Below are 57671 nucleotides of genomic sequence, written 5' to 3' on the forward strand. Positions count from 1 at the left end.
GTCAGCGAATCCGAAAAAGCCCATGCACCGCCGGTGCGGGACGAGGAGTTCTACAGCGAACGCGGCATTACCCGTGTCCGCGGGCATGTGGCGCAGTTCGATCCGCAGACCCGCAAGGCTAAATTACAGGACGGGACGGAACTGACGGCCGATCATGTTCTGATCGCCACAGGTGCTGTCACCAGAAAGCCGGATATTCCGGGCGTGGACATGAAGGGCGTCTATACGCTGCACCGGGAAGCAGATGCCGAACGCATTGCCGCCATTCTGGACCCCAACTTGGCTGTCACGATCGTGGGTTCGGGCTTCATCGGGCTTGAGGCGGCCTCCTCCCTTCGCCAGCGCGGGGTCGGGGTGACGATCATTTCCGATACCGAAATCCCGATGGAAAAGCAGTTCGGCCGTGAAATCGGTGTCCGTCTGCGCCAGTTGCATGAAGAAAACGGCGTGGCGTTCGTCTCGGATGCGCGGGTCACGAAAATCTATGCTGATGACGGCAAGGACGGAACAGCGTCCGGCGTGGAACTGGATGACGGGACCCGCCTTCCTGCCGCGTTCGTGCTTCTGGGCGTTGGGGTCACCCCGGCTACGGACTACGTCTCAGGTCTGGAGCGCGATAAGAGCGGTGCGATTGTCGTGAATTCCCAGATGCGCGTGACCAGAGACGGCGATACGGGCGGGTATCCGGGCGTGTATGCGGCCGGGGATGCCTCCGCCGTCTTCCATGATGGCGCTCCACGGCGAATCGAGCACTGGCGCCATGCCGAGGTGCAGGGACGGATTGCGGCCCTTGCCATGATGGGACATGACACGCCCAACGTGCCGATGCCGTGGTTCTGGACCCAGCAGTTCGGCAAGAAGATCGAGCTTCTGGGCTGGGGTGAAAACTTCGATAACGTGGCGCTGGAAGGCGATATCCGCGGTTTCAAGTTTCTTGCCACCTATCTCAAGGATGGCAGCCCCATCGCACTGGCCGGGGCAGGGCATGCCGCCGATATGGCGCGGGCCGCGGTCGATTTCGATGGTTTCCTGAAGGAAAAGGCCGGAAGCGACCTCTGAAGTCGCAGAAAACTTGACATGAGAGGGCCGTCCCGGCTTCCTGCGCCCACTTATCCGCACAGGACGTTGAAGAGGCCCGACATGCATCCATACCGCACCCATGACTGTAGCGCCCTGCGCGAGGAAAACGCCGGGCAGATTGTCCGCCTTTCCGGCTGGGTGCACAGCAAGCGCGATCATGGCGGCCTGCTGTTCATCGACCTGCGCGACCATTACGGCGTGACGCAGATCGTCATTCCCGCTGGCACGGACCTGCTGGAAAAGGCCGAACGCCTGCGCGTCGAGAGCGTCATCACCGTGACCGGCAAGGTCGTGGTGCGTCATGGCTCCCAGCGCAACCCGAACCTCCCGACCGGTGACGTCGAAGTTCTGGCCGACGCCCTTGAGGTCCGCTCCAGCGCCGAAGTCCTGCCATTCCAGGTGGCGGGCAACGAGAACTATCCTGAAGACCTGCGTCTGAAGTACCGCTACATCGACCTGCGCCGCGACAAGATGCACCAGAACATCATGCTCCGCAGCAAGGTCATCACGAGCCTGCGCCAGCGCATGATCGAGCAGGGCTTTACCGAGTTCCAGACCCCGATCCTGACGGCTTCGTCCCCTGAAGGTGCGCGCGACTTCCTGGTTCCGGCCCGTCTGCATCCGGGCAAGTTCTATGCCCTGCCGCAGGCTCCGCAGCAGTTCAAGCAGCTCGCCATGGTCGCCGGGTTTGACCGCTACTTCCAGATCGCACCCTGCTTCCGTGACGAAGCCTCCCGCGCCGATCGCAGCCCGGGCGAGTTCTACCAGCTCGATTTCGAGATGTCCTTCGTCACGCAGGAAGACGTCTTCACGGTGCTCGAACCCGTCCTCGCCGGCGTGTTCAACGAGTTCACGCCCGAAGGCTGGAAGATCACGGATGGTGCATTCCCGCGTATTCCCTATGCCGACGCCATGCGTGACTACGGTTCCGACAAGCCGGACCTGCGTAATCCGCTGATCATTAAGGACGTTACGGACGCCTTCCGCGATTCCGGTTTCGGTCTGTTCGCCAAGATCGCAGCCTCCGGTGGCCAGATCCGTGCCATCCCGGCTCCGGGTGCGGGTGATCGTCCGCGTGGCTTCTTTGACAAGCTGAACAGCTGGGCCCGTGAAAACGGTGCCGGTGGTCTGGGCTACATCATCTTCGAGGAAGAGGGCGGCAAGGGCCCGATTGCCAAGAACCTTGAAGCCGATCGCGTCGAGAGCATTCGTGAAATCTGCGGCCTCAAGGCCGGTGATGCCGTGTTCTTCGCCGCAGGCAAGGGCGATGAAGTCGCCAAGTTCTCCGGCGTTGTCCGCACCAAGGTCGCAACCGAGCTGGACCTGATCGAGAAGAACGCGTTCCGTTTCTGCTGGGTCGTGGACTTCCCGATGTATGAGCTGAACGAGGAAACCGGGAAGGTCGACTTCTCGCACAACCCGTTCTCCATGCCGCAGGGTGGGCTTGAAGCGCTGAACACGCAGGATCCGCTGACGATCAACGCCTATCAGTACGACATCGTCTGCAACGGCGTGGAGCTGTCCTCGGGCGCCATCCGGAACCATCTGCCAGAGGTCATGCTGCGTGCGTTCGAGATCGCAGGCTATGGCCCAGAGGTCGTGGAAGAGCGTTTCGGCGGCATGCTGAACGCCTTCCGTTACGGTGCCCCGCCGCATGGTGGTGCAGCGCCGGGCGTGGACCGTATCGTGATGCTGCTGGCCGATGAGCCGAACATCCGCGAAGTCATTCTCTTCCCGCTCAACCAGAGCGGCGAAGATCTGATGATGGAAGCACCGGCCCCGGTCGAACCGGCCCGTCTGAAGGAGCTGCATCTGGCTCTGGACCTGCCGAAGCCCAAGCCGACAGCCAGCAAGTAAGGCTTTTTCATTCCCCTGCCAGACCGGCGTCTTCAATTCCGAAGACGCCGGTTTTTTTTGTCCGGCACTGAAACACTTCGTCATTCCTGCGTTGTGAGGGAAAGTTCTCTAGCAAGCGGGTAGACCCATCATGGCCGAAGATACGAAAAACGCCTTCCTGACAGACGTCCAGACGCTGCGTGAAAACGCGAAGAAGTCCCTGGACGACGGCGCTGTAACCCCCACCTACAAGGGCGACGTCAAGAAGACGATCGATATCCTGCAGGCCGTTGTTGCGACCGAACTGGTCTGCGTCCTGCGCTACACGATGCACGCTATCTCTGTTGAAGGCCTGACCAGCGAAAGCGTCGGCAACGAGTTCAACGAACACGCAGCTTCAGAGCGCAAGCACATGCTGGCTGCTGCAAACCGCATCGACCAGCTCGGCGGCGTGCCGAACTTCAATCCTGAAGGTCTGGCCACGCGTTCCGCGACCGAATACGGCAATGGCGGCAATCTCGTTGAGATGGTGAAGCAGGATCTGATCGCCGAGCGCGTCGTGATCGAGCATTATCAGGAACTGATCCGCTATTTCGGCGACAACGACCCCACGACCCGGATCATGCTCGAAGGCTTCCTGGCTGATGAGGAAGATCACGCCACCGACCTGCATGACCTGCTGGTCGCTCACGAAGGCAAGCCCTTCCTGAACTGACCCGGCCTGATCAGGCATCTGAAAAGGGGCGTTTCCTGCCATGGGAAACGCCCCTTTTTCATGGTCACGTCCGGAGCGATAAGATCGGAAACATAAAATCATGCACTGCCCGGATTCCGCCACAGATGCGCCGCAGCTGCGCCAATAGAATCAGGCCATCATCTTTCCGTGACAATGCGTCATGGAAAGGAGAGCATTGATGCTGAAACATCTGTCAGGGATCTTGGCTGTTTCCGCCCTGTTTGCAGGTACGATGGCGATTGCGCCGATGACGGGAACAGCCCATGCACAGTTCGTGCCCTATAGCGGCCCCTACCGCCAGCCACCCCCGCCACCTCATATCCTGCCCGAGCCCATCCCGCCGCATGGAGGCGACATGCGCTGGGTTCCGGGGCACTGGCGCTGGAGCGGAAACGGCTATCAGTGGCAGCCCGGCCATCTGACGCGAAGACCCGGCCTGCGTCACGCCTGACCAGGCGAGGGGCCGGGAAATGCTTCCGGCCCTTTTGGTCTCAGACCGTGACGAGAACCGGAACGTGATCGGAGGCCTTTTCCCTGGCCCGCTCGTCCTTGTCGATCTCAAAGGATTGCAGCCGCTCTGTCAGGCGCGGGGAGAGCAGCGCATGGTCGATCCGCAGCCCCGAGTTCCGGTGGAAAGCCGCAGCCTGATAGTCCCAGAACGTGTAATACCGGCCCGTGGGATACAGGGCCCGCAGCGCATCCGTCAGCCCCTTCCATTCCAGACGCCGGAAAGCCGCACGGCTTTCGGGACGGATCAGCGCATCATCCGGTGGGAGGCTGGTTGAGGCCAGATCTTCGGCTGTCGGGCAGACATTGAAGTCTCCGATGAATGCGAACGGCTTTTCTGCATCAAGCAGAACCCGCGCCCGGGCGGCCAGCGCGTCAAAGAAGGCAAGCTTGGTCGCGTAACCGTCCTCACCGCCGGAATTGCCGTTGGGGAGATAGAGATTGCCGATCGTGATGCCATCAAGTTCCGCCTCGATGTAGCGGGCAGACGGATGATCGAAGCCGGGCAGGGTGTGATGCGTAACCGTGAACGGCCGACGTCCGATCAGGGCTACACCATTATAGGCTTTCTGCCCCGAGGTCGCGACATGCAGTCCAGCTTCGGCGAACACGGCCGGAAACTGGCTGTCCTCGCATTTGATTTCCTGAAGGCACAGCAGGTCACATTCCGGATGACGCTCCAGCCAGTCCTGAACGTGATGAGCGCGGGCCCGGATGGAATTGATGTTCCAGCTTGCGAAAGTGAAGGGCGTGGCACTCATCGGATCAGGCCAGCGAGAAGCTGGTGCCGCAGCCACAGGACGACGCCGCATTAGGGTTCGTGACCGTGAAATGCGCACCCATCAGCTTGTCCACGAATTCCAGTTCGGCATTCTCCAGCAGGTCCAGACTGGTCGAATCAACGAATACCTTCGCCCCATCGCGCTCAATGACGACATCGTCCGCAGCCTGATCCCGTTCCAGCCGGAACTGGTACTGAAACCCGTTGCAGCCACCCGCCAGCACCGCAACGCGCAATGCAAGCCCATCCGGCTCGGGCTGGGCTGCGATGATTTCGTTAATGCGGGCGGCGGCGCTGGCGGAGATGCTGAAAGGCACGGTGTCGGACATGGGCGTGTGTTCCCGAAATCTGAAAAGGCGGCTGGACCCTGCTGGACCCAGCAAGACGGCTGCGGTCCTGATTATATGGTCAGAGCGGCGCCAAGGGCAAAGGCCGCGTGGTTGCACGCGCGCCGGGCTGGCGTAGAATGAAACCGTGATCCGGCCGGAAACGGCGCTCTACCGGCCATAAGGCTTCGGGGCAGGGTTCACAGCCAGACGGCTCACACACAGGACATGTCTTGATGGTAGCGATCTACGCGGTACAGGACTCCGGCTCCCGGGGACGGCTCTATCCTGAAGTGGAAAGCCCCGTCCGCTCCCCCTGGCAACGGGACCGTGACCGTGTGCTGCACTCGGCCGGGTTCCGCACCCTGCAATACAAGACGCAGGTCTTCATCAACCACGAAGGCGATTTCTTCCGCACGCGTCTGACGCATTCGCTCGAAGTCGCGCAGATTGCCCGCTCCATTGCCCGCAGTCTGGACCTGAACGAGGACCTGACGGAAACCGTCTCGCTGGCCCATGATCTCGGTCACACGCCGTTCGGCCATGCCGGTGAGGACGCACTCGCGCTCGCCATGAAGGACTGGGGCTGCTTCGACCATAACACCCAGTCCCTGCGTCTCGTGACAGCGCTTGAAGCCCGCTACCACGCCTTCGATGGTCTGAACCTGACCTGGGAAGCGCTGGAAGGGCTGGCCAAGCATAACGGTCCCGTCAAACGCCCCACACCCTATTTTGTGGAATACGACGCAAAGCACCATCTGGACCTGCAAAGCCATGCTTCGGCCGAAGCGCAGGTTGCCGCCATGTCGGATGATATCGCCTATCACGGGCATGATCTCGATGACGGTCTGCGCGCCGGGTTGCTGTCCTTCGAGGACATTGAGGACCTGCCGCTGGTCGGTGAAGCCCTGCGCCGCTCGCGCGACATGGAGCGTCAGATCGGGCGCGAGGCGTCCGATCAGGCCCAGCGCGTGCGTCACGAAACCATCCGTGTCGTCATCAACCAGCTCGCGACCGACCTGACGAACCAGACGCGCCGGAACCTTGAGGCGCTTAACCCGCAATCCGCCGATGACATCCGCCATGCCGGATATCCGGTCGTGGCGTTCAGTCCGGAAATGCGCGAGGCCAACAAGGCCATCCGCAAGTTCCTCTATGCCCGCATGTACCGGCACTGGCGCGTCAATCGCATGGCGCGGAAGGCCAAGATCGCGGTCCGGGAAATCTTCGATATCCTGTCCGAAGATCCCGGCCTTCTGCCCGATCCGCTGCGCGGGCGTGCCAAAGCCGCCGATGACGTGCAGCGCAGACGTCTGGTGGCCGATTATATTGCCGGAATGACCGATCGTTTCGCGATGGAAGAACATCGACGGTTGACGGACCTCTCCGTGCTAGGCTGATAGAGCCTCTGATCTGACGACGCGTTACAGGAATCGAGCTGAAATGGCCGCTGACACCACGACCCTTACGACTGACTGTCTCTTTGCCCGCACCCGGGTTCAGGTGTGCGACGCTCTGCGATCGGTCGTCCCCGGCCTGCCGGAAGAGGTGGTGCAGCGCGTCGATCTGACCCCCACGCGTGACCCGTTCCACGGTGACATGGCGACGAACGCCGCCATGCTTGCCGCCAAGCCCGCGCGTCGCAAACCCGCCGAAATCGCCGCCGAACTGGTCGAGAAGCTCTCCGCCCTGCCGGAAGTCGCCAAGGCTGAAGCCGCAGGCCCGGGCTTCGTGAACCTGACGCTCAAGCCTGAAGTCCTGCAGGGCGTGGCCGTCTCGATCCTCAAGGCTGGCGACCGCTACGGTCGCTCCACGATGGGGCAGGGGACGCGCGTGAACGTGGAATACGTCTCCGCCAATCCGACCGGCCCGATGCATGTCGGGCATTGCCGCGGTGCGGTCGTCGGTGATGCGCTGGCCAACCTGCTCGAAGCGGCTGGCAACACCGTCACGCGCGAATATTACATCAATGATGCCGGAACACAGGTTGTCGCCCTGACCTGGGCCACATACTGGCGCTATCTTCAGGTTATCGGCCCGGAGATTTCCGCTGACGATTTCAGCCCGCTGACGCCGAACGGCCTGCAATATCAGGGCGAGTACCTGATCCCTGTCGCTCAGAGCATCGCTGACAAGCACGGCCGCACACTCGCCAATGCCGAAGGTGGCCCGGCCGATCCGTCCGTCTGGTTCGAGACGGTGCGTCGTGAAGCCCTGACGCAGATGATGGCCGCCATCCGCGAAGATCTGGAAGCGCTGGGCATCTCGCACGAAGTCTTCGCCAGCGAAGCCGAAACGCTGGCCAGCGGTCGCGTGGATGCCGCGATCGCAAAGCTCGACAGCAAGGGCCTGCTCTATGAGGGCGTGCTCGAGCCGCCCAAGGGCAAGATGCCGGAAGACTGGGAAGCCCGCCCGCAGACGCTCTTCCGCTCCACCGAGTTCGGCGACGATCAGGACCGCGCGCTCCGCAAGTCCGACGGCACCAACACCTATTTCGCGAACGACATCGGCTACCACGCCCAGAAGGCCGAAAACGCCGATGTTCTGATCGACGTCCTCGGTGCCGATCACGGCGGGTACGTCTCCCGCATGCGCGCTGCCATTTCCGCCCTGACGGATGGCAAGACTGGCTTTGAAGTCGTGATGTGCCAGATCGTCCGCGTCGTGAAGAACGGTGAGCCCGTTCGCATGTCCAAGCGCGCCGGCACGTTCGTCACCCTGCGCGACCTGCTGGACGAAGTGGGCCGTGACGCCGTGCGCTTTACGATGCTGACCCGCAAGGCCGATGCGCAGATGGAGTTCGATCTGGACGCTGTGGTCGCCCAGACGCGCGATAATCCCGTATTCTACGTCCAATACGCCCATGCCCGCTGCCGCTCGGTCCTGCGGTCCGCCGAGACGATGTTTGGCGCGGATGATGTAACACCGGAAGCCCTGTGCAGCGCCGATCTGTCCAACCTGTCTTCAGATGTGGAACTGGCCGTCCTGCGCCGTCTGGCCGCGTTCCCGCGCAGTGTCGAAGCCGCCGCTACGGCTCGTGAGCCGCACCGGATCGCGACCTATTGCATTGATCTGGCCTCCGACTTCCATGCCCTGTGGAACCGGGGCCGTGAAGATACCACCCTGCGCTTCCTGCATGAGAACGACCGCGCCACCAGCCTCGCCAAGCTGGCGCTGGTTTCGGCTATTGCTGGAACGCTGCGCTGTGCCCTCACCATTCTCGGCGTCGTGCCGGTAGAGGAAATGCGATGACCCCGGAAAACGATCAGGACCGCAACCGCCCCGATCCGGGCGATTACGCCCGTAGCCCGAAACAGCCAGCGGGTCCGGCTCCGGGAGCGCGTCCGCAGGCGCGTTTCGACCGCGAGCGCCTGAGCAATGATTATGACGATGAACCCCCGCCGCGTCGCCGCCCGGCAGCCGCTGGCGGTGCGTCCGGGGCAGGGCGTCTGACGTCCGTGCTGGGCAATGATCCCGCCACGCGCAAGCTGGTTGGTGGTGCGGTTGGTATCGGCGTTGTGCTGCTACTGGCTGTCGGCGGTTGGTCGCTCATGGGCAGCCATCAGGGCGGCATTCCCATCATTGGTCCGCCGCCGGGACCCGTGAAGGACCGTCCGGCTGATCCGGGCGGGATGCAGATCATGGGCGGCGATGACGGCGATACCGATATGACCGGCAACGGCGAGGCACATCTTGCTCCGGGTCCGGAGCAGCCGGATACGAAGGCACTGGCCCGCCAGTACGGCGTCCCGCCGGGAACGCCCGCGTCGGAAACACCGAAGACCGATGTCCCCAAGGCAGATGGTGCAGCACCGGATAACGCGCCGGCGACCCAGACGCCTGCCATCCCGCCGGAAGCCGCCGCGCCTGCCGATACGGGACAGATGTCTCCGGGCACCGCGCTGCCTGCCACGGTTCCGGAAAAGCCGCAGGATCAGGCCGCCGCCCCTGCCGAGGCCCCGAAGGCTGCACCGCCCAAGGAAGCGCCGAAAAAGGAAGAAGCGCCTGTTCATCATGCCGCGCGACCGGCCGAGAAGCCGCTGCCCGCGCCGGTTCCGGAGCCTGAGAATGTCGGACCTCCGAAAGCCGCCACTCCGGCTGCGGAGAAGGCCGAAGCATCGGGTGGTTCGCATGAAGTCCAGCTCGGCGCGCTCGACAGTGAAGCCGCTGCCCGCAAGGAATGGGACAGCCTGCGCCATCAGGCTCCGGCCCTGTTCGCAGGCCATACGCCGCTGTTCGAAAAAACCACGCGTGGGGACCATACCTTCGTGCGTCTGCGGATCGGTGGCTTTGCGGATCTTAAATCCGCACGGGCCTATTGCGTGAAGCTGCACGCGCAATCCGTCGCCTGTACGCCGGCCCAGTTCTGAGAGCTGGCGTTTGAGCGAGACACTTCATCTGACGCTTGACGGGTTCGAGGGGCCGCTGGACCTGCTCCTCGATCTGGCCCGCAAGCAGAAGGTGGATCTGGCGAAAATCTCCATTCTGCAACTGGTGGAGCAGTATCTGGCCGTGGTGGAAAAGGCCCGTGCGGAAGCGCGGAGCCTGCGGTTGGAGCTGGCGGCAGACTGGCTGGTCATGGCGGCCTGGCTCGCCTGGCTGAAATCCAAGCTGCTCCTGCCAGCCGAAAACGAAGATCCGGACGCCGAAGACGCGATCGAGCTGCTTCAGGAACGTCTGATCGAACTCGAACGGATGCGTGCGGCCGCTCAATGGCTGGCTGAACAGCCCCGTCTGGGGCTGGACGTGTTCCGGCGGGGACAGGGGGAAGACCATACCGAAATTGACCGCTCCGGTCTGCGCGTGGACATGCCCGCGCTGATCACGGCCTATCTTTCAGCCCGACGCAGGACCGGACGCAGGCGTGTCTATGCGCCACGCGCCCGCCGTTACTGGAGCGTGCAGGATGCGCTGTCCCGCCTCAAGCGCCTGCTCGGGACAAACCATGTTGTCGGCTGGCAGACCCTGACCTCTCTTCTGCCCGACCCGGATGAACTGGACGGCGAGGAGGGGCCTTACGGGCGCAATGCCGCTCTCGCAGGCACGCTTCTGGCGGGGCTGGAACTGGCCAAGGGCGGTGCGCTTGAACTGCGTCAGCCCGAGGCATTCGGGGAAATCGAATGGCGGGCGGCCACGCCCTCATGACGGATCCTGTAATGCTCGACCGGGCCTGCCTTCTCGTGGAGGCACTCGTTTTCGCCAGCCCTGAGCCCGTAAAGCCTGCGGCCATTGCCGAGCTTCTAACTGCACAATCCATTCCCGTGCCCGTCGAAGAGGCGCTTGCAGCCGTGCAGACGCGCTACGCCGATCATGCCGTGGAAATGGTGCTGGTCGCAGGCGGCTGGCAGTTCCGCACCCGTCCGGAATTTGCCTCCGCCCTGACGAAAGTCGTGGAAAAGCCCCGCCGTCTCAGCCGCGGTGCGATGGAAACACTGGCCATCATCGCCTATCACCAGCCCTGCACCCGTGCGGAAATCGAGGCGATCCGTGGTGTCTCGCTCGGACAGGCCATTCTCGATGCCCTTCTGGAAGACAACCTGATCGCCCCTAAAGGCCGCAAGGAAGTTCCCGGTCGTCCCGTATTGTGGGGCACCACAGCGAATTTTCTGGAAAGTTTCGGCCTGCCGGATCTCGGAGGGTTGCCGCGCAGGGAGGATTTCCTGCTGGATCGTGCCCCTACGGAAGCAGAAGACGGTGCATCTGCCGTAGGCGGAATGGAGCAGACAGGCTAGGAATGACGCATGTTTGACTTCAGCTTCTCGGAAATCGCGCTGTTCGTGATGGTGGCGATGGTCTTCATCCGCCCGAAGGACCTGCCGGTTGCCATCCGCACCCTGTCGAACGGGCTGAAGGCGATGCGGCGCATGGCGGCTGAATTCCAGTCCCATGTGGACGAGATGGTCCGTGAAGCCGATCTCTCCGAAGCGCGCGACCAGTTCCGGGACCTGAAGAATTTCAACCTGCGCGACCGTGTCACGAAGGCCATCGACGGCGACAATTCCATCCGCCGCAGTCTGGAACTCGATACGCCCGCAAAAGCGTCTGCTGCCGATCTTCCGAAAGTTCCGCCGGCACCACCGCTTCCCCCGCCGCCCCTGACTGATCTGGAAACGGTGCCCTACAATGCCCGTCCGCAGTTCGAACCGGCCGTGGATCTGCCTGTCGAACCGGAACCCGAGCCCAACGACGATGTCGTGGATGCTCCTTCCATTCTGCCCCCTAGCACGGCAAGACGGCTTCTGCACGAGCGTTCCCGCTGGCGGGCGCCTGACATCCTGCCGCCTGTCCGTGCCATCCATGCCGGTCGGCGCGTTCCCATTGCGAGCGGAAAGGACGGCGAATGACCGATACCGACAGCATCAACGACACGCCGATGCCGCTCCTCGAGCACCTCGTGGAGCTGCGCAAGCGGCTGATCTGGTCCATCGTGACCTTCGTGATCGCGTTTGCCATCTGCTACCATTATTCGGGCGAGATCTACCGGTTTCTGGCGGCCCCGCTCGGCAACATCATGCGCAAGAACGGGGAGCAGCCGCACCTGATTTATACCGCGCTGTATGAGGCCTTCTTCACCTATATCCGCGTGGGCGTTTTCGGTGCGACCTGCCTTTCGTTTCCCATGATCGCCATCCAGGCCTGGATCTTCATCGCGCCGGGCCTGTATCGCAGCGAGAAACGTGCCTTCGCGCCGTTCCTGATCGCAACGCCCATCATGTTTCTGATCGGCGCGGCACTCGCCTATTACGTGGTGTTCCCTTACGCGTGGCAGTTCTTCCTGTCGTTCCAGACACCGCAGAGCACCAATGGCGGCATGCAGATCGAATTGCAGGCCAAGGTCTCGGAATATCTAACGCTGGTCACAAAAATGATCCTGGCGTTCGGAGTCTGTTTTGAGCTGCCCGTCGTGCTGACCCTGCTGGTACGTGTCGGCCTGCTGAGCGTGGCCCAGCTCAAGCGTTTCCGCCGTTATGCTGTCGTTGCGTCCTTCGCCGTGGCCGCCGTGATCGCTCCTCCCGATGCGATTACGATGCTGAGCCTCGCCATTCCCCTCGTCGCCCTGTACGAGGTATCCATCCTCACGGCCCGGTTCGTCGAACCGAAACCCATGGCCGCTGATGAAGACTGATGACCAGACCTGCCGGAGCCCTGAACCATGCATGACCTGAAAGCCCTGCGCGCCGACCCGGCCGCTTTTGACGCTGCTCTCGCACGTCGGGGCCTGTCACCCGTGGGACAGCAGCTTGTCAGGGACGATGAAGAACGCCGCGCGGCACTGGCCGCGCTTCAGGAAGCACAGGGTGCCCGTAAGGCACTGGCCAAGGAAATCGGCCTGCTCAAACGCCAGAAGCTCGATACCGCCGAGATCGAGGCAAAGGCCGTAGCCCTGCGCGATCAGATCGCCGGTCTGGAAGAGCGTGCCAACACGATCCAGACCCGCATCGACGATGTGCTGAAATCCCTGCCGAACCGTCTCGATGCCTCCGTGCCGGATGGAAAGAGCGAGGACGAAAACGTCGTCGTCCATGTCTGTGGCGAGAAGCGTGAATTCGCTTTCGAGGCAAAGCAGCATTTCGAACTCGGCGAAGCTCTGGGGCTGATGGATTTCCCGACCGCCGCCAAGCTGTCCGGCACGCGCTTCGTCGTCCTGCGCGGCGCACTCGCCCGTCTGGAACGTGCGCTCGGCCAGTTCATGCTCGACACCCACACGACCGAGTTCGGCTACAGCGAAACCAGCGTGCCGCTTCTGGTCAATGACGACGCGATGTACGGCACGGACAAGCTGCCCAAATTCGCCGAGGATTCGTTCCGCACCGAAGATGGTCGCTGGCTGATCCCGACCGCCGAAGTCCCGCTGACGGCCTCCGTCATGGGCGATATTCTGCCTGCCGATGCCCTGCCGATCCGCATGACCGCGCTGTCCCAGTGTTTCCGTTCCGAAGCCGGCTCGGCCGGACGCGACGTGCGCGGGATGCTGCGTCAGCATCAGTTCACGAAGTGCGAACTGGTCTCCGTCGTAAACCCCGAAGACAGCGATGCCGAGCACGAGCGCATGACGCAGGCTGCCGAGACGGTTCTGGAGCGTCTGGGCATCACCTTCCGCAGGATGCTGCTTTGTGCGGGCGATACGGGCTTTGGTGCAGCCAAGACGTTCGATCTGGAAGCCTGGCTTCCGGGGCAGAAGGCCTGGCGCGAAATTTCTTCGTGCTCGAATACGCGCGATTTTCAGGCACGCCGCATGAATGCGCGCTATCGTGCCGAGAATGGACCGGCCTTCGTCAACACACTCAACGGTTCCGGTCTCGCTGTCGGTCGGACGATGATCGCTGTTATGGAAACATATCAGAACGAAGACGGCAGCATCGATATCCCCGAGGTTCTGCGTCCTTACATGGGCGGGCTGAACCGCATCGGCTGAGGAATGCAAGGCATGATCACGATCCGCCGTTTCGCCCTGGCCCTGCTAGCCGCAGGCTCCGTTCTCGCTTCATGCCCCGCCGAGGCGGACAGCATGCAGACACTGCACGGTCAGGCCATGTACCGTGAGCGCATGGCCCTGCCTCCGGGTGCTGTCCTTAGTGTCTGGATCGAAGATACGGGTGCGACGCATGGAGCCCCGCTGGTCATGGCCGAGCAGCGCGAAGACATTCATCGTGGCGTTCCGATTCCCTATACGCTGACCTATCCGGTACTGCCGCCGGGCGGCCATTACGTGCTGAATGCAGAAATTACGGTCGAGGGTCGCCGGATCTTTGCGACCCCGGATGGCGGCATGCCTCTTGATCATCCCCAGCTCCTGCTCCGACATGTCGCAGGTACCCCCGTCAGTGCACCTTATGGCGCATGGCGGATCCAGAGCGTGGGCGATTTGCGTTTTGACAGCACGGCGGATGCGCCGGGTCTGACGCTGCAACAGGACGGTACCGTTTACGGGACGGATGGCTGCAACCGCCTGATGGGACATTTCAGGCTGGAAGGGCAGACGCTCCGTTTCCTGCCATTTGCCATGACCCGCAAGGCGTGCCTGCCGGCCCTCATGACGCAGGAACGGCAGATTGGTGCGTTCCTGCCAACCGTGACATCATGGTCCCGTGACGGCGAAAACCATCTCGTGCTGCACGCAGGTGCATCATCCGGCACGATGGTACTCGTGCCCCAGGACGCTCAGTAGTCACATCAGAGCCAATTTCTAAAAAACTTTTAGTTTTGCACGTCTTTTTTCAAAGGGGCGGGGGGTATCATGCCTCTTTCCCTGAAATGGCAAACAGGACTAAAATGATCCTGCTATCGCTATCGTTTGAATAGAGTGATCAGACAGGACCTCTCCCGCCCCAGATGGGAGAACTCTGACCGGCAGAGAGTTTTGTTGCATGGCGTGGCGCGCCACTGTTAGCAGGCCGGAGGCTTACTGATGAAAACGACGATCCGGCTCGGGCTGGGACAAAAATGGACTTCCCCGCCAGTCGCGGGAGAGGATTCCGGTGAAGTAAGGGAAATCATCACCCTGGGGGCAGGCAGGGTTGGTTTCAGAAGAGAGGGCCAGTCACTTGCGCCGACGCATGTTTCCGAAGTGGCGTTCATGGCATGGATCAGAGAGACGGAGGCCAGATTGACCAGAAATGCCATTCCCCCCGCGCAACTTTCCCCCGGGCTTGAACTCGGACGCCGTATCCGGCTTCTTCGGGAAATGGCAGGGCTGAGCCAGCAGCAGCTGGCCGAGAAGGTCGGCATTTCGCGCTCCGCCGTGGCCTTCTGGGAAACGGGTCGCTCGGGCCATGTCGGCAAGCATCTGGGAAGTCTCGCGCAGGTGCTGGGTGTCGAGCCCGAAGTCCTGCTGACCGGGATGGCCTACAAGGCTATTCAGGAAACGCTCACGCCTGACGAAAACACGATGCTCATACTCTACAGACAGCTCGATCCGCTCATCAAGCTTCAGGCCCAGAAGTGGATCGAACGGCGTGTCCGTCACAAGGCTGACGAAGCAAAAACACCCGATCAGCCCAAAAGCGCCTGAAATCCGGGCCTGTCTTTTATCAGGCCCGGAACTCCGTCAGGACGGACGCCGACGATTGCTCCCCGGACGCTTTCCACCTTTTGCAGGGTAGGTCTTGCCTCCGGGTTTTTTTGGCCCCGAAAAGGATGGTCTGCCTGCCGATCTGTCCGGCCCGCCGCGACCGGAACGGCCGCCGATGCGCTGCTGCTTCTGGCTCTCGCGCATCCGGCTCTGCGTCCGCAGGACCTGTTCAATCCAGTCATTGAGAATGGACGTGTTGATTTCCGCATCCTGACGCGCCGGATAGGCGTCCGGGAACCGCAGCGCCAGCCACCGCCAGGCCACCAGCCGCTTGTGCCGCTTCTCGGCACGCTCCAGCTCTTCGCGCCCTGCCTGTTCCGGATGCGGCAGACGCCCCGTACCCGGCGGCGGTACCGACCGTCCAGCCGCATGATCGGCCGCCCACTGGACCAGCCGCTGGATGCCATTGTCCCGCTCGTCAATCGGGCACATGGCGTAGGTCCAGCGTGTCGAAAGATCGAGGTTTTCCACGCCTTCGAGAGCCGCCGCAATTTCCAGCGCCTGCTCCATGTCGGCCAGACGGTAATTCGGATCATCCGCCCGTAGAACGGCGTGTTTGATACGGGTCAGGACACCATAGAGACTGTCGCTGTCGATCTCTTCGGCCACAGCTCGGACAATGTCCGAATCCGGCTGCACGAGGGGGCGCAGTTCCTTGATCTCTTCGGGCGGGGCGCTTAGCATTTTCCGGACAAAGGTAGGGCTGCCGGCGCCGGCAAGCACGCAGACCAGCCCGCTTTCATGTTTGCCGTAACGCCCGGCGCGACCGCCGATCTGCTTGACCTCCTGCGAGACCAGATCGCGCGTCTGGCGGCCGTCGAACTTACGCAGCGCACTGAACACGACACGGCGGATGGAGAGGTTCAGTCCCATGCCGATGGCGTCCGTCGCAATGAGAATATCGGCCTCCCCACTGTTGAAGCGGGCGGCTTCGGCACGGCGGACTTCCGGGCTCAGGGCTCCGTAAACCACGGCAACACGACGCCCGCGCGCCATAAGCTCGGCCCGCAGATCCAGCACTTCACGGCGGGAGAAGGCGATGACGGCATCGCTGGGTTTGAGTTCATCCAGATGCAGCGTCTCACCCGCCTTGAGCGGGCTTTTGCGTTCGAGATGGATTTCGTCCACCGGGTCGTCGCAAAGCTCGGCAATACGCTTGACCAGCGGGATACAGTCCGGCGCGCCGAGGATGAAAACATGCCGGGCCGGGACACCCATGATCGCTGCCGTCCAGGCGGCACCGCGGTCCGGATCTGCCAGCATCTGCGCTTCGTCGATAATCGCAACGTCCACCGGGTTATGGAACGGGCACATCTCGACCGTCGCCGCCAGATGGCGTGCCCCCGGCATTTCGATCCGCTCTTCACCCGTAGACAGCGATGCCGGAACGCCGCGTGAGAGCAGGGACTCGCGGAATTCGTGGGCCAGAAGGCGCAACGGTGCGAGCGCGAGGCCGCTCTCGGCATTCGCCAGCGCATTGAGCGCGGTATAGGATTTGCCGGAGTTCGTCGGCCCCGTCACCAAGGTGATGCGGCGTTTCAGGGCACGCGCCGTGCGGAAATGCCCGGCGAACCGGTCCAGCGCGGCCACGCGGGCAATCGCGGCATTGCCAGCCTTGTTGCCCAGATCCAGAACTTCCGGCCGGTCCTTGGTTCCGCTGCGCCATTGCGGCAGGAAAGTCCGGAGCCGCTTGAGTTCTGCAGGATCGAAGAAGAACAGTTCGATCCCGTCCGGCCGTGTTTCGCGGCGGGCAATGGGAATCCGGTTTTCGGCGATCCAGCGCAGGGCCTCGCGGCGCGAGCAGTGCAGGACATTCGGCAGTTCGTCGAAGCTGACCAGCCCTTCTTCCCACTGACGCAGACGCTCAAGCTCACGCGCCCTGCGTTCTTCCGCACGGGCCTGGATATCGGCCTGTTCGCGGGCACGGCGTTCTTCAGCAATCCGCAGATCGTCCTCGAAGCCGAGATCGACGCTGCCGAAAGCGGCTGCGATGCTCTGGGAGAGTTTTTCAAGCTGGCCGCTCGACAGGATCACACCGGTATCGGCGAGATCGGCGCGGACATCTTCCAGCACAGCACGCGGGGAGTCGCCCATTTCCTGCCAGCGCGCCATCAGGACATCGTCGAGCGTCCGGCGCAGGGCTGGCATGTCGGCACGCGGATCATGGATGCGGGCCGCGGCTTCCTGCGTATCCGGCTTGCCGACCCAGACCTCGCCGGCCCTGCGGCACACATTCATGAGCTGGGAGGCCCAGGTCTTGCGGCGTACGACGCACAGAGCCTCGATCAGTCCGTCATGGGAAAGGGTCGCCTCCGGCCCTTCAAGTCTGCGCGCAACCTGCCGCAGCAGGGCAGGGCGCTCGCGCGGCGTGATGTCGAGCGGGGTCCCGAATTCGGCCTCAGCCCGCTGAAGGGCGCGTTCGGCCGGGGAAAAAGAGTCGGAAAGAGTGGCGTCCGGCATGGAGTCGTCTGTCATAAGAGTCTTGTGCGTCATTCCGGCATGCGCTTCAACGCGCATGGGTTTCCCGAGCGGCAACGATTGGGCTAAAAGACCCGACCATTATCAGGTCCGTGACCTGTTATCCGTTCCGAACCGGAGACAGAACCAGACATGTCCACCCCGACTTTTGCCGCCCCGACTCCGACCATCGACGAGCCCCTGACCGGCCTGGTGCCGTTCGAAGGCCATCCGAAGCAGTACCGCCTTGCTGAACCGAGCAAGGAATACGCCCATCTGTATCCGGCGAAGGTGCTGACGGTCCATCACTGGACGGACCGCCTGTTCAGCTTCACCACGACGCGTGATCCCGGCCTGCGTTTCGAGAACGGCCAGTTCGCGATGATCGGCATCGAGGTCGAAGGCAAGCCGCTTCTGCGCGCCTATTCGATCGCCTCCGCCAACTATGAAGACCACATGGAGTTCCTCTCCATCGCGGTTCCCGATGGTCCGCTGACCTCGCGTCTGCGCCATGTGAAGGTGGGCGATACGGTCCTGATCGGCCGCAAGCCGGTTGGCACGCTGTTGCTCGACAATCTCAAGCCGGGCCGCAACCTGTATTTCCTGTCCACGGGTACGGGGCTGGCGCCGTTCATGAGCCTCATCAAGGATCCCGAGGCCTATGAGCGCTATGAGAACGTGATCCTCAGCCACACCGTCCGTATCTCGGGCGAACTGGCCTATGAGAACCACATCCGCCACGAACTGCCGGAGCACGAGTTCCTAGGCGAGTTCGTCAAGGACAAGCTGCGCTACTACCCGGCTGTGACCCGCGAAGACTATGCCGTGACCGATCGCATTACCAAGCTGATCGAGACGGGCAAGATTTTCGAGGATCTGGGCATCGACAAGCTCGATCCCGAGCATGACCGCGTCATGATCTGCGGTTCGCCGGAAATGCTGGCCGACACCGAAGCCCTTCTCGAGCGTATGGGTTTCGTGGAAGGCAATATGAGCCATCAGGGTTCGTATGTCGTTGAAAAGGCCTTTGCCGAGCGCTGAGGTCTCAAAGGCACGAAAGGCCGGGATGATGCAGGATTTTGATCTGTTCGTTATTGGTGCCGGTTCGGGCGGCGTGCGCTGTGCGCGCATTGCCGCCCAGAACGGAGCGCGCGTCGCGATTGCGGAGCGCCGACACTGGGGCGGAACCTGCGTCAATCTCGGCTGCGTGCCCAAGAAACTGATGGTCTATGCGGCTGATTATGGCCGCGAGATCGCTGACGCCCCGTCCTATGGCTGGGACGTCAAACCGGTTGCTCATGACTGGTCCACGCTGATCAGCGCCAAGGACCGCGAGATCGAGCGCCTGAACCGCATCTATGTCTCGATGCTGGAAAAGGCCGGGGTCACGCTGTTTACGGGCGATGCCAGTTTCGTGGACGCCCATACGGTCGAAATCGGCCCGTCCGAACTGGCGCCGGATGCGTCCGTCCAGCGTGTCCGGGCGAAGAACATCGTCATCGCCACCGGCTCCACGCCCACGCGCCTAAACATTCCCGGCGCCGAACATGCGATCGTCTCGGACGATGCCTTCCATCTGGCTGACCGCCCCGAGCGCGTTGCTGTGATCGGCAGCGGCTATATCGGTATCGAGTTTGCCGGGATCTTTGCGGGACTGGGTTCGAAGGTGGATCTGGTTTTCCGCCAGCAGCTTCCCCTGCGCGGCTTTGATCATGAAATGCGCGCCCATCTGTCCGAACTGCTGCCGCTGAACGGCATCAAGGCGCATCCCGGCCGTTCCCCGGAGCGGATTGAGAAGGTTGCGGACGGTTATCGTCTGCATCTTGAAGGCGGTGATGTCATTGAGACGGACTGCGTGTTCATGGCGACGGGCCGTCACCCCAATCTGGCACCGCTCAAACTCGAGAACGCTGGTGTCGCGACATGGAGCGGCCGTATTCCCGCAACGGCGGAAGATGCCAGCACCAATGTTCCGGGCATCTACGCCATTGGCGATGTGACGGACACCTACAACCTTACCCCCACGGCCATTGCCGAAGGGCATCTTCTGGCCGAGCGTCTGTTCGGGGAAACCGGCCGCGACTGGTCCTTCGCAACGACGCCCAAGGCCGTGTTTTTCTCCCAGCCGCTCGCCACGGTCGGCCTGACCGAAGAAGAGGCTGCCCAGAGCCATGATCTGGACATTTACACATCCAGCTTCACGCCGATGCGCCAGACGCTTTCGGGCCGCAAGGGCAAGACCCTGATGAAGCTGGTTGTGGATGCAAAGAGCAAGGTTGTGCTCGGTGCGCACATGATCGGTCCCGATGCGCCCGAGATCATTCAGGGCCTTGCCATTGCGATCACGGCAAAGCTGACCAAGCGGGATTTCGATCGCACGATCGGCCTGCACCCCACCAGTGCGGAAGAGTTCGTGACTATGCGGAGCCTCACACGTCACGTCCCCCGAAAAGCAGGCTGAACCCTATGGCGGCGCGTAACGGTCTTACGGGGGCTCCGCAGTCGGGCCGCCACATATTTTCTGAGGGGCAATACCGGGCATGAAGTTTGGCTGGCTGTTTGCCCCGTCGATTACCTCCGTCATGTTTGCCCTCCGCACCACGATCGCAGCGCTTCTGGCGCTGGCGATCGCGCTGTGGATGGAGCTTGGTGAGCCGCAATGGGCTGCCATGACCGTCTGGATCGTCGCCCAGAATTCCCGCGGCGAAAGTATTTCCAAGGGGCGCTGGCGTCTGGTCGGAACGGTGGTCGGCATGGTGGCCGCCATCGCGCTCATGGCAGCGTTTCCACAATATCCCTGGCTGTTTCTGCCGGCACTTGCCCTCTGGGTCGGGCTGTGTGCCGGTCTTGCGACGCTGACGCATAATTTCCGCGGCTACGCCCTCGTGCTGGCCGGCTATACCTGCACCATCATCGCGCTGGGTGCGGTCAAGGAACCCGATCACGTCTTCAACGTGGCGATGGCCCGCGGCACCTATATTTTTCTTGGTGTGATCTGTGAGACGGCCATGGGCATGATTGCCCTGCCCAATGTCGCAGGCCGTGCGCGTGAGGAACTGCGCAAACGACTTCAGGCGATTCTGACCCGTGCCATTCCAGCCCTGACGGACGTTCTGCGTCAAAAGAGGGGGGCGACGGACGACCTCTCGACCCTTCTGGGCTCGCTTCAGGCCTCCAGCGACCAGATCGAATTCAGCCGCATCGAGATCCGCAGTGAAGGCAATGAGGTCGAGCACGCCTATGTCACGCTCGGTCTGGTTGCGCGTGTCCTGTCTCGCGGACTGGGCCTGCGCACGCGCATGACGGCCGTGACGCATCAGCCCGAAGCCCTGCGGCCCTTCCTTGAAGACATGGCCAGTGCCCTGGATGGAATGCCGGAGCGTCTGGTGACCGACCGTCGCGGCATCGCGGCACTGGTTCAGGCCGAGGCTCTTCTGGCCGAATGCCGGGGCCGGATGCAGACCATCCTGCCGCGTGACGACGAAGACTCCCTGAATGAAGGGATCATCCTGACCGGCGTGGAAGTCATGCTGTCGGATCTGTGCGAAACGCTGCGCTCCTATCGCGCCAGCGTGGATGGCGCGCCGGTCTCCGAACGCCATCGTCTGACCCACAATCCCGACTGGCGCGCCTCCATGCGTAACGGCGTGCGCACGACCGCGGCCCTGCTGTTCGGGGCTTATGTCTGGGAGGTCACGGCCTGGCCACAGGGCAGCGTGTTCCTGACATTCATCGCCGTGGTCTGCGCACGTTTCGCGACCTTCGAGAACTCCGTCCTGCTGAGTGCTGCGTTTTTTTACGGCGCTGTCTGGGCTGCCGTGGCGAGCGTTATTCCGGTCTTCATCGTCATGCCGGTGACAGCCAATTATCCGTTTTTCTGTCTGGTTGCCGGGTTCTTCATGATGCTGGGCGGCCTGGCGTCCCGCAATCCGTCCACAGCCGTCATGGCTGCGTCTTACGGCACGTTCTTTCCGTTCCTGCTCGGCATGGACAACCAGGGGCGCATCAACGAGATCGGCTGGTTCAACACCACGATCGCCCTGCTGCTGGGGCTTGGCGCCGGTGTGATCATCTTCCGGGCCGTCCTGCCATTTACGCCAGCACGCGCCGGCGAAGTTCTGCGGTACCAGCTCAAGCGCAGTCTGCGCCGGCTGGCGCTGCCGGGTGTGGTCATGGACGAATATGTCTGGATCAATGAGGGCACGCAGAGCATGGAGCGCGCCGTGCGATTTGCCGGTTCGCTTTCCAGCGAGCGTGCGGAAGCAATGCTGCGCGGCACGCTCTCGGTTCTGACCGTTGGGCGAAACGTGCTGATGCTGCGAAAGCTCGCCCAGCATGGAAGCCTGCCGGATACGGCGGTTGCGGCGGTTGACGGAATGGTGCGGAACCTGCTGCGTCGCAAGCTGCCGCTCACGCACACCTCCGCCACGATCGACCCCACACTGGACGAGCTCTACGCTCTGGAGCGGCAGTCGCAGGATCCGTCCATCCGCCATGATCTGGTTCTGGCAATCGGATCCCTGCTGATCGTGCGCACCGAAATGCCGGTCAGCAGGGCTTTCCTCAAGGGCGCATTCTGACGTCCCTCAGGGTGTAGCGAGGAACCGCAGCAGGTCCTCGTTCACCCGCTCGGCATGGGTCATGAACAGCCCGTGCGGCGCGCCTTCATAGGAAATCCAGGTGGAGCCCGGTATGGCTGCCGCGGCCTTCTGGCCCGCAATATCGGCGGGAACGGCAGAGTCGCCTGTGCCGTGGATCACCAGCGTCGGGACGGTGAAGGCCTGCAGGTCCGGGCGAAAGTCCGTTGTGCCCCAGGCATCCACACAGTCCAGCGTCGCCATCGGGCTTGCCATGCAGGCCAGAATAAACGTCCAATCCAGCACACCCTGACTGACGGGGTGATGGATCATGCTGACGCCGTAGAAATCAGGAATGAAGTCCTTCAGGAAGCCGAAGCGGTCCTGGCGGATCTTCTGCTTGATCCCGTCAAAGACGGAAATATCGACGCCCTTGGGATTATCGGCTGTCTTGAGCAGGAAGGGGACAACCGACGACAGCAGCACAGTCTTGGAAATACGTGACCGGCCATGGCGGCTCAGATAGCGGGCAATTTCACCGCCACCCATGGAGAAGCCGACCAGCGTTGCATCCCACAGATCAAGCTGTTCGAGAATGGCGGCCAGATCATCGGCCAGCGTATCGTAATCATAGCAGTTGATCGGATGGCCGGACTGGCCGAACCCGCGGCGGTCATAGGTGATGACGCGGTAACCCGCCTCGACCAGCGCCAGCGTCTGCTTTTCCCACATGTCCCCGGTGAGGGGCCATCCATGGATCAGGACGACGGGCTTGCCGGCCCCCATGTCCTTGACGTGAAGGCTCGTTCCATCAGTAGCGGTGATATACGGCATGGTTCTGATCCTCGAAGGCGTTGACCTGAGGACCAGAACTTGTTGCCGCGACTTTGGTTGCGTCTTACCAGCCGTTTCCGCGCGGGGCGGTCCAGCCATTGCCCGATGCATCGCCGAGCTGTCCGGACTGCGTGTTATTACTGCCCTGATAGGACGAACCGAACTTGGAGATGTTCGCGCCCGTCACGGAATCGCGCTCCACGCCGGCTTCATGGTCCGGATCGGGACCATGCTCGAACTCGGTGGACGGCGTGTCGGAATAACCCAGCGGGGGCTTGCGATGGCCGCGGGCACGGAAATGCTCACCACCTGTCGTGGCCTGGGACTGGGCATCCCCCTGACCTGGCTGCGTCGGAAGCGTCGTACCAGCCGCGTAAGGCTGACCGAAGGTTGCGGTCTGGGCCTGTGCCGCCCCTCCCAGCAGAGCGGTCGCCAGCAGGGCGTGGCAGAAGAAACGGGAAGAGGACAACATGTGATCCGGTCCTTGGCCGATCATGACAACAAGGCTGCCTCCCGGAGGAAACGCGACGTCAGGCTCTGACATCCCCGGCAAGGCGGCATATCAGTCTATAATCGGCCCGCTTTCCCCCGTGTTCAAGACTTCTTTTCCTCTGGAACCGTTTCAGAGCCGCCCCATATCAGAAGACATGACGATATCAGCACGGAATTTTCCGGTCCGGGGCGGTGACTGATGGATGATCTTCTGACGTCCATTCGCCCGCGAACGCTTCTGGCCGAGGGAGCCGTGTGGCTGCCCGGTTTTGCCCTGTCCGAAGCGCCAGCACTCCATCAGGCCATCGCAGACGTAAGTGCACAAGCGCCTTTCCGTCATTTCCGTACCCGCATGGGTCCGATGTCGGCTGCGATGACATCCTGCGGGGCCTGTGGCTGGGTCGCCGATCCGTCCGGCTACCGCTATTCCCGAACCGATCCGCAAAGCGGCCGGCCCTGGCCCGCCATGCCAGACGCACTTCGTCACCTTGCCATCCGCGCGGCGACCGGGGCGGGGTATGAGGGCTTTGATCCGTCCTCCTGCCTCATCAACCGCTATGGACCGGGTGCGAAAATGGGGCTGCATCAGGACAGGGACGAGGGGATGCCCGAGGCGCCGGTTGTGTCGGTTTCCCTTGGCGTACCCGCGCGTTTTTCGTTTGGTGGTTCAAGCCGGACGGACCCGAAACGCACCATCGAACTTCTGGATGGTGACGTCGTGGTCTGGGGCGGTCCCTCCCGGGTTGCCTGGCATGGAGTCTCACCCATCCGCGAAACATTCCATCAGCAGACAGGTGCCATGCGATACAATCTGACGTTTCGCGCTATCAACGCCGCGCTTTTTCGGCCATAACCAGCCCCCCGCAACTCCCGCATTCACATCCTTCCGGAGGGCATTTGATGCACCCCTCGAGCCAGACCCCGACGTCCACCAACACGATGTCCTGGTCTCCTGCAAGCTGGCGTTCCCGTCCCATCGTCCAGGCTCCGTCCTATACGGATGAAGCGGCGCTTGCTGCTGTCGAAGCTCGTCTGCATCGATACCCCCCGCTGGTTTTTGCGGGTGAAGCCCGCCGCCTCAAGACGCGCCTGGCCGCCGCATCGCGCGGAGAGGCCTTCGTCCTGCAGGGCGGCGCCTGTGCCGAGAGCTTCGACGAGTTCACCGCCGACATCGTGCGTGACACGTTCCGCGTCCTGCTCCAGATGGCCGTGGTCCTGACCTTCGCCGCCAAGGTGCCGGTCGTGAAGATTGGCCGCATGGCCGGCCAGTATGCCAAGCCGCGCTCGTCCAATACCGAGACGATCGATGGCGTGACGCTGCCCTGCTATCGCGGTGACATCATCAACGGTCCCGAGTTCACGCCCCAGGCCCGTATTCCCGATCCCGCTCGCATGGAGACCGGATATTTCCAGTCGGCCGGCGTGATGAACCTGCTGCGTGCCTTCGCACATGGCGGTTATGCCAACCTGCATCAGGTCCATAGCTGGAATCTCGGCTTCGTCGAGCGTTCCCCGCTGGCAGCCCGCTATCAGGATCTGGCCCATCGTATTGACGAGACACTGTCCTTCCTGCGGGCCTGCGGTTTTGACGGTTCGGCCTCGCAGATCGACGAGACGGAATTCTACACGTCTCACGAAGCCCTGCTGCTGCCCTACGAACAGGCTCTGACCCGCGTGGACAGCACGAGCGGCGATTACTACGACTGTTCGGCGCATTTCCTGTGGATCGGTGACCGCACCCGCCAGCCGGACGGCGCGCATGTCGAGTTCCTGCGCGGCGTGCAGAACCCGATCGGCATCAAGGTCGGCCCGACCACGACGGTTGGTGATCTCGAAAAGCTGCTCGAAATCCTCAATCCGAAGGACGAGGCCGGCCGCATTACGCTGATTTCGCGCATGGGCAAGGACAAGGTCCGCGATCACCTGCCGCCGCTGCTCGATGCCGTAAACCGCACCGGACGCACCGTGACCTGGCTGTGCGATCCCATGCACGGCAACACCACGACCACGGCCAGCAAGATCAAGACCCGCTCCTTCGATAATATCCTGGGCGAAGTTCTCGGCTTCTTTGATGTGTTCGAGGCCATTGGCCGCCGTCCGGGCGGAATCCATCTGGAAATGACGGGTCAGGACGTCACGGAATGCATCGGTGGCGCACAGTGCCTGACCGAGGACGATCTGGCCGGTCGCTATGAAACATTCTGTGATCCGCGCCTTAATGCGGAACAGTCACTTGAAATGGCCTTCCTTCTTGCTCAGGAATTGACGGGACGAGCAGGAAAGAAAGAATGACCGCTTCCGATCCCCAGAATTCTCCTCAGGCCGCGCTCCGGCGCGCGCTTGGCACACTCGGCCCGCTGGACGAGAAAACCATCGAAGCGCGGACGGACGCCTATTTCGGGCGAACGCGGCACATCGTGGAGCATTTCGGGGATTCCCGCGTCACCTATGCGGTGTTCATCCGCCGCCCGGTGATCGCGGCCTGTGGGCTGGTCGTGCAGTGGCTGAAGAACGTGGCAAAGGCCCAGGGCTTCGATCTGCACTGCCGGGAAATGTACGCCGAGGGCGAATGGGTCGGCGCGGGTGAACCGCTCCTGTACCTGACCGGCAGCTTTGTCCGACTGGCCCCGCTGGAAACGCTGGTTCTCCAGCGGATCGGCTCCACCTGCGTGGCGGCCCATAATGCCTATCAAATGGCCATGGCCCTGCCGACCATCCCGTTCCTTGCCATGGACGCCCGGCACTGCGCGGGTTTCGAAATGCAGGAACAGATGGCCTATGCCGCAGGTGTCGGCTCCCGTGCGGCGCAGAAGGAAGGGGCCCGCGGCTTCATCGGCAACGCCAATGACGCTACGGCCGGTTTCTTTGGCCTTGATGCTGGTCTGGGCACCATGCCTCATGCCCTGATCGGCTATGCAGGCTCCACGCTGCGCGCAGCGGAGATGTATGACGAGGTCTATCCGAACGATCCGCTGACGGTTCTGGTGGACTACTTCGGGCAGGAAATTACGGATGCGCTCGCTGTCTGTCGCCGCTTCCCCGAGCGCGCTGCAAAGGGCCATCTGAGCGTCCGTCTCGATACGCATGGCGGTCGCTTCCTTGAAGGACTGGACCCCCAGACCTCATATGGTGTGCTTGAGCGTCACACGCCCGGCACCATCCGCCGCTACCGTTCCGATCAGGAACTGCGCGATCTGGTGGGAACGGGTGTGTCGGCCGCAGCCATCTGGCGGATGCGCGAAGCTCTGGATCATGCCGGTTTCCACCATGTGAAGATCGTCGCATCCTCGGGCTTCAACGTCGCCAAATGCTCGACGATGCGGGACGCTCATGCCCCGATCGACGTGATCGGCAGCGGGTCTTTCATTCCCGACCGCTGGTCCGAAACCTATGCAACGGCTGACATCGTGGCCTATGACGGGCAGCCCCGCGTCAAGCTCGGACGCGAGTTCCTGCTCCAGAAGGCCCGTGACAGCCAGGAGACATCATGACCGACGATACGATTGACCCTGTCGAAGGCGCACCCGAAAACGGCGCACAGCCGGGTTCGTGGAGCGTACGCATCATCGACCTGTCCGGCGCGTCGGAAGACGAGGACGACACGATCGAGGTCGTGAAATACTTCATCGACCTGATGCACGCCAACGCCTATGCCCGCGCCTATGTCCGCGACAGCATCGAGCGCTGCCGCACGCCGGGCGCGAGCAGCAAGGAAGTGCTCGAAAACTGGTTCGCCTTTGGTGAGAACGCCGAAGTCGTGGATGCCGGCGAAGATGGCTGGAAGTCCTCCACGGAACTTGAAGACTTCGCGGCCACGCCCGCTACACCGATGGAGCGTGACTGGCGCGCCATTGATCCGCGTCGCCTCGTTGATGACGAGGAAATCGCCGGTCCGCCGGATGATGATGACGACGAGGATGATGAAAACCGTCACGAAGTGATCCGTCACTGAACACCCGGTGCAGGGAAGGGGCATGTGCTCCTTCCTGTGCGCGGCCCTTCATAAAAACCCGCTCTGGCAACGCGGCGCATCATGCGGCATTAAGGCGTCATGAAACTGCGCTTCGCTCCGTCCCCCACCGGTTACCTGCATGTTGGCAATGCGCGCCTTGCCGTCGCCAACTTCCTTTTCGCACGCCATAACGGCGCCAAGTTCCTGCTGCGGATCGACGATACCGATACCACCCGCGGCAAGCCCGAATATGAAGAAGCCATCGGCAAGGATCTGTCATGGCTGGGGCTGAAATGGGACGAGTATGTGCGCCAGTCCGAGCGTCTCGACCGCTATGCCGAAGTCATCGAAAAGCTGAAGGCGTCCGGCCGTCTCTATCCGTGCTTTGAGACGGAATACGAGCTGAACGCCAAGCGTGAAGCCCGCATCCGTGCCGGCAAGGCGCCGATCTATGATCGTGCCATGCTCAAGCTCACTGCTGACCAGCGCGCCCGCGCCGAAGCCAACGGCAAGACGCCGCACTGGCGCTTCCGCCTCAGCGATGGCAGCCGCAAGTGGCAGGATCTCGTCATGGACGAGTGCTCGGTCAAGCTGACGGCCATTTCCGATCCGGTTCTGGTGCGTGGGGATGGGACGATCCTCTATACGCTGGCATCTGTGATCGATGATCTGGACATGGGCATCACCCATATCGTCCGCGGCGAAGACCATGTGACAAATACCGGCGTGCAGATCGACATTGCCGAAGCCCTTGGCGCCAGGCCCAACCGCTTCACCTTCGCGCATCTGCCGCTTCTGCTGGATTCCGATGGTGGCAAGCTGTCCAAGCGGTTTGATTCGCTGGCGCTGAAATCCCTGCGTCAGGACGGGCTGGAGCCAATGTCGATCGTCTCCTATCTCGCCCGCGTGGGCTCTTCGGATGATCCGGAGGTCATGACGATGGATGAGGCCATTGCGGCCTATGACATCTCGCATGTCTCCAAATCGGCCGCCCGTTTCGACATGACGCAGCTTCTCGCCCTGAACCGGCGCGCCCTGCACAACCTGCCGTTCGAGGCCGCGAAGATTCATCTTCCGCCCGAAGCCGACGAGACGTTCTGGCACGCTGTTCGTGGCAATGTGGATCTGTCGGCTGAAATCCCGCACTGGTGGGATGTGGTGCATGGCACGATCATTCCGCCGTCACAGCCCGAAGACCGCTCTTTCCTTCAGCAGGCCCTCGACACCCTCCCGACCGAGCCGTGGGGCGAGGAGACGTGGAAGGACTGGACCAACGCGCTCAAGGAACAGTCCGGCCGCAAGGGCCGCAGCCTGTTCATGCCGCTGCGTCTGGCCCTGACGGGCGAGGACGCAGGGCCGGAGCTGCATGTCCTGCTCGGCCTGATGGGCCGTGAGCGGACGGTGGCCCGTCTGCGGGATGCCATTCAGGCCTGAAATCATGTCCGTCGTGCCAACGCGGCACGACGGACCGTTTTTCAGATGGCTTTGACGGACCAGAATGCCGTCCATTTCTCGCCGGGCTTCAGGTGAAGCAGGCCGGGCTTTTGTGAAAAATCACCCGTAAAGCCAGCGGGTGTCGTGTAGCCGTACCAGGGCTCGATACACAGGAACTCCGCGCCCGGCTTGGCCCATAGACCCAGTTCGCGAAATCCGCCCCAGGCCACACGGATGCCGTGCCCGTCCGGTCCGGTCATGTCCAGCGATCGGCTCTCCGGCCGGTCCATGATGATCGCATCTTTCTCGAAAAGCGCATCGCGCAGTTCAAGGACATTCTCCCGGACAGGCGTGCGGAACTTCTCATGCAGAAGCATCCCGTCAGCATCGATCCGGCGTATGGGCAGCGGCTCGTCATATTCGAAGAGCAGTCTGTAACTGTCTTTCGCCACACCGTCTTTCAACGGCCAGCGAAAGGCCGGATGCGCCCCGAGCGAGGCATGAAGTGTCGCCGTGTCGGACGGGTTGTGCAGGTGATACGAGACACGCAGCGTCTCGTTCTCGATGAGATAGACAACCCTCAGCCGGAAAGCGGCCGGAAAGGCAGCGCGGGTTTCCGCATCGTCCACCAGTTCGAGCGTGCAGCCATCCACGTCCTGCGCAATCCAGCGGAAGCTGCGGTTCCGGGCAAATCCATGCCGCCCGAGATGGACGGGTTTGCCATCCAGCGTGGAGGCGTCGTCCGGCAGTGTTCCCACGATTGGGAACAGGATCGGGGAGTGCTTCGGCCAGGCCGGTCCGCCTTCCCAGAGCAGCACATCATCACCCCGGCTGAGTGCGACCAGTTCGGCGCCGTGGCTTTTGACCGAAGCCTTCAGCAGGCCGGTGCCGAAATCATGTCTGTCATCCGTCATGTGGTCAGTCATGGGATGTCTCCTGTTCAGGTGCCACGGGCATATCGCCCGGCTCGGTCGTATGAAAGCGACGGAAATCGACTTCCACCCGACCATCCGGACGATTCTGGATCATATCCGAAAAACGGTAGCCGTGTTTGACATGTCCGATCTCATAGGCGTGACGGGCGAAAACGGTCTGGGAGGAAATCTCGTCCGTGCCGTCCATCGTGATGATGATTTCCGCGTTCTGGCCGATCAGTGTCTCCGCAGTGAGGCCGTAAAGCGGGCTGTGATCGTCGATCAGATGGGTTGCATTCAGGCTGATCCGGAAGATCGGCATGTGCGACTGCACCAGCGTCAGCCGGTCAAAGCGGCGTACCAGACGCCCGCGCTCATCGGGCATCAGCCGCGTCAGGGTCATTTCGATATTGGCCGAGAGGATCAGCGTGCGGCGCTGGTTGGCCAGGCGGATCGTCAGTGTCGGGATCACGTCGTCATAGGAGACGACCGCCACATGGCTGAACAGCACCCGTGCACGGGGACGGGAGAAGCGGGCAAAGACCAGCCCTGTTGCCAGGGCATTGAGCATCATGCCGGCCAGAACTTCGAAAGAGACGATCGTGTTCGTCAGCCGCCCGACAGGAGCCATGGTGCCGTAACCGACGGTCGAAATGGTTTGCACGCTAAAGAAGACATCATCGAGGAAGTCGCCGTGCGGGACACCGCTCACACTATGCGGGATGACGTAATACATCAGCGCAAAGGCAACATTGATGACCAGATACAGACCCATGGATGCCCAGAAGAAGGCAAACCAGCTCATGGTCATCAGGGTATGGTAGAGATCGCCGAAGACACCGGCATCCAGACCGGTCCGGATGATGTCGCTCCGGCCGTTCTCTTCGAGAACATGCGCCCGGATCTTGTTGGCGGTCTCGACGACCGTCGCATGCGTTTCAGAGTGGACTGGCACTCCAGGATCAGGTCGGGGTTCCATCCGTTTCCTGTGGCGCCAGTGGATCATGGGATCAGCTCCTGTTCCTGCGGGCGTTGCTCAGTTCACTGACCACGCCGTGAAGGGTGCGAAGCTCCTGTTCCGTCACTTCGCCTCGGGTGAAGAAATGACGCAGGTTCCGCACCATGCCAGGGCGTTTCTGCTCATTTCGAAGGAAATTCGTCTCGTCCAGATCGCGGATGAGATGGGACATGAAATTGTCCATCTCGCCCTTCGTCGCCACATGCGTCTCATTGGTCATGAGTTCGCGCGGCGGCGTCATGTCTTCGGTCAGGAACCACTCATAGGCCATGATCAGCACGGCCTGTGCGAGGTTCAGCGACATGAATTTCGGGTTGAGCGGATAGCGGACCAGCGTATCGGCGCGGGCCATGTCCTCGTTATCCAGCCCGGCGCGCTCGGGCCCGAACAGGATGCCGGTGCGCAGGCCGCGATTGGACGCAACCCGCAGTTCCGCAGCCGCACCACGCGCGGTCATGACCGGCTTGACCACATGGCGCGGGCGCGGGCAGGTTGCGAAAATACGGTGCAGGTCCGCAACCGCATCGTCCACGGTCTCAAACACCTGGGCTGCATCCAGAATCCGGTCTGCGCCCGAAGATGCATACCAGGCGCGTTCCTGCGGCCAGCCGTCACGAGGGGCTACGATGCGCAGATGAAACAGGCCGCCATTCGCCATGGCGCGCGCGGTCGTACCGATATTCTCGGCAAGCTGGGGGCGCACAAGGATCACGACCGGATCGAAATCACCGATAGGGCCGATATTCGCCCCGCCGTCACGTCCGGTCATGGTTACGCCTTCCGCCATGTTGTACCACCAGGGCCGTCTTCAAGGGTAATGCCGTCAGCTGCAAGCTGCGCACGGATGGCATCGGCACGAGCGAAATCGCGGGATTTGCGGGCTGCAAGGCGTTCTTCAATCAGCTTTTCGATGGCGCCGGCATCCACACCGGACTGGAACCATTCGGCAGGTGTGACATTGAACAGGCCCAGCAGCTTTCCTGCTGCCAGCAGGCTGGAGGCCGCATCCTGATCGCCCTGCATGGCGGCATCCGCCAGCGGGTGCAGGGCGGCAATGGCTAGCGGCGTGTTCAGATCATCGCACAGGGCGTCCATGACCGCAGCGGGGACGGCAGCGCCGGGCTGTGCGTTTCCGCGTTCCAGCGCCCGGTACAGCCGGTCCAGAACCCGGCGTGCTTCTTCAAGCTTCTCCCAGCTGAAATCCAGCGTGGAGCGGTAATGCGCGCCCAGATAGAGCAGGCGCAGCGGCTCGGCAGGCGAGCGGTCCAGCACTTCGCGGATCGTGAAGAAATTGCCGAGCGATTTCGACATCTTCTCGCCGTTCGACAGCAGCATCCCGTTATGGACCCAGTGCGTGGCGAACTTGCCGTGCGGATAGCAGCACATGGACTGCGCGCGCTCGTTCTCATGATGCGGAAACAGCAGATCGTCGCCGCCACCATGGATGTCGAAGCTCTCGCCCAGATAACGGTGCGACATGGCCGAGCATTCGATATGCCAGCCCGGACGTCCACGCCCATACGGGCTGTCCCAGCCCGGCAGATCCGGCTCGGACGGTTTCCACAGCACGAAATCGCCAGGATCACGTTTGTAGGGCGCGACTTCAACGCGCGCGCCCGCAATCATGTCATCGAGCGAACGCCCGGAAAGCGCACCATAAGATGGGAAATTGCGTACTGCGAACAGGACATGCCCTTCGGCTTCGTACGCATGGCCGTTCTCGACCAGACGCCCGATCATTTCCAGCATGTCGTCGATATGATGGGTCGCGCGCGGTTCGATATCGGGCGGCAGGATAAAGAGTGACGCGAGATCTTCATGAAAGGCCTGCGTCGTGCGCTCGGTCAGGGCGGAAATATCTTCCCCGTTTTCCTTTGCGCGCGCGTTGATCTTGTCGTCCACGTCGGTCACGTTGCGGACATAGGTCACGCGCGGATACATCGTGCGCAGCAGGCGGATGAGGATATCCGCGCACATCATCGCGCGCAGGTTGCCCAGATGCGCGCGGTCATAGACGGTCGGTCCACAGAAATAGACGCGCACATTCTCAGGATCGAGGGGCGTGAACGGTCGCTTGTCGCGAAGATGGGTATCGTGCAGGCGGAGCACGTTTGCAGCAGGATCGGCCATACGCCGATCAATGCGCCAGCCTTGGTTCAGGTGCAACAGGCTTTGTTACTCTTGTCGGAAGGTTTGGCCCCTGTAATAGGGGGCGCATGAGCAGTGCCCTTTCCAGTCCGCCGACCGATCCGACAACCCCGCGCAGTCATGCGCTGGCCCTGCTGCGCGTTGCCCTGCCGCTGGCCCTGTCGCAGCTTTCCGAAATGGCGATGGGTGTCACGGATACGATCCTGCTCGGTGGCCTTGGTGTAACAGAAGTTGCGATTGGTGGCCTGTCGAGCACGTTTTTCTTCACGACGATGGTGACCTTCCAGGCCATTCTCGGCGGGGCAGGGGTGCTTCTGTCGCATGGCCGGGGTGCGGAAGAACATGGCCGGACGTCCCATGATGGCCGCAGCGTCATGAGTGCGACGCTGATGCTGGCCATTGCGGTCTTTATCCCCTGCGCACTGCTGCTGGCTTTCTCCAAGACGATCTTCGGTGCGATTGGCGAGCCTGCCGAGGTTGTCACGCATGGCAGCCGTTTCATCGATATCCTTCTGCTGTCGCTGCTGCCCGATCTGGCCGTCATCGGCGTCCTGCGTGTTGCCCTCCCAGCGCTTGGGGCGGAAACGCTGCTGCTCTGGATCATGCCGGCCATGGCGGTCTGTAACGGTCTGACCAATGCGGCTCTCATTCATGGCTGGGCCGGGCTGCCAGCCATGGGGCTTTACGGTTCCGCAACCGCCACGACGCTGACCGGCTGGGTTGTCAGTTTCGCGCTGTTCGGATTGTGCCTGACCCATCCGCGCGTTAGGGCGGTGCTGAAGCCCGCCGCCGTGCAGTGGCCGGTCGTAAAGGAACTGCTGAAGCTTGGCGGCCCGATGATGATGGGGGCGGCGGCCGAGATCCTGATGTTCCAGATCACCAGCCTGCGTGCTGGTGAACTCGGGACACATAGTCTGGCGGCGCATCAGGTTGCGCTGAATGTGAGTTCGCTGCTGTTCATGGTGTGTCTGGCGATCGGTCAGGCGACCAATGTCCGGGTAGCCTACTGGCGCGGTGCGGGCCGCATGGAGCAAAGCCGTCGTGCGGCCCTGACCGGGACGGGCATCGTCCTGATGTGGAGCCTCGCCACATCCTCACTGCTGCTGATCTGGCCGGAAAAGATCCTGCCGCTGTACTTCTCGAATCGCGCACCCGATCCCGAGACGACGGCGCTCGTCGTCATCCTTCTGCGGACTGCCGGGCTGTATCAGATCGTGGATGGGCTGCAATGCGTGTTCAGTGGTGCACTTCGAGGCTGCGGAGACGCCGTGACACCCATGCTGATCGCCGTGGCCAGCTATGGTCTGATCGGTCTGGTTTTTGGGGGCTGGCTGGCCTTCCACCAGCATGTCGGCGTGGAAGGCTTGTGGATCGGTATGGCGCTGGCGCTGGCCACGACCTGCGTGGCCTTCGGGATCAGGCTGCTGCGTGTGATGCGCAAGCCCGTCCCTGCCAGATCGTGACGAAATAGATCAGCAGACCCAGAGCCGAAAACACGGCTCCGCCCCAGCCAACCGATCCCAGTCCAAGCCCGGAGCTAACCAGCACGGCGCCGAGCCAGGCGCCAAAGGCATTGGCCAGATTGAAGGCTGAATGATTGAGCGAGGCCGCCAGAGTCTGTGCGTCTCCGGCAACTTCCATCAGCCGTGTCTGAAGGGCCGGGGAGAGCATGATGATCCCGGCCGGGACCAGGAACGTGACCGGCAGCATGGCATAGGGCGAGGGCAGAAGTAGCCAGAACCCCAGCATGAAGACGATGCGTGCCGTCAGTGAGACGATCACTGTCCGGTCAATGCTGCGATCCGCCATGGTGCCGCCGAGCGCATTGCCCGCAACCATGCCTAGGCCCCACACGACCTGATAGACCGCCACCAGCCAGCCCGGCAGATGCGTCACCTGCGTCAGGCCGGTTGTCAGGAAGGTGTAGATCCCGAACAGGCCACCAAATCCGACTGCACTGGTCAGCAGCGTCAGCAGGACCTGCGGGCGTTTGAATGCGCCGAGTTCGGACAGTGCGGTTGCGCCCGGATGCGGCCTGTCACGTGGCGCGAAGAACCAGATTCCTGCGAAGCACAGCACGCCCAGTGCGGCAATGCTTCCGTAGGCCACGCGCCAGCCGACATGATTGGCGGCATAGGTGGAGAGTGGCGAGCCGATCACCGTCGAGATCATGATGCCCGACAGCACCTGCCCGACGGCCCGTCCGCGCCGGACCCGCTCGACCATCGACGCACCAATCAGTGCCGAAACACCGAAGAAGGCCCCGTGAGGCAGGCCCGTGATGAAGCGCATGAGTTCGATACCGACAAAGCCCAGCATGAGGATGCTGCCGATATTGCCCGCGATGAACAGGCACAGCAGGCAGAGCAGAAGCGTGCGGCGGGGCAGGCGGGCGCCAAGGATCGCAATCAGCGGTGCGCCAATGACAACGCCCATCGCATAGGCCGAGATCGCCCAGCTTGCCTGCGAAATGGTGATGTTCAGGGAATGGGAAAATTCCGGCAGCAGACCCATCATGGCGAATTCGCCGGTTCCGATGGTGAAAGTTGCCAGCATGAGGGACAGCATGGCCGGTCCGACACCGTAGGGCGGGCGCACCCGCTCGACGTCGAGAGGTTCGATGGAGTCCATAAAAAAACTAGATCCGGGAATGGAGGTCAGGACCGTGCTGCCATTGCCGGCTAATCAAAAACGGTAACGGCTCCCCGACAGGGAGGAGCCGTTGAGTACAGATCAGTTCTCGGTTGGCAGACGGATGGTCTGACCCGGATAAATGTCATCCTTGGATGTGACAAGCGGTTGATTTGCATCAAGGAGCTCATCGCCCGTGACATCCTGGGGCAGCTTGTCGGCCACTTCGTCCAGCGTTTTGCTGGTCTTGATTTCCAGGAATTCGGGGTCGGGCGTTCCGGCCGGAACGGCAATTTCGGCCTCGACCGCGGAAACACCGGCAACGTTACCGGCGGCCAGGATCATCTGGTCACGTTCCTTGGCACTGTTGGCCTTGCCGCGCAGATAGATCGTGCGGTCGTCGATCACCAGATGGGACATGTGCATCTGGGCGAGGCCAAATCTTTTGAAGGCACGCTTGATGACGCTTTCCCCGGGCTTGGGGGGCAGGGGCGCATCAAGGGACTGCACCAGTCCTTCGAGGGAGCCTTCGCCGATACGACCGGCCTTGGGATTGAAGCGATAGATTTTCATACAGGAAACTCGAAAAAGCGTGTTGCTCCCCCAGGGAAGCCTTCGGAAAGGCGAAAGGGGAGTTCCGGACCGTTAGCGCAACCAGACGTGAAGTGGTTGCGCATTTTCCGCGCCCCCACTGCAAGAAAATGACAGGGCTGGCAAGCAGGTTTTGATTGACCCGTCGTGAGGACTCCTGTAGGCGCGACGGCACAGCCGGAAACGTGGACGTACCGGCCGGACCATCAGCGCGGGATTCTGCATCCCGCCGGCCCGGCATCTGGGTGCGCGCCCGTCCTTCCCAATCCGGGGAAGGGCCTACCGGCACAACAAAACGGACCGCCAGGCAGCATGGGGCGGTTCTGATGAGTACAGGGGTCAACCCATGTCAAAGCGTCTTGAAAGCAAGTACAAGATCAATCGCCGCCTCGGCGTCAACCTGTGGGGCCGTGCCAAGTCCCCGGTCAACCGTCGCGAATACGGCCCCGGCCAGCACGGTCAGCGCCGCAAGCAGAAGCCGTCCGACTTCTCCATCCAGCTGATGGCCAAGCAGAAGCTCAAGGGCTACTACGGCAACATCAGCGAGAAGCAGTTCCGCAAGTATTATGACGAAGCCGTCCGTCGCAAGGGCGATACGTCCGAGAACCTGATCGGTCTGCTCGAGCGTCGTCTGGACGCCGTCGTGTACCGTCTGAAGTTCGCGATCACGCCGTTCGCAGCCCGTCAGTTCATCAGCCATGGCCACGTCACGGTCAACGGCAAGAAGGTGAACATCCCGTCCTACCTCGTGAAGGAAGGCGATGTCATCGAGGTTCGTGACTCCTCCAAGCAGCTCGCCATCGTGCTCGACGCTGTCCAGACGGGTGAGCGCGACACGCCGGAATACGTCGAAGTCGATCATCGCCAGATGAAGGGCACGTTCCTGCGTACCCCGGTTCTCTCCGACGTGCCGTACCCGGTGCAGATGGAACCGAACCTGGTCGTCGAGTTCTACTCCCGCTAATCCGATCCCGGGCCCTGCGGCCCGGATCAGAAAGCGACCGGAAAGCGCCGGGCGGGTCTCCCGTCCGGCGCTTCCTGTTTTCAGGCCCCCCGCCCGGATGCGCGGCCAGTGCCGGTTTGCGGCGTTCTGGCATAGTTCCGGGCGTCCCGTTCCCATCGGAGTTCCCATGTCCGAAGCCCCCAGCGCGGAAATCAGCCGCGAGATCGCCCGTCGGCGCACCTTTGCCATCATCTCTCATCCGGATGCCGGTAAGACGACCCTGACCGAGCGTATCCTGCGTGCCGGTGGTGCCATCCAGATGGCAGGCAATGTCCGCGCCAAGGGCGAGCGCCGCCGTACCAAGTCCGACTGGATGGGCATCGAGCGCGATCGTGGCATTTCCGTCGTGACCTCGGTCATGACCTTCGAATATGGCGACTGCGTCTTCAACCTGCTCGACACGCCAGGCCATGAAGACTTCTCCGAAGATACCTACCGTACCCTGACGGCCGTGGACTGCGCAGTCATGGTCATCGACGCCGCCAAAGGCATCGAGGACCGGACCCGCAAACTGTTCGAGATCTGCCGTCTGCGCGACATTCCCATCGTTACCTTCATCAACAAGATGGACCGTGAAGCGCAGGACTGCTTCGCGCTGCTCGATGAGATCGCCAGCACGCTGGCTCTTGATACGTCCCCGGCAACCTGGCCGATCGGGCGTGCCGCAAAGTTCATCGGCACCTACGATCTGCGCACGAAGGAAGTGCACACCAAGGAGCCCGTCGGCGAAGACGATCCCCGCATCATTCAGATGCGCGAGGAAGTCGAGCTTGCCGAAGCGGCACTGCCTGAGTTCGACCGTGAATCCTTCGATGCCGGTCATCTGTCCCCGGTGTTCTTCGGCTCTGCCATGAAGGAAATTGGCGTCACGGATCTGCTCGATGCGTTCGTCGCCTACGGTCCGGCCCCGCGTGCGCAGCAGACCGAAACGCGTGAGGTCAAAGCCAGCGAGGATCAGGTCACGGCGCTGGTCTTCAAGATCCAGGCCAACATGGACCCCAACCATCGCGACCGCATGGCCTTCGCCCGCGTCTGCTCCGGCCGTCTGACCCGTGGGATGCGTCTCAAGCATGTCCGCACTGGCAAGCAGTTTGCCCTACACACGCCGCAGTTCTTCTTCGCACGTGACCGCCAGCTTGCCGAAGAAGCATTCGGTGGAGACGTTGTGGGTATTCCGAACCACGGCACCCTGCGGATCGGCGATACGCTGAGCGAGAGCGAAGATCTGCGTTTCACCGGCGTGCCGCACTTCGCGCCTGAAATTCTGCGTCGTGTCCGGCTCGATGATGCGATGAAGGCCAAGAAGCTCCGTCAGGCTCTTGTGGAACTGGCCGAGGAGGGCGTCGTCCAGCTTTTCCGCCCGCAGGATGGATTGTCGCCGATCGTCGGTGTTGTCGGAACGCTTCAGCTCGACGTGCTTCAGTCCCGGCTTCAGGGCGAATACGGCGTGGCCATCGGCTTTGAAAGCACGCCTTACACGCTGGCGCGCTGGATCACTGGCGACCGTGCCAAGATCGAAGCCTTCCAGGATCTGAACCGGTCCGCCATGGCGGATGATCTGGATGGAGATCCGGTCTTCCTCGCTACATCATCCTTCATGATGCGCCGGACCATCGAGATGAACCCCGATCTCGCATTCCACGACATCAAACAGATCGGCATGTCAGCCGCCTGAAAATAAAAAGCCCCGCTCTGCAAGGAGCGGGGCTTTCCTTATAATCCCATCAGGAAAAGAAGGCTGTCGAAGGATCGCAGCGACGCACCTTTCACGATCAGTGTTCGCCCGATCTGCAACGCCTTCTGTCGCGCCAGCAGACGGTCGTTTTCCGTGCTGCACAGGCTGTAATCTGCAACCTGTGCAAACCCGACGGTGCGACGGATCATCTCCAGTCCGCAGAACCCGGCCGTATCGCGCAGGATGTCCCTCAGGAACGAAGCAATGAGGTCCTGCCGCCCGGCAGATCCTGACAGCGCCCACATATCCCCGCTTCCATTCTGAAGACCGGACCGAAGCTCTTCGGAGAAACTTCGCCAGAACGCCACCATCTCCGCTCTGAGTGCCGCTGCCTTCTGTGGAGCCGCGCAGAGATGCAGCGCCAGATTGCCCAGATAAAGCCCGCAATCGAATCCGATGGGCCCCATCGTCGCAAATTCACCATCAATGACCCGCACATCCGTGCCATCCAGCATGATGGATCCCGTATGCAGATCTCCATGTAGCAGCGCCTGTCGCGCCGTCAGGAACCGGTCCTGAAGCTGTCCCACGGCACGATGCAGGATCTGGTCGGTCTGGAGCGCCTTTACGTCATCCAGCAGACCCGCTTCCGGCTCGGGATTGCGGTCACAGATGCGGTACGGGTCTGTCAGGATCAGATCGACCGTGATGCGGGTGAGGGCGGTATTGCCGGAAAACTGTTCCAGCAGGCGCGCACCAGTCTCGAACGGCTGGTTCACCCAGCCCGTCGCCTGCACCGTCCAGGCAACATAGGCGCCGATCAAGGCAGAAAACCCCGGTTCTGCCCGATCCGCAATCAGCGCCGAACGCAGGACTTCATGCTTCGTGAGGCATTCCATAACGAGCAGGAACAGATCCGCGTCATAAGCAAAAAGCTCCGGCATCAACCCTGTAACGGCTGATGCCACGGCCCGCATATAGCGGACCTCATACAGCGCCCGCTCCAGCGGCATGGGCCAGTCCGGCGCGACCCGCACATGGGGAAGAGCCTGTTTGCAGCACAGCGCACCGGCGGGACCGTCTACCAGAAACACCGTATTGAGATTGCCGTCGCTGACTTCACGGATGGACCAGTCCGAAGCCGTACCGCCCAGCCGCTTTGACAGTTCCGGCTGTTCCGCAAGCCAGTCCTGGAGGCCGGCATCATCCAGAATACGATAGGTCATTGCTGTTTCTCCAGCATGGCAGACAGTGTGGGGACAAGACGTTCCGGAAGCGTAGTCCCGGGCTGAACCAGCATCAGCGCCCGATATTCCGCATTGCCCAGGCGGTGGCAGCGTTCCTGAAGAGTCTTAAAATCCAGCGGAACGATGATCTCCATCCCGACATCGACAATATGCGTCTGCGCATGCTCACAGGCCAGCAGACACTTTCCGACACGGCACTCCGCATCGGTCAGGCCAAGTTCTTCCAGACATTCCGCCGTAAGCTGTGCTGCGAGATCAATATCCGCTTCCCCATCGCGGCTTTCCACATTCCCGGCCGGTGTGCCCTGCCAGTATCCCGGCAGGTAAATGGATTTCTCCGACCGCTGTCCGATCACGATCCCATCCGTCGTCCGCAGCAGGCCGACCACGGCCAGGGGACGCAGAACATCCGGGCCATAAAGATCAGGCTCCTGCATCTGCGCCAGCACGCGCCGGTATTCCGACCAGTGCCCGGTGATGATTTCTGATCCGATCGTATCCGCACAAAAAACACGCCCGTTATAAAGCGCTGGATGTTTTCGCAGCGCTTCATCCCAGTGCCGGGTAACACGGGCTTCGAGCTCTGGTGAGAGCGCTGGCATGGGGCGTCCAATCCGGATGGCAACGGCAGGGGCCAGAGGTGTTACGGGCCAGTCTGATCGGGAAAGGGACATGGAGCGCTCCAGACAGGGATGGCAGAAAGGCCGTCTTTCATGGACCGGAATAGCCAGCCCGGCAACGCCCCCTCAGGGCATCTCAAGCCGGACCGAAACCGGACAGTGATCCGAAAGCCCGGCTGGCACCGTATCGTTTTTATAGGTCATGACCCGCAGGCTGTCCGGCACGAGCCAGTCCCGCGCGGCATTTCCCAGAAGGATGTGATCAATGAAATATTCGCCGCCCCAGCAGGGACTGGCCTTGCCAGCCGTGGTGAGGGTAACGGGCGTTTCGGCCTCGATCTGCTGCATCAGCGGATCATGCAGCGTCAGACGCCGGTTGAAATCTCCCAGCACGGCATAGGCCTCGCCCTCATCCTGTCGCTCTAGCATCCAGTCCTGCATGATGCGGACCTGTTGGTACAGAGTGGGGCAGGAATGCTGACGCTGGTTCAGCGGCTGGTCCCAGCATCCCGTTTTGAGATGCACGACCAGAAGCCGCAGGTTCGCAACGCCATCGCTGATGGTGACATCCAGGCCGCCCCGTAACTGGTGAGGTGCGTCCGGTCCGGCTACATTGAGGACTGACAGTTCATCATTGACCGTCACATGCAGATCGCGCCGCACGGCCAAGCCGACCCGCTGTACGACAGGATCGGGCGTGAGGATGATCTGATAGGTTTTGGGACTGAAAACACGGGAAGCGGCGATCGGGCCGTCCACTTCCTCAAATGCCACGACATCCGGGTTCAGATGCCGGGCATAGGCCGCGAGTTTCGAAAAATCCCGGTGCTCGCCGCCTGGAACATCTTCCGGCAAAGCCGGATCTCCGGACGAGCGCAGCGTCAGCCAGTCCATGTTCCAGGTCGAGAATTTGATCGTATGGGCAGAAGAAAAACCCGTGCTGGCGGCAAAAACAAGCCCGGCCAGCATGGAAGCAACAGCCTGCCTCAGGCTGCCTGTCCTTCGGTAGTGCCGATTTCCTCAAGCACGCTTTCGACCGTGCGCGTTTTGCGTGTTCCTTCGTCGAGAATGAGGATCTCGCCCTTGGGAATATCGTAGAACCAGCCCTGAAGCTTCAGTTCACCCTGTGCGAGTGCCCGGACGACTGTCGGGTGCGTGCGCAGGTGCACGAGCTGAAGCAGCACGTTGTATTCGGCGAGCGAGCGGATGTCCTCCGGTCCGGCATCTTCCGCCTTCAGATCGCCCAGAGCCGCACGGGCTGCTTCGCCGTGGCGCATCCAGCTCTTGACCGTCGGCAGGCTGTCCAGCTTCGGCGAGTTCAGATCCATCAGCGCGCCCATGGCGCCACAGTTGGAGTGACCGCAGATGATGACGTTCTTCACCTTGAGCGCGCCAACCGCATATTCGATCGCGGATGATACACCACCCAGCATCTCGCCATAGGCTGGCACGATGTTGCCGACATTACGCACGATGAAGAGTTCGCCCGGTTCCGTCTGGGTAATGAGACTGGGGCTGATCCGGCTGTCGGCGCAGGTAATGAACAGGGTGGACGGAGACTGGCTGGAAGCCAGGCTCTCGAACAGTTCCGCATTCTCCGGATAGACGTCCGTCTCGAACTTGCGGACACCGCCCAGCAGTTTCGCCAGAGTATCACGACCACAGGCCATGGTGTTCTCCTTAATCTTGCACTGCCGGGCAGTTAGAAGGCTTTGTCAGGACAGGTAAAGCATGATTCCGGTCGACCCATGCTTTGTTACTGCCCTGACATACCATGACGCGTTTCTTACGCGGCTTCCAGTGTCTTGCGCAGCATTGCAAATACTGCGTCCGCGTCTGCGTTTGGACCACCGGCCTGCGCCATATCCGGACGGCCACCACCGCCCTTGCCACCCATCAGGGCCGAAGCTTCACGAACCAGCTTCACGGCATCCAGACGGTCCGTCAGGTCTTTCGTTACGGCGATCACAATGCTGCCGCGACCATCAGCATTCGACATGAGCGCCACAACACCGGACCCGATCTGCTTGGAGATGCTTTCCGCCAGACCCTTGAGCTCCTTGGGGCTGACATCGCCCAGATCACGCGCGGAAAGCGTGATGCCGTTGATGCTTTCCGTAGCACTCGTGCCTTCGCCGGTCGCGAGCTTGCGCTGAAGGTCGGAGACCTGCGCCGTCAGGGACTTGCGCTCTTCAAGAAGTGCCGCCACGCGGGATGCGGCATCGGCAACCGGAACCTTGAGCAGATCTGCAATCTGCTTCAGACGGTCTTCGGTTTCCAGCGCCAGGGCTTCCGCAGCGAGACCACAGACGGCCTCGATCCGGCGCACACCTGCCGAGACACCGCTTTCTGACACAATCCGGAACGGCCCGATCTCACCAACGCGGCCAACATGCGTGCCGCCACACAGTTCGATGGAATAGGCCGCACGATCATCGTCGCCCTTGCCCATCGAGACCACGCGGACCTCATCGCCGTATTTCTCGCCGAACAGCGCCATGGCGCCTTCCGCAACGGCTTCGTCCTGCGTCATCAGGCGCGTCTCGACCGGGGCATTCTCGCGGATGCGGGCATTGACCTCGGCCTCGACCGCCGCCAGTTCCTCATCTGTCAGCGGGCGCGGCTGGCTGATATCGAAGCGCAGACGCTCAGGCGCATTCAGGCTGCCCTTCTGCGTGACATGCGTGCCGATCTGACGACGCAGGGCCTCATGCAGCAGGTGGGTTGCGGAGTGATGACCCCGAACGGCCGTGCGACGTGCATGGTCGATTTCGGCATGAACTGCCATACCTGGCTTCAGCGTCCCTTCGACAACCTTGCCGTAATGCACGATCAGATCGCCGTTGCGCTTCTGCGTATCGGTGATCTCAACACGCACGCCCGGAGCCGTCAGCGTTCCGTGGTCGCCAACCTGACCGCCACTTTCACCATAAAACGGCGTCTGGTTCAGCAGGATCGCGACCGTGTCGTCGTCAGCAGGAGCCTCGGCCAGTTCGTCATTTCCGCGGAAAATGCCTTGCACTTCCGCATCGGCCTTTTCGGACACATAACCGAGAAACTCGCTCGGACCGTGCTTGTCGCGTGCGTCGAACCATACCGTTTCAGCCGCGGCATCGCCCGATCCGACCCAGGCCGCACGCGCACGCTTGCGCTGCTCGGCCATGGCGGTCTCGAAACCGGCTTCATCAACCGTGCGACCTTTCTCACGCAGTGCATCCTGCGTCAGATCCAGCGGGAATCCGAACGTGTCATAGAGTTTGAACGCCACGTCACCCGGAAGAGCGTCCTTGTCGCCCAGACGGTCAAGCTCGTCCGACAGCAGCGTCAGGCCGCGTTCCAGAAGGGCGGTGAAGCGCTCTTCTTCACCCTTCATCGTCTGCGCGATCAGCGCCTGATGCTGGACGAGTTCCGGATAGGCAGCACCCATCTGCTGGATCAGCGCCGGAAGCAGGCGATAGAATACCGGCTCTTTCGCGCCCATGATGTGCAGATGGCGCATGGCGCGGCGCATGATGCGACGCAGTACATAGCCGCGGCCTTCCTTGGACGGCAGCACACCATCGGCGATCAGGAACGCGGTGGAGCGCAGATGATCGGCCACAACGCGATGGCTGGCCTTGAATGGGCCATCGGCATCCTGGTGCATGATTTCGGCCGAGGCCTCGATCAGTGCGCGCATCGTGTCGGTGTCGTAGTTGTCACGCTTGCCCTGCATGATCGCGGCAAAACGCTCCAGGCCCATGCCCGTGTCGATCGACGGGCGGGGCAGGGCATCGCGCGAGCCATCCGGCTGGTCGAGGAACTGCATGAACACGAGGTTCCAGATCTCGACGAAACGGTCACCGTCTTCGTCCGGGCTACCTGGAGGGCCACCAAATACGCTGTCGCCGTGGTCGTAGAAGATCTCGGAGCACGGACCGCACGGTCCTGTGTCACCCATGCGCCAGAAATTGTCAGACGTTCCAATGCGGATGATCCGGTCATCGGACAGGCCGGCGATTTTCTTCCACAGATCGGCCGCATCCTCGTCTTCCGCATAGACGGTAGCGAGCAGCTTCTCCTTCGGAAGACCGAAATCGCGCGTCAGCAGCGTCCAGGCAAATTCGATGGCTTCGGGCTTGAAGTAATCGCCAAAGCTGAAATTGCCCATCATTTCGAAGAACGTGTGATGGCGCGCCGTATATCCGACATTGTCGAGATCGTTATGCTTGCCACCCGCGCGCACGACCTTCTGCGCCGTGGTGGCGCGGGAGTAGGGGCGCGTTTCCTGGCCGGTGAAGACGTTCTTGAACGGCACCATGCCAGCATTGGTGAACAGCAGTGTCGGGTCGTTCTGCGGCACCAGGGATGCCGAAGGAACGATGCGGTGGCCCTGCGAACCGAAGTATTCGAGAAAGGCCGATCTGATATCGTTGGTGCTGGTCATGATGAGGGAGTGTCAGTTCCAGGAAGACAGGGAATAATATGCCTGTCCTAGACTATTGTCGCCGCCTTGGAAATGCAGCCCTCAGTCATTGCGGCCATGCGTCCTGATGCCGTTATCGGGAAGGGCGGACAGATCCGGTTCAGGTTCGGGTGCCGTCAGGCCCGCCGAAGGGATCTCCACGGCCATCTGAACCAGTTCAAGCGGTGTTTCGGGTGTCTGCGCCCGGAAGACAAGACGACGGGAAAGATTGAAGTTCGCGACCATTCCACACAGGGCACCTGCCGCCAGAGCAAGTTCGGGATAATGCACTGTCAGTGGAACCGTCGCGTAAAGCAGGAACACCATGCCGCGATTGAGCAGAAAGCCGAACGAATTGGCCAGCAGGAACCGCAGCCATTGCAGAACCATGTGCTGGTTCTCCGCCGCGGACAGCCGGAATGTCCAGACGCGGTTAAGGCACCAGTTCCCTGTTGCCGCCACGAAATAGGCCATCAATGTGGCTGCGATCAGGCCAGCAGGAACGCGCAGCAGGGAGACCGTTCCCCAGTCCACCAGGAAACCGAAGGCACCGACGGTCCCAAAGCGCAGGAACTGATCGATGATTTCCGGTCGGCTGCGCGGATAGAAAATACGGCTGCGTCGCAAGGAACATGTCTCCGGAATATCGGGATGTGCTGGCTCTAGCGTGCCGGGAAAGGCAATCGCAAGCGGAGTTTCGTCCTGAACGTCGCATTTACCCAAAGAAAAAGGCGCCCCGAAGGACGCCTTTCTCAGTACCGAAGTCGAAGACCCGGCGTCGATCATGTCTGAATTACTTCAGGATGATCTCGACGCGACGGTTCTGCGGCTCGCGGGTGTTCGGGCCGGTCGGAACCAGCGGCTTGGACTCGCCATAGCCGTGGATGTCGATGGCAGCAGCCGGGACACCGTCACGGATCAGCTCAGCCTTCACGCTGGAAGCGCGACGGTTGGACAGACCCAGGTTGTAACGCTCGCCGCGCGGACCCGGGTGAGCAGCGGAGTTATCCGTGTAGCCGTTGACTTCGATGCGCGTCGTCTGGACGTGCGTGGAAGCCTGGGCTGCCTGGGCAACGATCTCACGGGCGCGGCCCGTCAGGTCAGACTTGTCCCAGTCGAAGAACACGAGATACGTGCGGGCCGGGGTCGGAGCCGGCGGAACAACAACCGGAGCCGGCGGCGGCGGCGGCGGAGCCGTGTCGAAGGCATAGCGCAGGCCCAGGATGAACTGGTGCGAGAAGCGCTGGTCGAAGTTCACGTTGCCCTTGTGAACGCCGGAAGCGTTGTAGGCCGTGGAACGATACGGACCGTTGACGAAGTCCTGACCGATGAAACGGTATTCGGTCGTGACAGCCAGACCCGGAACGTTCGGGATGTCGTAAGCTGCACCGACGATGCCCTGGTACGCGAAGCTGCCCTGCGTGCCGCCCATGCGGTCAACAGCGCCGTTCACGTAGTTGGTCGTGGTCGGGTTGTAGTGCTGCCACAGATAGCCAGCGCCAACACCGACGAACGGCGTGACAGGAACATTCAGACCGAAGTTGGCGAGGTCGATGTCATACAGCACGTTGACGAGGCCACCATAAGCCTGGTCGGACCCGTGGGTCATGCCGTTAACAGCCGTCGGACGACGGTGGTTGATCTGGGAGTAGTTGTACAGACCCTCAACCTCAACGCGCAGGCCGTTACCGAAGCCCCAGCCGAATGCACCGAAACCGGTGAAGCCGTCGTGGTGGCGGTAGCGGGAGCTCGAAGCAGCGTTGCTGCTCGTGCCATCAGCCTGCGTCGTCGGCGCGAAAGTGCCGTGCTGCTGCTGAACCAGGTTGTAACCACCGCCGATGTTGACATAGGGGCCGGTGATCGTGCTGGCCATGGCAAGCGACGGTGCGGCGACCATCGACGTCATGGCAAGGAGTGCCGTGCGGAGACGCATGTTTTCGTCCTCTTAGTGACTAACGTTCGAGCCGTTGGAGAATGCTTTCACCAACGGACCCAGCGCGATGCATAAGCGCATATAGAGCGCAGAGTTCCCCGCGACAAAGCCAGTCGGGGTCTTCCAGCTCTACTCGGGGAAGGGGAGTGACATAAAAGCCACAATCCATTTCGCCCGCTTTACGATCTACGCCTCGCGTCTACGTTGCCTTAGCCCAAGGTTTCACGAGAAGCCAGCGCTTCCGGAAGAAAGCAGCTATGCAAAAACAAAGGCAAAACAGATATTTAGCTCAGATGTGACGGAATTTTAACATTCCTTACGAGCGGCAGCCTTCAGTGATCAGAAGATTACGCACTGTTTCTGAGGGGATTTCGCGGGTTGTGAACGCCTTGCCGATCCCGTGCAACAGAACGAACGCAACCTTCCCGTCCTGCATTTTCTTGTCCCGAGTCATGTGGTGCAGAAGCACGTCCGCGGAGAACGACTCCCGGAACCACTCGAAACTGACAGGCATGTCCAGACTTCGCAGATGACGGTCCAGTCGATGCAGGTCCTCGACCGGGGCGTAACCGAGCTCTACGGAAAGAGCCATGGCCAGGTGAATTCCGATCGAGACAGCCTCGCCATGCAGCAGGCGACCATCATATCCCAGTTCCGCTTCCAGGGCGTGCCCGAACGTATGTCCCAGATTGAGCAGTGCCCGCCCGCCAACAGAAGCCTGTTCCTTCTCGTCAGCCGCAACAACCGCTGCCTTGAAGGCACAGGCCCGCTTCACGGCATCCGCCAGGGCTTCGGGATCACCATCCAGAACATCCCGTCCATGGGTTTCGCACCAGGCAAAGAGTTCCGGATCGGCAATCAGGCCGGATTTGACGATCTCGGCATAGCCCGCAACGCGCTGGCGCCGCGGCAGCGTTGCCAAGGCGGAACTGTCCGCAAGAACCGCGATGGGTTGATGAAAGGCGCCGATCAAATTCTTGCCGGCCGGGGCGTTGATGCCGGTCTTTCCGCCCACGCTGCTGTCCACCTGTGACAGAAGCGTGGTGGGAATCTGCACAAATGGCAGCCCGCGCAGTGCTGTTGCAGCAACAAACCCGGCCAGATCGCCCACGACTCCGCCACCCAGCGCCACGATGGTCGTCTTGCGCTCGATTCCGGTGGACAGGAGGCGGTTCATGACATCCCCGTAGCAGGCGAGGGACTTGCTCTCCTCACCGCCGGGAACCGCAATCACATCCGCACGGATGCCGGTTTCCTCGAATGAGGCGAGAAGTCGCGGCAGATGCAGTTCGGCAACCGTTTCATCCGTAATGACGACCACGCGCTTCTGGGGCAGGTGAGGTGCAAGCAGGGCGCCTGCACGCGAAATCAGGTCCGGTCCGATCAGCACGTCATAGCTGTGGTTGCTGAGCGAAACATGAACCGACTCCGGCCTGCGATATTCTCCCAGAACTTCCCGTACCCGCTGCACGCCCTGTTCCACCGTGTCGTCTCCACAATCGATAATGATGTCTGCCTCGGCGTAGAAGGGGTATCGCTGCCCCACAAGACGCCCCAGAACCTCGTCCGGCCTTCCCTGGGCCAGCAATGGCCGCCCCGTTCGTCCGGCAACCCGCTTCACCAGCACATGCACCGGTGCCCGAAGCCAGATCGAGACCGCATGCCTGCGGACCAGACGACGGGTCTGGGCGTCCATCCAGGCGCCTCCGCCCGTGGCGAGGATGCAGGGTGGCCCATCGAGGAGTCGCTGGATGACGCGGCGTTCACCATCCCGAAACGATGCTTCACCATGTCGGGCAAAGATTTCGGGAATCGAACAGCCGGCGGCCCGTTCGATCTCGATGTCGGCGTCCACAAAAGGCAGTCCGCAGATCTGGGCGAGGCGCCGTCCGATGGTGGTTTTGCCGGCGCCCATCATTCCGACGAGGACAACCGTACGCGACGGTGTGCCATCGGGAGAGAAAAAGGGTTGCGGCGTGGCTGAAGGGGGAAAAGGCAGGCGTGACATGCCCTGCTACGTATCATAGGAGAGGGAACACGTCCTGCCCTCACTTCGAGACCCTGTCCCATGGCCATTACCGATCGTTCCTTTTCCCGCCTGCCGCTGATTGGCGGGGCCGTTGCCGTCTTTCTTGTCCTAGGTGTGGGCGGAGCGTTCCTGCGTCTGGGTATGACCGCCACGCCACCGGCACAGACCATGGTTCACAAGGACCTGTCGGGCGGCGCTTTTGCTCCGTCCACAGCACCACAGGCCGCCCTTCCGGCCATGCCGCCCGTACCTGCGGCCCAGCCTGCGCAGGCTCCCGCCGTGACACCGATGCCTGCGTCTGCTCCGGCCCCTGCCGCAGCAGCTCCGGCTGCTCCTGCCGCTGCCCCTCTGACGCCGTCGACACCGCTGCCGACGATGCCAGCCCCGAAGGCCGCTCCTGCCCAGCCCATGCCTGCTACACCTGTGGCCCCAGCTCCTGCTCACTGATTAAGCTGTAATGGCGCGTACCAGTGACGACCGGGAAGGCGACAGGCATGTCGAGGCCTTTCTGGAAATGCTTGCAGCCGAGCGTGGCGCGGCACTGAAAACCCGGCAGGCTTACGCCTCGGACCTCGCCGATTTTGCGGCCCACTGCGCACCGGTTCCTCTTGCCGATGCACAGGGCAGTCAGGTCCAGTCCTATCTTGCGGAACTATCGCGTGCGGGACTGGCGGCCCGGACCGCCGCCCGACGCCTGTCCTGCCTGCGCCAGTTCTATCGATTCCTGATGCTCGAGTCGGTGCGTGATGACGATCCGACCGAACGTCAGCAGGCTCCCAAAATCGCATCGTCTCTTCCCAGACCGCTGGACGAAGAGGAAATCCGTTGCCTGCTGGAAAGCGGGACGCGCGGTCATGAAAACGAACGCCGGGACATCGTCTCCCGCGCTGCGCTGGAACTTCTCTACACGACCGGCCTGCGCATTTCCGAACTGCTGGCCCTGCCGGCATCCTGTGTGCATGTCCGTGGCCCGATGCTTCTGGTGCGGGGCAAGGGCGGTCGGGAGCGGCTGGTGCCTTTATCCCAGAGTGCGCGGGACGCTGCGGACCAGCTCGTGCACTTCGATCGCGATCTCGGCAGCCCCTGGCTCTTTCCAGGGCGCAACCCTCAGAAGCACCTGACGCGGCAGGGATTCGACAAGATCCTGCTCGCCTGTGCCCTGAAAGCCGGACTGGACCCCGACCGCGTCAGCCCGCACGTTCTGAGGCATTCGTTCGCAAGCCATCTTCTGGCACATGGCGCCGATCTGCGGGCGCTCCAGATGTTGCTCGGTCACGCCGATATTGCCACCACCCAGATCTATACGCAGGTCATGTCCGAACGCCTGCGACAGGCTGTGGCGGCGCATCATCCGCTGGCACGGAAAGACACGGCCTCGGCCGACATGGATTGAACAGATCATTCCGCCTGTCGCAGGGACTGTTTCCGGACGCGCAGGCGTGCTATCGGGCTGGCCATGCGCCAATTCCTAGATTTCGAGAAGTCGGTCGCCGAACTCGAGACCAAGATCGACGAACTCCGCCAGATGGGCAGCCAGGGCAAGGACTCCGGCACCAGCGGCATCAATATCGATGACGAGATTGCCCGTCTGTCCGAGAAGGCCGACAAGCAGCTCCGCTCGACCTATGCCAAGCTGACGCCGCTGCAGAAAGTGCAGGTGGCCCGTCACGCCCAGCGCCCGAAGGCTCTGGACTACGTGCATCAGCTGGTAACGGACTACACGCCGTTGGCCGGTGACCGCGCCTTTGGCGACGACGACGCCATGATTGGCGGTCTGGCCCGTTTCCGTGGAGAACCGGTCGTTGTTGTTGGGACCGAGCGTGGTCACGACACCGAAACGCGCCTGAAGCATAATTTCGGCATGGCCCGCCCCGAAGGCTATCGCAAGGCGCAGCGTCTGGTCGAAATGGCCGGTCGCTTTGGCCTGCCGATCCTGAGCTTCATCGACACTGCCGGTGCCTGGCCCGGAATCGACGCCGAAGCACGCGGACAGGCCCAGGCGATCGCTAAATCGATCGATGTCTGCCTCAAGGCCCCCGTGCCACTGATCGTGACCGTGATTGGTGAGGGAGGCTCAGGTGGCGCCATTGCCATTGGCGCAGGTGATCGCATCCTTATGCTCGAGCACTCGATCTATTCCGTCATTTCGCCGGAAGCTGCCGCATCCATCCTGTGGCGCGATCCGAAGCTGGCACCGGCCGCAGCCGAGGCGCTGAAGCTCACCGCGCAGGACCTCCAGTCCCTCGGCGTGATCGATCGGATCATTCCTGAACCGGTCGGTGGTGCACAGCGCGCACCGGACGAAGCCGTCAAGGCCGTTGGCAACGCGATTGCGGAAGAACTGGCCTCGCTCAAGGATCTTACCGGTCCGGCGCTGATCCAGAAGCGCCGGGACAAGTTCCTGTCCATGACCCGCACGCCTCTGCACTGAGACGTTTTTCAAAAGCCGCTGCCTCTTCGCAGCGGCTTTTGTTTTTTCAGGCTGTCTGCTTGTGCGCGGGCTCGCCTGAGAGCGGTTCACGCCCATGCGCCATGATCAGATCATGCAGCGCCAGCGCGGCCTTCTGGACGGTTTCGCTGTCATATCCCTTGGCTACCAGCGCTACGCCGCCTGCGCCTCCTGGAAGGTGATAGGGGTAAGATCCCAGATCAATCGTCGGAAAATTCTTCTGCAATGCCGCCAGATCGGCTGCGAAATCGCCTTCCTTCAGTCCAGCCGCATGCCAGCTTGCGGAAACGAGTGGCGCACCCTTTTCAAGCTGCGGCATCAGCCAGGCGACCATCGATGCAAAAATCGACGGTACCCCGGCCATGACATGCACATTGCCAACGCTGAATCCGGGCGCGACCGAAACCGTATTAAGGATCGGCGTAGACCCTTCGGGCAGATAGGCCATGCGCTGGCGGGCGGCATTGAACCGGTCCGCCCCAAGAGCGGCTTCCAGCAGGCGGAAACTCTCCTCATGCCGGACCAGAGGTGCGTTCATGGCCTTTGCAACGCATTCAGCCGTGATGTCGTCATGTGTCGGCCCGATGCCGCCGGACGTGAAAACGATGTCAAAGGCCGCGCTGCAGTCGCGAACAGTGCGGATGATGCGCTCTTCGATATCGGGAATGACCCGGACTTCCATGAGCCGGATGCCCTGTTTATTCAGGGCCTGGGCCAGAACCCGTGTGTTGGCATCCTGCGTGCGTCCCGAGAGGATCTCGTTGCCGATGACGAGAAAACAGGCAGTTTTTTGAAGCATGTGTCCGCTCCTGATAGTCTTCGCCACAGAACGTAACGGGTCGCCCCGCGTTGTCGAGGAGAAACCCGGCCTGAAATTCTGTTTTCGTCAGGAGCACACATGACCAGCACCACGCTTCACCAGCCCGAATGCATTCTCGATCTGCGCGCGACGCTGGGGGAGGGGCCTGTCTGGATTGCTGGTGAGAAATCCCTGTATTTCGTCGATATCCTGGAAGCGAAAATTCACCGCTTCACGCCTTCCAGCCGTGATCATCAGACATGGTCTGCGCCGGACCGTGTGGCGTTCCTTCTTCCCGTCGCTGACGGCACGTTCCTCGCCGGCATGCCGGACGGCCTGCGCCGTTTTGATCCGCGCACGGGCGGTTTTTCCGATCATACGATCGTGGAAGCCGAAAAGCCCCGCAACCGCCTCAATGATGGCTGTGTCGATCCGCAGGGCCATGTCTGGTTCGGCACCATGGACGACGGCGAGGAGAACCCGTCCGGCTCGATCTATCGGATCGTGCATGACGAAAGCGGCCTGCATATCACCCATCACGACGAAGGCTATACCGTCTCCAACGGTCCCGCCGTCTCGCCATGCGGCAAGGTGCTCTATGTCTGCGACAGCCCGGAACAGACGATCTACGCTTTCGACATCAAAGAAGATGGCGATCTTGAAAATGAGCGTATCTTCGCCCGTCTGGATGATGGCTATCCTGACGGGATCGTGACCGACAGCGAAGGGACTGTCTGGTGCGGAACCTGGGGCGGTGGGCGCGTGGCGCGTTTCAAGCCGGATGGTACGGAACTGCCACCGATTCCCATGCCTGTAACGAATGTCACGAAAGTCGCTTTCGGTGGTGATGACCTGAAAACGGTTTTCGTGACGACAGCGCGCAAGGGACTGGAAGCCGAGACGCTCAAAAAGGAACCGCAGGCCGGCTCCCTGTTCGCCTTCCGTACGGATGTTTCGGGTGTCCCGCAGCAGGTCTTTCGCCTGAACGGCTGACCTAGCCCAGAAGCTCCTGCAGAAGCGGGATCAGCGGAAGGTCAGGATCAGGCATGGTATAGCGGCCCAGATCAGAGGCCGCGACCCATTCCAGAGCCTGGCCTTCCCGAGGAATTGGCACACCCCGCCAGCGCCGCACCACATAAAGCGGCATCAGCAGATGGAACGGCCCGGCGTTTTCGCTGACGAATGTGAACGGCGCCAGACAGGCTCCGGATAGGTCAAGCCCGAGTTCCTCGCGCATTTCCCGGACCAGCGCCTGTTCAGGTGTTTCGTCCCGTTCGACCTTTCCGCCCGGAAACTCCCATAGCCCCGCAAGACGCTTTCCTTCCGGCCGACGTGCCAGAAGGATCCGTCCCTGCGTATCCAGAAGAGCCGCTGCCACAACCAGAAGTGTGCGCGGTTTTGTCTCCTGAGGCACAGGAGCCGCGACGGCCGGAGCAGGGGTGGACTCTGCAGCCGGAACGTCCTGCACCCCCGCAAGGAACGCGGCCCGCGTGAGTTCATACAGATCAACCGGGCATTCCTGCCCGCGGGACACGAACCGGCGGCTCGATGTTCCGGTTTTCTGAAAGCCCAGCTTCTTCAGAACGGCGGCAGAGGCCGCATTGTCCTGCGCTGCTGCAGCCGTGAGCTTTTCCAGTTTCAGAACTGTCAGGCCCCACTCCACGACCCGCTGTCCTGCCAGCGTCGTGATGCCCTGTCCCCACGCCGAGGGCGCCAGCCAGTACCCCAGAGACCCTGCGCGCCGGTCATCGGACAGCACGAGCCCCATGGCCCCGAGCAGGGTGCCTTCCCGGGTGATGGCAAAATGATGGGCGTTTCCCTGCGCGCTGTCCCTGCGCGTGGACTCGATCCACTCCGCCGCCAGTTCCCGTGGATAGGGAAAAGGCAGGCTGCTGAGCATCCGGACAACGCTCCAGTCATTGACCAGACGGTGAATGGCCGGCGCGTCCTCCGGCTGCAGGGCGCGGAGAACGAGCGTCCCTGCCTTGAGGTCTGGAGTCATGTCAGGGCGCGGAACCCTGCGGCCTGTCGGAAGGTTCCATCGGCACGCCACACCGTGCCAGCAGGCGACGCAGCATGTTGATGACCGGGAAGACTTCCTGGTTGTGGTCGCCGCCGAGTTCGTTCCACGCGGCCTGCTCCAGTTCCACGATGTCTCGGTCTTCCTTGAAGATCCGCTCGGTGAATGCAATCAGGAACGGCCAGGCGATGTCCAGAACCAGCTTCGCCTTCGGACGACGGATCGACAGCAGCCCGAACACGCGGCACGTCTTTTCTTCCACGTCCTGCGGCACATAGACGATCCACAGATCCATGACCGGCGGCTCATCGCCCGTTGCGATGCGCAGCGTCTGGTACGGATATTCCGTCCGGATCGTCATGACGTCCTTGTGGGCGTATTTCTCGCTGGCATCGCGGCGTTCACCGAAGATGAACGTCTCGCCCCAGGGCTGCTTGCCACTGGTCCGCGCAAAGCTGTAGCGCGCCTCGACCAGCGTGGGCTCATCCTTGCCGCCAAGGAAGCGCGGCTTCATCTGGCCCATCTGCTTCATGTGCATGAACTGATGGTTCATATCCATCAGGTTCTCATGCATGAAACTGTAATGGCAGCCGACCGTCTCACCGAAACGGCGCGTTTTGTATTCGGGGTTGCCGACCGAGCCCAGCTGCGGAAACGGCATGCTCTCGGCCTTTGCCGGATCGCCCGGGAAGATGAAGATCAGTCCGCCTTCCTCACGGCATGGATAGGTCCGCACACCGTTCGGAAGCTTGCCCTTGCCCAGATAGGGCACATCAATGCAGCGGCCCGAACGCCCATAGGCCCAGCCGTGATAGCAGCACTGGACCGCTTCACCGCTTACCTTGCCGAGACTGAGCGGAACCTGCCGGTGCGCACAGCGGTCCTCCAGCGCAAACACGGTGCCGTCCATCGGGCGGACCAGCGCGATCGGCTGTCCGGCATAGCGTGTTCCGATGGTCTTGCCGCGCTTGAGTTCGCGCGACCAGGCGACGGGATACCAGTAATCGGGATTGGAGCGGATGCGCCGCAGATCCCCGGTCTTCCGAACCACCTCTTCTACCGGGGAGAACTCACCGATATTCGGGTCGATGACGTGGTCGGCGCCCTGTGTGGCGTCAGAGGAGGCAGAGACGGTCTGCGACATGAGTATCCTGATCCAAGATGAAACCGCGACATTTTCAAATGCGCACAGAACCTAACAGGCAAAGCCCTAGTTCAGGAAGAGATCATTCGCATCATTCAGATCGCGTCTTTCCCGCAACATGCAGCAGAAAAACCACCCTTTTCGTGTCATTGAAACATCATCTTGCAGGACTGGCGCTTTTCCGGGCGGGCAGGCACGTTTAGGAGACCGCTTCCCACAGATCATAAATCCCCATTTCGGAGTTTCGGCCACGGTGCGAACCAGATCCCTGCTTCTTTCCTCCATCGCACTGTTTGCAGTCCGTCAGTCGGCTCTGGCTGCCGATCTTCATGTCGTTCACCATCATCCGGCATCAAAGGAGAAGGCTCACGTTACCGCGTCTGCGCCGGCCGTGCAGGGTCGGAAGACTGCCGCACCAGCCCGCCACCGCACGACGGAGCTGGATGCCCATGCGACGGAAAGCGTGGCCGTTACCGGGCGCCAGCTGACCGGACGTGACGCCGAGCAGGCCGTCTCCAAGGCCATCATGCGCCAGTATGTTCCGGGAACCAGCGCCTACAAGATGCTGGACCGCACGCCAGGCGTGAGCTTCACCTCCACTGATCCGTTCGGAATCGACAGCTTCGGTGCCAATCTCTACGTGCGCGGGTTCTTCATGAACCAGATGGGCGTCACGGTGGATGGCGTGCCGCTGAACGACCAGACGTACCAGTCCGTCAGTGGCATGAGCCTCGCCTCCGCCATCATCCCCGACGACATCCAGTCCATGCGCATGTCGCAGGGCGCAGGTTCGGTCGAACTGCCCTCGACCAACACGCTGGGCGGCACGATCCAGATTGGCTCCTCGGACCCCGAGGACAAGCGCGGCGGCAAGGTCAGCCAGTCCTTTGGCAGTTATGGCTCGTACCGCACCTATGTCCGTCTGGACTCCGGCAAGCTGAACCCGACCGGCACGAAGTTCTACACGTCCTATGCCCGCACCGATGAAGGCATGTGGATGGGGGGCGGCGACCAGTTCATGCAGCAGGTCGATGCCAAGCTCGTCCAGCCGATCAACGAACGCAGCCGCATGTCGGCCTTCTTCAACTGGTCCAGCCTGGCCCAGTGGAACTATCCGGATACATCCATCGGCATCCTGAAGAACCTTGGCTGGCGCACGCCGCATCTCTATCCGAATTACGGACTGGCCTACGGGATCGCCAACGGCACGAGCGCGCTGCCGGCCGGTTACGGGAATGTGCCGGGCATCGATGGCTCCAACATCGCCATGTATGACGGCGGCCAGGCCGAAACCAATTATATGGGCGGTCTGCATTTCGACCTCGCCCTGACCGATCACCTGACCTGGAACACCACGATCTACGGTCACAGCCAGACGGGCTATTACAGCTATACTGACTCGGACGATCCCTCGCCGAACGGCGCGCCGTTCTCCGAAGAAGTCTGGCAGAACCGTCAGGAGCGTTACGGTCTCGACACCAGCCTGCGCTACAAATGGGGCCGCCATACCTTCGAGGGCGGCGTCTGGTACGAGAACAACAACCAGCAGGCAGGGCTATTCAATTACCAGCAGCCGCTTCTGGGGCAGGGGGCGCCGCTCAAGGCCGTTGGGCCTTATGACGTTTATGGCCCGGCCTTCCTCGAAGGCTACAACTTCCAGTGGACCACGAATGTCATGCAGTTCCACCTGCAGGACAGCATCCAGCTCGCCCAGGGCCTGACGTTGCATGCCGGCTTCAAGTCCATGACCGCGACGACTTCCGGCGGTGCGCAGTACAATAATGCTGACTGGACAGGCGCCGATGCTCTGCCGAACGGTTCCCTGACGGCCTCACAGGCCTTCCTGCCGCACGTCAATCTGGACTGGCACATCAACCGCCACCACGAGATTTATGTGGACGTGGCCGAGAACATGCGCGCCT

Annotated in this window: 52 protein-coding genes (2 of these 52 running past the window's edge); 30 read left to right on the forward strand and 22 right to left on the reverse strand. The window is 61.9% G+C overall.

Translation table 11 applies throughout. The annotated features are described in order from the left end of the window. The 4 genes from HKD24_RS00315 to HKD24_RS00330 form a co-directional block, all read left to right on the forward strand. On the forward strand, nucleotides 1-1059 hold the 3' portion of the coding sequence (locus HKD24_RS00315) for an FAD-dependent oxidoreductase (RefSeq protein ID WP_194258509.1). It extends 525 nt beyond the left edge of the window; the window shows 1059 of its 1584 coding nt (coding positions 526-1584); its start codon lies off the left edge, out of view; it ends in the stop codon at nucleotides 1057-1059. Nucleotides 1060-1140: 81 nt separating this feature from the next. Beyond that, nucleotides 1141-2937: an aspartate--tRNA ligase gene (aspS, locus tag HKD24_RS00320; protein ID WP_194258510.1), complete on the forward strand. Its 1797-nt coding sequence runs from the start codon at nucleotides 1141-1143 to the stop codon at nucleotides 2935-2937. 130 nt (nucleotides 2938-3067) lie between these two features. After that, a complete protein-coding gene (locus tag HKD24_RS00325) occupies nucleotides 3068-3631 on the forward strand; it encodes a ferritin-like domain-containing protein (RefSeq protein WP_062502168.1) in 564 nt (187 codons plus the stop codon). A gap of 199 nt (nucleotides 3632-3830) precedes the next feature. Beyond that, nucleotides 3831-4103: a YXWGXW repeat-containing protein gene (locus HKD24_RS00330; protein ID WP_194258511.1), complete on the forward strand. Its 273-nt coding sequence runs from the start codon at nucleotides 3831-3833 to the stop codon at nucleotides 4101-4103. Nucleotides 4104-4143: 40 nt separating this feature from the next. On the opposite strand, the gene xth is transcribed toward HKD24_RS00330, so the two are convergent. Both xth and HKD24_RS00340 read right to left on the reverse strand, forming a co-directional pair. After that, a complete protein-coding gene (gene xth, locus HKD24_RS00335; protein ID WP_194258512.1) occupies nucleotides 4144-4920 on the reverse strand; it encodes an exodeoxyribonuclease III in 777 nt (258 codons plus the stop codon). Between the two features lie 4 nt (nucleotides 4921-4924). Continuing rightward, nucleotides 4925-5269, reverse strand: a complete 345-nt coding sequence (locus HKD24_RS00340) for a HesB/IscA family protein (protein ID WP_062502170.1) — start codon at nucleotides 5267-5269, stop codon at nucleotides 4925-4927. 233 nt (nucleotides 5270-5502) lie between these two features. On the opposite strand from HKD24_RS00340, the gene HKD24_RS00345 reads away from it, so the two are divergent. The 10 genes from HKD24_RS00345 (at nucleotide 5503) to HKD24_RS00390 (ending at nucleotide 15278) form a co-directional block, all read left to right on the forward strand. Continuing rightward, a complete protein-coding gene (locus HKD24_RS00345) occupies nucleotides 5503-6666 on the forward strand; it encodes a deoxyguanosinetriphosphate triphosphohydrolase (protein WP_194258513.1) in 1164 nt (387 codons plus the stop codon). A gap of 43 nt (nucleotides 6667-6709) precedes the next feature. Then, nucleotides 6710-8518 (forward strand): arginine--tRNA ligase, encoded by a 1809-nt coding sequence (gene argS, locus HKD24_RS00350; protein WP_194258514.1) that lies wholly within the window; start codon nucleotides 6710-6712, stop codon nucleotides 8516-8518. After that, entirely contained in the window at nucleotides 8515-9636 is a 1122-nt protein-coding gene (locus HKD24_RS00355) for an SPOR domain-containing protein (protein ID WP_194258515.1), read from the forward strand. The genes argS and HKD24_RS00355 overlap by 4 nt, the downstream gene beginning before the upstream one ends. 10 nt (nucleotides 9637-9646) lie before the next feature. Further along, nucleotides 9647-10411, forward strand: a complete 765-nt coding sequence (locus tag HKD24_RS00360) for a segregation and condensation protein A (RefSeq protein WP_194258516.1) — start codon at nucleotides 9647-9649, stop codon at nucleotides 10409-10411. After that, nucleotides 10408-10998 (forward strand): SMC-Scp complex subunit ScpB, encoded by a 591-nt coding sequence (gene scpB / locus HKD24_RS00365; protein ID WP_194258517.1) that lies wholly within the window; start codon nucleotides 10408-10410, stop codon nucleotides 10996-10998. Before HKD24_RS00360 ends, scpB begins: the two co-directional genes overlap by 4 nt. Nucleotides 10999-11007: 9 nt before the next feature. Next, on the forward strand, nucleotides 11008-11610 hold the full coding sequence (locus HKD24_RS00370) for a twin-arginine translocase subunit TatB (protein ID WP_153430638.1): 603 nt from the start codon (nucleotides 11008-11010) through the stop codon (nucleotides 11608-11610). Further along, nucleotides 11607-12392, forward strand: coding sequence for a twin-arginine translocase subunit TatC (tatC, locus tag HKD24_RS00375; protein ID WP_194258518.1), 786 nt, complete (start codon nucleotides 11607-11609; stop codon nucleotides 12390-12392). Before HKD24_RS00370 ends, tatC begins: the two co-directional genes overlap by 4 nt. 27 nt (nucleotides 12393-12419) lie before the next feature. After that, nucleotides 12420-13682, forward strand: a complete 1263-nt coding sequence (gene serS, locus HKD24_RS00380) for a serine--tRNA ligase (protein WP_194258519.1) — start codon at nucleotides 12420-12422, stop codon at nucleotides 13680-13682. 12 nt (nucleotides 13683-13694) lie between these two features. Continuing rightward, nucleotides 13695-14435, forward strand: a complete 741-nt coding sequence (locus HKD24_RS00385) for an META domain-containing protein (RefSeq protein ID WP_194258520.1) — start codon at nucleotides 13695-13697, stop codon at nucleotides 14433-14435. Nucleotides 14436-14675: 240 nt separating this feature from the next. Next, nucleotides 14676-15278, forward strand: a complete 603-nt coding sequence (locus tag HKD24_RS00390) for a helix-turn-helix domain-containing protein (protein ID WP_228124066.1) — start codon at nucleotides 14676-14678, stop codon at nucleotides 15276-15278. A gap of 36 nt (nucleotides 15279-15314) precedes the next feature. On the opposite strand, the gene HKD24_RS00395 is transcribed toward HKD24_RS00390, so the two are convergent. Beyond that, a complete protein-coding gene (locus HKD24_RS00395) occupies nucleotides 15315-17813 on the reverse strand; it encodes a helicase-related protein (protein ID WP_194258705.1) in 2499 nt (832 codons plus the stop codon). Between the two features lie 135 nt (nucleotides 17814-17948). Between HKD24_RS00395 and HKD24_RS00400 the strand changes: the two genes are divergently transcribed. The 3 genes from HKD24_RS00400 to HKD24_RS00410 all read left to right on the forward strand — a co-directional run bounded on the left by HKD24_RS00400 (nucleotide 17949) and on the right by HKD24_RS00410 (nucleotide 22375). After that, entirely contained in the window at nucleotides 17949-18836 is an 888-nt protein-coding gene (locus HKD24_RS00400) for a ferredoxin--NADP reductase (RefSeq protein WP_062456300.1), read from the forward strand. A 25-nt stretch (nucleotides 18837-18861) separates the two neighbouring features. Next, a complete protein-coding gene (gene gorA / locus HKD24_RS00405) occupies nucleotides 18862-20256 on the forward strand; it encodes a glutathione-disulfide reductase (RefSeq protein WP_194258521.1) in 1395 nt (464 codons plus the stop codon). Between the two features lie 79 nt (nucleotides 20257-20335). After that, nucleotides 20336-22375, forward strand: coding sequence for an FUSC family protein (locus HKD24_RS00410; protein ID WP_194258522.1), 2040 nt, complete (start codon nucleotides 20336-20338; stop codon nucleotides 22373-22375). Nucleotides 22376-22381: 6 nt separating this feature from the next. Here HKD24_RS00410 and HKD24_RS00415 read toward each other — a convergent pair whose 3' ends face one another. Further along, on the reverse strand, nucleotides 22382-23206 hold the full coding sequence (locus HKD24_RS00415; protein ID WP_194258523.1) for an alpha/beta fold hydrolase: 825 nt from the start codon (nucleotides 23204-23206) through the stop codon (nucleotides 22382-22384). Between the two features lie 64 nt (nucleotides 23207-23270). Further along, on the reverse strand, nucleotides 23271-23678 hold the full coding sequence (locus tag HKD24_RS00420) for a hypothetical protein (protein ID WP_194258524.1): 408 nt from the start codon (nucleotides 23676-23678) through the stop codon (nucleotides 23271-23273). A gap of 219 nt (nucleotides 23679-23897) precedes the next feature. Here HKD24_RS00420 and alkB point away from each other — a divergent pair, with 219 nt between their 5' ends. The 5 genes from alkB (at nucleotide 23898) to gltX (ending at nucleotide 29084) form a co-directional block, all read left to right on the forward strand. After that, nucleotides 23898-24551: a DNA oxidative demethylase AlkB gene (gene alkB / locus HKD24_RS00425; protein ID WP_194258525.1), complete on the forward strand. Its 654-nt coding sequence runs from the start codon at nucleotides 23898-23900 to the stop codon at nucleotides 24549-24551. A gap of 47 nt (nucleotides 24552-24598) precedes the next feature. After that, a complete protein-coding gene (locus HKD24_RS00430) occupies nucleotides 24599-25990 on the forward strand; it encodes a class II 3-deoxy-7-phosphoheptulonate synthase (protein WP_194258706.1) in 1392 nt (463 codons plus the stop codon). Further along, complete coding sequence (locus HKD24_RS00435) at nucleotides 25987-27189, forward strand: nicotinate phosphoribosyltransferase (protein ID WP_081108444.1); 1203 nt, start codon at nucleotides 25987-25989, stop codon at nucleotides 27187-27189. Before HKD24_RS00430 ends, HKD24_RS00435 begins: the two co-directional genes overlap by 4 nt. Continuing rightward, nucleotides 27186-27650, forward strand: coding sequence for a hypothetical protein (locus tag HKD24_RS00440; RefSeq protein WP_194258526.1), 465 nt, complete (start codon nucleotides 27186-27188; stop codon nucleotides 27648-27650). The genes HKD24_RS00435 and HKD24_RS00440 overlap by 4 nt, the downstream gene beginning before the upstream one ends. A gap of 99 nt (nucleotides 27651-27749) precedes the next feature. Next, nucleotides 27750-29084 (forward strand): glutamate--tRNA ligase, encoded by a 1335-nt coding sequence (gene gltX / locus HKD24_RS00445; protein ID WP_194258527.1) that lies wholly within the window; start codon nucleotides 27750-27752, stop codon nucleotides 29082-29084. 41 nt (nucleotides 29085-29125) lie between these two features. Here the strand turns inward: gltX and HKD24_RS00450 are convergent, their stop codons facing one another. The 4 genes from HKD24_RS00450 to cysS are packed head-to-tail and all read right to left on the reverse strand — an operon-like array spanning nucleotide 29126 to nucleotide 33146. Further along, nucleotides 29126-30010, reverse strand: coding sequence for an aldose 1-epimerase family protein (locus HKD24_RS00450; protein ID WP_228124067.1), 885 nt, complete (start codon nucleotides 30008-30010; stop codon nucleotides 29126-29128). After that, entirely contained in the window at nucleotides 30003-31004 is a 1002-nt protein-coding gene (locus HKD24_RS00455; RefSeq protein WP_228124068.1) for an ion channel, read from the reverse strand. The genes HKD24_RS00450 and HKD24_RS00455 overlap by 8 nt, the downstream gene beginning before the upstream one ends. 4 nt (nucleotides 31005-31008) lie before the next feature. After that, on the reverse strand, nucleotides 31009-31785 hold the full coding sequence (locus HKD24_RS00460) for an RNA methyltransferase (RefSeq protein WP_062508656.1): 777 nt from the start codon (nucleotides 31783-31785) through the stop codon (nucleotides 31009-31011). Nucleotides 31786-31787: 2 nt separating this feature from the next. Continuing rightward, nucleotides 31788-33146, reverse strand: a complete 1359-nt coding sequence (gene cysS, locus HKD24_RS00465; protein WP_194258529.1) for a cysteine--tRNA ligase — start codon at nucleotides 33144-33146, stop codon at nucleotides 31788-31790. An 86-nt stretch (nucleotides 33147-33232) separates the two neighbouring features. Between cysS and HKD24_RS00470 the strand changes: the two genes are divergently transcribed. Continuing rightward, nucleotides 33233-34627, forward strand: a complete 1395-nt coding sequence (locus HKD24_RS00470; RefSeq protein ID WP_011253297.1) for an MATE family efflux transporter — start codon at nucleotides 33233-33235, stop codon at nucleotides 34625-34627. Here HKD24_RS00470 and HKD24_RS00475 read toward each other — a convergent pair. After that, nucleotides 34581-35795, reverse strand: a complete 1215-nt coding sequence (locus tag HKD24_RS00475; protein WP_194258530.1) for an MFS transporter — start codon at nucleotides 35793-35795, stop codon at nucleotides 34581-34583. The two genes, HKD24_RS00470 and HKD24_RS00475, sit on opposite strands and share 47 nt — an antisense overlap. Before the next feature lie 102 nt (nucleotides 35796-35897). Further along, nucleotides 35898-36368, reverse strand: coding sequence for a BON domain-containing protein (locus HKD24_RS00480; protein ID WP_194258531.1), 471 nt, complete (start codon nucleotides 36366-36368; stop codon nucleotides 35898-35900). A gap of 364 nt (nucleotides 36369-36732) precedes the next feature. On the opposite strand from HKD24_RS00480, the gene rpsD reads away from it, so the two are divergent. Continuing rightward, the gene (gene rpsD, locus HKD24_RS00485) at nucleotides 36733-37350 is read left to right on the forward strand and encodes a 30S ribosomal protein S4 (RefSeq protein WP_194258532.1); all 618 of its coding nucleotides are present in this window, start codon (nucleotides 36733-36735) and stop codon (nucleotides 37348-37350) included. A 166-nt stretch (nucleotides 37351-37516) separates the two neighbouring features. Continuing rightward, nucleotides 37517-39064: a peptide chain release factor 3 gene (locus HKD24_RS00490; protein WP_194258533.1), complete on the forward strand. Its 1548-nt coding sequence runs from the start codon at nucleotides 37517-37519 to the stop codon at nucleotides 39062-39064. 38 nt (nucleotides 39065-39102) lie between these two features. Here HKD24_RS00490 and mtnK read toward each other — a convergent pair whose 3' ends face one another. The 8 genes from mtnK to aroB form a co-directional block, all read right to left on the reverse strand. Further along, nucleotides 39103-40290, reverse strand: a complete 1188-nt coding sequence (mtnK, locus tag HKD24_RS00495) for an S-methyl-5-thioribose kinase (RefSeq protein WP_194258534.1) — start codon at nucleotides 40288-40290, stop codon at nucleotides 39103-39105. Continuing rightward, the gene (locus HKD24_RS00500) at nucleotides 40287-40985 is read right to left on the reverse strand and encodes an NUDIX hydrolase (RefSeq protein ID WP_194258535.1); all 699 of its coding nucleotides are present in this window, start codon (nucleotides 40983-40985) and stop codon (nucleotides 40287-40289) included. The genes mtnK and HKD24_RS00500 overlap by 4 nt, the downstream gene beginning before the upstream one ends. A 72-nt stretch (nucleotides 40986-41057) precedes the next feature. After that, nucleotides 41058-41900 (reverse strand): endonuclease/exonuclease/phosphatase family protein, encoded by an 843-nt coding sequence (locus HKD24_RS00505; RefSeq protein WP_194258536.1) that lies wholly within the window; start codon nucleotides 41898-41900, stop codon nucleotides 41058-41060. 17 nt (nucleotides 41901-41917) lie between these two features. After that, on the reverse strand, nucleotides 41918-42601 hold the full coding sequence (locus tag HKD24_RS00510) for a carbonic anhydrase (RefSeq protein ID WP_062508670.1): 684 nt from the start codon (nucleotides 42599-42601) through the stop codon (nucleotides 41918-41920). A 116-nt stretch (nucleotides 42602-42717) separates the two neighbouring features. Then, on the reverse strand, nucleotides 42718-45357 hold the full coding sequence (gene alaS, locus HKD24_RS00515) for an alanine--tRNA ligase (RefSeq protein ID WP_194258537.1): 2640 nt from the start codon (nucleotides 45355-45357) through the stop codon (nucleotides 42718-42720). A gap of 81 nt (nucleotides 45358-45438) precedes the next feature. Further along, nucleotides 45439-46002 carry a GtrA family protein gene (locus HKD24_RS00520; protein WP_194258538.1) on the reverse strand — a complete coding sequence of 188 codons (564 nt, stop codon included), beginning with the start codon at nucleotides 46000-46002 and terminating at the stop codon, nucleotides 45439-45441. Between the two features lie 166 nt (nucleotides 46003-46168). Then, nucleotides 46169-47308 (reverse strand): OmpA family protein, encoded by a 1140-nt coding sequence (locus HKD24_RS00525; RefSeq protein WP_194258539.1) that lies wholly within the window; start codon nucleotides 47306-47308, stop codon nucleotides 46169-46171. Nucleotides 47309-47624: 316 nt separating this feature from the next. Continuing rightward, entirely contained in the window at nucleotides 47625-49316 is a 1692-nt protein-coding gene (gene aroB / locus HKD24_RS00530; RefSeq protein ID WP_194258540.1) for a 3-dehydroquinate synthase, read from the reverse strand. A 60-nt stretch (nucleotides 49317-49376) separates the two neighbouring features. Between aroB and HKD24_RS00535 the strand changes: the two genes are divergently transcribed. The 3 genes from HKD24_RS00535 (at nucleotide 49377) to HKD24_RS00545 (ending at nucleotide 51768) form a co-directional block, all read left to right on the forward strand. After that, the gene (locus tag HKD24_RS00535) at nucleotides 49377-49784 is read left to right on the forward strand and encodes a hypothetical protein (RefSeq protein WP_194258541.1); all 408 of its coding nucleotides are present in this window, start codon (nucleotides 49377-49379) and stop codon (nucleotides 49782-49784) included. A 10-nt stretch (nucleotides 49785-49794) separates the two neighbouring features. Next, complete coding sequence (locus tag HKD24_RS00540; RefSeq protein ID WP_194258542.1) at nucleotides 49795-50730, forward strand: tyrosine recombinase; 936 nt, start codon at nucleotides 49795-49797, stop codon at nucleotides 50728-50730. A gap of 63 nt (nucleotides 50731-50793) precedes the next feature. Then, on the forward strand, nucleotides 50794-51768 hold the full coding sequence (locus HKD24_RS00545) for an acetyl-CoA carboxylase carboxyltransferase subunit alpha (RefSeq protein WP_194258543.1): 975 nt from the start codon (nucleotides 50794-50796) through the stop codon (nucleotides 51766-51768). Nucleotides 51769-51814: 46 nt separating this feature from the next. On the opposite strand, the gene HKD24_RS00550 is transcribed toward HKD24_RS00545, so the two are convergent. Continuing rightward, nucleotides 51815-52585, reverse strand: a complete 771-nt coding sequence (locus HKD24_RS00550; protein WP_194258544.1) for a competence/damage-inducible protein A — start codon at nucleotides 52583-52585, stop codon at nucleotides 51815-51817. A 99-nt stretch (nucleotides 52586-52684) separates the two neighbouring features. On the opposite strand from HKD24_RS00550, the gene HKD24_RS00555 reads away from it, so the two are divergent. Beyond that, entirely contained in the window at nucleotides 52685-53578 is an 894-nt protein-coding gene (locus HKD24_RS00555; protein ID WP_194258545.1) for an SMP-30/gluconolactonase/LRE family protein, read from the forward strand. A gap of 1 nt (nucleotide 53579) precedes the next feature. On the opposite strand, the gene HKD24_RS15515 is transcribed toward HKD24_RS00555, so the two are convergent. Further along, the gene (locus HKD24_RS15515; RefSeq protein WP_194258546.1) at nucleotides 53580-54587 is read right to left on the reverse strand and encodes a bifunctional GNAT family N-acetyltransferase/(deoxy)nucleoside triphosphate pyrophosphohydrolase; all 1008 of its coding nucleotides are present in this window, start codon (nucleotides 54585-54587) and stop codon (nucleotides 53580-53582) included. A gap of 1 nt (nucleotide 54588) precedes the next feature. Beyond that, complete coding sequence (locus HKD24_RS00565; protein ID WP_228124069.1) at nucleotides 54589-55749, reverse strand: Rieske 2Fe-2S domain-containing protein; 1161 nt, start codon at nucleotides 55747-55749, stop codon at nucleotides 54589-54591. A gap of 118 nt (nucleotides 55750-55867) precedes the next feature. Here HKD24_RS00565 and HKD24_RS00570 point away from each other — a divergent pair, with 118 nt between their 5' ends. Continuing rightward, on the forward strand, nucleotides 55868-57671 hold the 5' portion of the coding sequence (locus tag HKD24_RS00570) for a TonB-dependent receptor (protein ID WP_194258547.1). It continues 731 nt past the right edge of the window; only the first 1804 of its 2535 coding nucleotides appear in the window; its start codon is at nucleotides 55868-55870; its stop codon lies off the right edge, out of view.

The organism is Gluconobacter vitians, from assembly GCF_015244565.1.
Classification (GTDB): domain Bacteria; phylum Pseudomonadota; class Alphaproteobacteria; order Acetobacterales; family Acetobacteraceae; genus Gluconobacter; species Gluconobacter vitians.

Coding starts and splice junctions, on each gene's coding strand:
- aspS (WP_194258510.1), top strand. CDS start 1,141: ATGCATCCATACCGCACCCATGACTGTAGCGCCCTGCGCGAGGAAAAC.
- HKD24_RS00325 (WP_062502168.1), top strand. CDS start 3,068: ATGGCCGAAGATACGAAAAACGCCTTCCTGACAGACGTCCAGACGCTG.
- HKD24_RS00330 (WP_194258511.1), top strand. CDS start 3,831: ATGCTGAAACATCTGTCAGGGATCTTGGCTGTTTCCGCCCTGTTTGCA.
- xth (WP_194258512.1), bottom strand. CDS start 4,920: ATGAGTGCCACGCCCTTCACTTTCGCAAGCTGGAACATCAATTCCATC.
- HKD24_RS00340 (WP_062502170.1), bottom strand. CDS start 5,269: ATGTCCGACACCGTGCCTTTCAGCATCTCCGCCAGCGCCGCCGCCCGC.
- HKD24_RS00345 (WP_194258513.1), top strand. CDS start 5,503: ATGGTAGCGATCTACGCGGTACAGGACTCCGGCTCCCGGGGACGGCTC.
- argS (WP_194258514.1), top strand. CDS start 6,710: ATGGCCGCTGACACCACGACCCTTACGACTGACTGTCTCTTTGCCCGC.
- HKD24_RS00355 (WP_194258515.1), top strand. CDS start 8,515: ATGACCCCGGAAAACGATCAGGACCGCAACCGCCCCGATCCGGGCGAT.
- scpB (WP_194258517.1), top strand. CDS start 10,408: ATGACGGATCCTGTAATGCTCGACCGGGCCTGCCTTCTCGTGGAGGCA.
- HKD24_RS00370 (WP_153430638.1), top strand. CDS start 11,008: ATGTTTGACTTCAGCTTCTCGGAAATCGCGCTGTTCGTGATGGTGGCG.
- tatC (WP_194258518.1), top strand. CDS start 11,607: ATGACCGATACCGACAGCATCAACGACACGCCGATGCCGCTCCTCGAG.
- serS (WP_194258519.1), top strand. CDS start 12,420: ATGCATGACCTGAAAGCCCTGCGCGCCGACCCGGCCGCTTTTGACGCT.
- HKD24_RS00385 (WP_194258520.1), top strand. CDS start 13,695: ATGATCACGATCCGCCGTTTCGCCCTGGCCCTGCTAGCCGCAGGCTCC.
- HKD24_RS00390 (WP_228124066.1), top strand. CDS start 14,676: ATGAAAACGACGATCCGGCTCGGGCTGGGACAAAAATGGACTTCCCCG.
- HKD24_RS00395 (WP_194258705.1), bottom strand. CDS start 17,813: ATGACAGACGACTCCATGCCGGACGCCACTCTTTCCGACTCTTTTTCC.
- HKD24_RS00400 (WP_062456300.1), top strand. CDS start 17,949: ATGTCCACCCCGACTTTTGCCGCCCCGACTCCGACCATCGACGAGCCC.
- gorA (WP_194258521.1), top strand. CDS start 18,862: ATGATGCAGGATTTTGATCTGTTCGTTATTGGTGCCGGTTCGGGCGGC.
- HKD24_RS00410 (WP_194258522.1), top strand. CDS start 20,336: ATGAAGTTTGGCTGGCTGTTTGCCCCGTCGATTACCTCCGTCATGTTT.
- HKD24_RS00415 (WP_194258523.1), bottom strand. CDS start 23,206: ATGCCGTATATCACCGCTACTGATGGAACGAGCCTTCACGTCAAGGAC.
- HKD24_RS00420 (WP_194258524.1), bottom strand. CDS start 23,678: ATGTTGTCCTCTTCCCGTTTCTTCTGCCACGCCCTGCTGGCGACCGCT.
- alkB (WP_194258525.1), top strand. CDS start 23,898: ATGGATGATCTTCTGACGTCCATTCGCCCGCGAACGCTTCTGGCCGAG.
- HKD24_RS00430 (WP_194258706.1), top strand. CDS start 24,599: ATGCACCCCTCGAGCCAGACCCCGACGTCCACCAACACGATGTCCTGG.
- HKD24_RS00435 (WP_081108444.1), top strand. CDS start 25,987: ATGACCGCTTCCGATCCCCAGAATTCTCCTCAGGCCGCGCTCCGGCGC.
- HKD24_RS00440 (WP_194258526.1), top strand. CDS start 27,186: ATGACCGACGATACGATTGACCCTGTCGAAGGCGCACCCGAAAACGGC.
- gltX (WP_194258527.1), top strand. CDS start 27,750: ATGAAACTGCGCTTCGCTCCGTCCCCCACCGGTTACCTGCATGTTGGC.
- HKD24_RS00450 (WP_228124067.1), bottom strand. CDS start 30,010: ATGACTGACCACATGACGGATGACAGACATGATTTCGGCACCGGCCTG.
- HKD24_RS00455 (WP_228124068.1), bottom strand. CDS start 31,004: ATGATCCACTGGCGCCACAGGAAACGGATGGAACCCCGACCTGATCCT.
- HKD24_RS00460 (WP_062508656.1), bottom strand. CDS start 31,785: ATGACCGGACGTGACGGCGGGGCGAATATCGGCCCTATCGGTGATTTC.
- cysS (WP_194258529.1), bottom strand. CDS start 33,146: ATGGCCGATCCTGCTGCAAACGTGCTCCGCCTGCACGATACCCATCTT.
- HKD24_RS00470 (WP_011253297.1), top strand. CDS start 33,233: ATGAGCAGTGCCCTTTCCAGTCCGCCGACCGATCCGACAACCCCGCGC.
- HKD24_RS00475 (WP_194258530.1), bottom strand. CDS start 35,795: ATGGACTCCATCGAACCTCTCGACGTCGAGCGGGTGCGCCCGCCCTAC.
- HKD24_RS00480 (WP_194258531.1), bottom strand. CDS start 36,368: ATGAAAATCTATCGCTTCAATCCCAAGGCCGGTCGTATCGGCGAAGGC.
- rpsD (WP_194258532.1), top strand. CDS start 36,733: ATGTCAAAGCGTCTTGAAAGCAAGTACAAGATCAATCGCCGCCTCGGC.
- HKD24_RS00490 (WP_194258533.1), top strand. CDS start 37,517: ATGTCCGAAGCCCCCAGCGCGGAAATCAGCCGCGAGATCGCCCGTCGG.
- mtnK (WP_194258534.1), bottom strand. CDS start 40,290: ATGACCTATCGTATTCTGGATGATGCCGGCCTCCAGGACTGGCTTGCG.
- HKD24_RS00500 (WP_194258535.1), bottom strand. CDS start 40,985: ATGTCCCTTTCCCGATCAGACTGGCCCGTAACACCTCTGGCCCCTGCC.
- HKD24_RS00505 (WP_194258536.1), bottom strand. CDS start 41,900: ATGCTGGCCGGGCTTGTTTTTGCCGCCAGCACGGGTTTTTCTTCTGCC.
- HKD24_RS00510 (WP_062508670.1), bottom strand. CDS start 42,601: ATGGCCTGTGGTCGTGATACTCTGGCGAAACTGCTGGGCGGTGTCCGC.
- alaS (WP_194258537.1), bottom strand. CDS start 45,357: ATGACCAGCACCAACGATATCAGATCGGCCTTTCTCGAATACTTCGGT.
- HKD24_RS00525 (WP_194258539.1), bottom strand. CDS start 47,308: ATGCGTCTCCGCACGGCACTCCTTGCCATGACGTCGATGGTCGCCGCA.
- aroB (WP_194258540.1), bottom strand. CDS start 49,316: ATGTCACGCCTGCCTTTTCCCCCTTCAGCCACGCCGCAACCCTTTTTC.
- HKD24_RS00535 (WP_194258541.1), top strand. CDS start 49,377: ATGGCCATTACCGATCGTTCCTTTTCCCGCCTGCCGCTGATTGGCGGG.
- HKD24_RS00540 (WP_194258542.1), top strand. CDS start 49,795: ATGGCGCGTACCAGTGACGACCGGGAAGGCGACAGGCATGTCGAGGCC.
- HKD24_RS00545 (WP_194258543.1), top strand. CDS start 50,794: ATGCGCCAATTCCTAGATTTCGAGAAGTCGGTCGCCGAACTCGAGACC.
- HKD24_RS00550 (WP_194258544.1), bottom strand. CDS start 52,585: ATGCTTCAAAAAACTGCCTGTTTTCTCGTCATCGGCAACGAGATCCTC.
- HKD24_RS00555 (WP_194258545.1), top strand. CDS start 52,685: ATGACCAGCACCACGCTTCACCAGCCCGAATGCATTCTCGATCTGCGC.
- HKD24_RS15515 (WP_194258546.1), bottom strand. CDS start 54,587: ATGACTCCAGACCTCAAGGCAGGGACGCTCGTTCTCCGCGCCCTGCAG.
- HKD24_RS00565 (WP_228124069.1), bottom strand. CDS start 55,749: ATGTCGCAGACCGTCTCTGCCTCCTCTGACGCCACACAGGGCGCCGAC.